At 42.5% G+C, this 57,671-nt stretch carries 55 protein-coding genes and 1 tRNA gene (1 of these 56 running past the window's edge); 19 read left to right on the forward strand and 37 right to left on the reverse strand.

Going from position 1 to position 57,671, the window contains the following annotated elements:
• Positions 1 to 265 (forward strand): M28 family peptidase (locus IDJ75_RS18440; protein ID WP_191176755.1); only part of this gene is annotated, 265 nt, incomplete at its 5' end.
• Between the two features lie 317 nt (positions 266 to 582).
• Here IDJ75_RS18440 and IDJ75_RS18445 read toward each other — a convergent pair.
• The 8 genes from IDJ75_RS18445 to IDJ75_RS18480 form a co-directional block, all read right to left on the reverse strand.
• Positions 583 to 870, reverse strand: coding sequence for a hypothetical protein (locus IDJ75_RS18445; protein ID WP_191177135.1), 288 nt, complete (start codon positions 868 to 870; stop codon positions 583 to 585).
• 18 nt (positions 871 to 888) lie between these two features.
• A complete protein-coding gene (locus IDJ75_RS18450) occupies positions 889 to 1,635 on the reverse strand; it encodes a hypothetical protein (protein ID WP_191177136.1) in 747 nt (248 codons plus the stop codon).
• Between the two features lie 14 nt (positions 1,636 to 1,649).
• The gene (locus IDJ75_RS18455) at positions 1,650 to 3,965 is read right to left on the reverse strand and encodes a family 20 glycosylhydrolase (protein ID WP_191177137.1); all 2,316 of its coding nucleotides are present in this window, start codon (positions 3,963 to 3,965) and stop codon (positions 1,650 to 1,652) included.
• A gap of 175 nt (positions 3,966 to 4,140) precedes the next feature.
• A complete protein-coding gene (gene trxB, locus IDJ75_RS18460; protein WP_191177138.1) occupies positions 4,141 to 5,097 on the reverse strand; it encodes a thioredoxin-disulfide reductase in 957 nt (318 codons plus the stop codon).
• An 87-nt stretch (positions 5,098 to 5,184) separates the two neighbouring features.
• The gene (locus IDJ75_RS18465) at positions 5,185 to 6,360 is read right to left on the reverse strand and encodes a dipeptidase (RefSeq protein ID WP_191177139.1); all 1,176 of its coding nucleotides are present in this window, start codon (positions 6,358 to 6,360) and stop codon (positions 5,185 to 5,187) included.
• A 25-nt stretch (positions 6,361 to 6,385) separates the two neighbouring features.
• Positions 6,386 to 6,847, reverse strand: coding sequence for a DUF3592 domain-containing protein (locus tag IDJ75_RS18470; RefSeq protein ID WP_191177140.1), 462 nt, complete (start codon positions 6,845 to 6,847; stop codon positions 6,386 to 6,388).
• A gap of 49 nt (positions 6,848 to 6,896) precedes the next feature.
• Positions 6,897 to 8,525: an acyl-CoA carboxylase subunit beta gene (locus IDJ75_RS18475; RefSeq protein WP_191177141.1), complete on the reverse strand. Its 1,629-nt coding sequence runs from the start codon at positions 8,523 to 8,525 to the stop codon at positions 6,897 to 6,899.
• Between the two features lie 111 nt (positions 8,526 to 8,636).
• Complete coding sequence (locus IDJ75_RS18480; protein ID WP_191177142.1) at positions 8,637 to 9,221, reverse strand: LOG family protein; 585 nt, start codon at positions 9,219 to 9,221, stop codon at positions 8,637 to 8,639.
• A 128-nt stretch (positions 9,222 to 9,349) separates the two neighbouring features.
• Here IDJ75_RS18480 and IDJ75_RS18485 point away from each other — a divergent pair, with 128 nt between their 5' ends.
• Positions 9,350 to 10,108: a hypothetical protein gene (locus tag IDJ75_RS18485; RefSeq protein WP_191177143.1), complete on the forward strand. Its 759-nt coding sequence runs from the start codon at positions 9,350 to 9,352 to the stop codon at positions 10,106 to 10,108.
• A gap of 64 nt (positions 10,109 to 10,172) precedes the next feature.
• On the opposite strand, the gene guaB is transcribed toward IDJ75_RS18485, so the two are convergent.
• The 3 genes from guaB to IDJ75_RS18500 form a co-directional block, all read right to left on the reverse strand.
• Positions 10,173 to 11,642, reverse strand: a complete 1,470-nt coding sequence (guaB, locus tag IDJ75_RS18490) for an IMP dehydrogenase (RefSeq protein ID WP_191177144.1) — start codon at positions 11,640 to 11,642, stop codon at positions 10,173 to 10,175.
• Positions 11,643 to 11,833: 191 nt separating this feature from the next.
• Positions 11,834 to 13,117, reverse strand: coding sequence for a M16 family metallopeptidase (locus IDJ75_RS18495; protein ID WP_191177145.1), 1,284 nt, complete (start codon positions 13,115 to 13,117; stop codon positions 11,834 to 11,836).
• A gap of 66 nt (positions 13,118 to 13,183) precedes the next feature.
• Positions 13,184 to 14,461, reverse strand: a complete 1,278-nt coding sequence (locus tag IDJ75_RS18500) for a M16 family metallopeptidase (protein ID WP_191177146.1) — start codon at positions 14,459 to 14,461, stop codon at positions 13,184 to 13,186.
• A gap of 229 nt (positions 14,462 to 14,690) precedes the next feature.
• On the opposite strand from IDJ75_RS18500, the gene IDJ75_RS18505 reads away from it, so the two are divergent.
• The gene (locus IDJ75_RS18505; protein WP_191177147.1) at positions 14,691 to 15,257 is read left to right on the forward strand and encodes a hypothetical protein; all 567 of its coding nucleotides are present in this window, start codon (positions 14,691 to 14,693) and stop codon (positions 15,255 to 15,257) included.
• A 63-nt stretch (positions 15,258 to 15,320) separates the two neighbouring features.
• Here the strand turns inward: IDJ75_RS18505 and IDJ75_RS18510 are convergent, their stop codons facing one another.
• The gene (locus IDJ75_RS18510; protein ID WP_191177148.1) at positions 15,321 to 15,665 is read right to left on the reverse strand and encodes a phosphoribosylpyrophosphate synthetase; all 345 of its coding nucleotides are present in this window, start codon (positions 15,663 to 15,665) and stop codon (positions 15,321 to 15,323) included.
• Positions 15,666 to 16,029: 364 nt separating this feature from the next.
• Between IDJ75_RS18510 and IDJ75_RS18515 the strand changes: the two genes are divergently transcribed.
• A complete protein-coding gene (locus IDJ75_RS18515) occupies positions 16,030 to 16,833 on the forward strand; it encodes a glycoside hydrolase family 16 protein (RefSeq protein WP_191177149.1) in 804 nt (267 codons plus the stop codon).
• A 53-nt stretch (positions 16,834 to 16,886) separates the two neighbouring features.
• On the opposite strand, the gene gpmA is transcribed toward IDJ75_RS18515, so the two are convergent.
• Positions 16,887 to 17,576: a 2,3-diphosphoglycerate-dependent phosphoglycerate mutase gene (gpmA, locus tag IDJ75_RS18520; protein WP_191177150.1), complete on the reverse strand. Its 690-nt coding sequence runs from the start codon at positions 17,574 to 17,576 to the stop codon at positions 16,887 to 16,889.
• A 101-nt stretch (positions 17,577 to 17,677) separates the two neighbouring features.
• Between gpmA and IDJ75_RS18525 the strand changes: the two genes are divergently transcribed.
• Both IDJ75_RS18525 and IDJ75_RS18530 read left to right on the forward strand, forming a co-directional pair.
• On the forward strand, positions 17,678 to 18,265 hold the full coding sequence (locus tag IDJ75_RS18525; RefSeq protein ID WP_191177151.1) for an acetate uptake transporter: 588 nt from the start codon (positions 17,678 to 17,680) through the stop codon (positions 18,263 to 18,265).
• Between the two features lie 43 nt (positions 18,266 to 18,308).
• A complete protein-coding gene (locus tag IDJ75_RS18530) occupies positions 18,309 to 18,692 on the forward strand; it encodes an SRPBCC domain-containing protein (protein WP_191177152.1) in 384 nt (127 codons plus the stop codon).
• 111 nt (positions 18,693 to 18,803) lie between these two features.
• Here IDJ75_RS18530 and IDJ75_RS18535 read toward each other — a convergent pair whose 3' ends face one another.
• From IDJ75_RS18535 to IDJ75_RS18550, 4 genes are all read right to left on the reverse strand, one after another.
• Positions 18,804 to 20,165 carry an OmpA family protein gene (locus tag IDJ75_RS18535; RefSeq protein WP_191177153.1) on the reverse strand — a complete coding sequence of 454 codons (1,362 nt, stop codon included), beginning with the start codon at positions 20,163 to 20,165 and terminating at the stop codon, positions 18,804 to 18,806.
• Between the two features lie 259 nt (positions 20,166 to 20,424).
• Positions 20,425 to 20,985 carry a hypothetical protein gene (locus IDJ75_RS18540; RefSeq protein ID WP_191177154.1) on the reverse strand — a complete coding sequence of 187 codons (561 nt, stop codon included), beginning with the start codon at positions 20,983 to 20,985 and terminating at the stop codon, positions 20,425 to 20,427.
• A gap of 5 nt (positions 20,986 to 20,990) precedes the next feature.
• Positions 20,991 to 21,260, reverse strand: coding sequence for a maleylpyruvate isomerase N-terminal domain-containing protein (locus IDJ75_RS18545; RefSeq protein ID WP_191177155.1), 270 nt, complete (start codon positions 21,258 to 21,260; stop codon positions 20,991 to 20,993).
• A gap of 16 nt (positions 21,261 to 21,276) precedes the next feature.
• Complete coding sequence (locus IDJ75_RS18550; protein WP_191177156.1) at positions 21,277 to 21,705, reverse strand: OsmC family protein; 429 nt, start codon at positions 21,703 to 21,705, stop codon at positions 21,277 to 21,279.
• A 93-nt stretch (positions 21,706 to 21,798) separates the two neighbouring features.
• Between IDJ75_RS18550 and IDJ75_RS18555 the strand changes: the two genes are divergently transcribed.
• The gene (locus IDJ75_RS18555) at positions 21,799 to 22,278 is read left to right on the forward strand and encodes a hypothetical protein (protein ID WP_191177157.1); all 480 of its coding nucleotides are present in this window, start codon (positions 21,799 to 21,801) and stop codon (positions 22,276 to 22,278) included.
• On the opposite strand, the gene IDJ75_RS18560 is transcribed toward IDJ75_RS18555, so the two are convergent.
• Positions 22,275 to 22,709: a DinB family protein gene (locus IDJ75_RS18560; RefSeq protein WP_191177158.1), complete on the reverse strand. Its 435-nt coding sequence runs from the start codon at positions 22,707 to 22,709 to the stop codon at positions 22,275 to 22,277. The genes IDJ75_RS18555 and IDJ75_RS18560 overlap by 4 nt on opposite strands.
• 84 nt (positions 22,710 to 22,793) lie before the next feature.
• On the opposite strand from IDJ75_RS18560, the gene IDJ75_RS18565 reads away from it, so the two are divergent.
• The 5 genes from IDJ75_RS18565 (at position 22,794) to IDJ75_RS18585 (ending at position 31,018) form a co-directional block, all read left to right on the forward strand.
• Complete coding sequence (locus tag IDJ75_RS18565; protein WP_191177159.1) at positions 22,794 to 24,032, forward strand: nucleoside recognition domain-containing protein; 1,239 nt, start codon at positions 22,794 to 22,796, stop codon at positions 24,030 to 24,032.
• Positions 24,033 to 24,169: 137 nt separating this feature from the next.
• Positions 24,170 to 29,107, forward strand: a complete 4,938-nt coding sequence (locus IDJ75_RS18570; RefSeq protein WP_191177160.1) for a PKD-like domain-containing protein — start codon at positions 24,170 to 24,172, stop codon at positions 29,105 to 29,107.
• 14 nt (positions 29,108 to 29,121) lie between these two features.
• A complete protein-coding gene (locus tag IDJ75_RS18575; RefSeq protein WP_224746673.1) occupies positions 29,122 to 30,150 on the forward strand; it encodes a PorP/SprF family type IX secretion system membrane protein in 1,029 nt (342 codons plus the stop codon).
• Positions 30,151 to 30,181: 31 nt separating this feature from the next.
• The gene (locus IDJ75_RS18580) at positions 30,182 to 30,589 is read left to right on the forward strand and encodes a hypothetical protein (protein WP_191177162.1); all 408 of its coding nucleotides are present in this window, start codon (positions 30,182 to 30,184) and stop codon (positions 30,587 to 30,589) included.
• 21 nt (positions 30,590 to 30,610) lie between these two features.
• The gene (locus IDJ75_RS18585; RefSeq protein ID WP_191177163.1) at positions 30,611 to 31,018 is read left to right on the forward strand and encodes an OsmC family protein; all 408 of its coding nucleotides are present in this window, start codon (positions 30,611 to 30,613) and stop codon (positions 31,016 to 31,018) included.
• 6 nt (positions 31,019 to 31,024) lie between these two features.
• Here the strand turns inward: IDJ75_RS18585 and IDJ75_RS18590 are convergent, their stop codons facing one another.
• A complete protein-coding gene (locus IDJ75_RS18590) occupies positions 31,025 to 31,642 on the reverse strand; it encodes a TetR/AcrR family transcriptional regulator (protein ID WP_191177164.1) in 618 nt (205 codons plus the stop codon).
• A 108-nt stretch (positions 31,643 to 31,750) separates the two neighbouring features.
• A complete protein-coding gene (locus IDJ75_RS18595) occupies positions 31,751 to 32,236 on the reverse strand; it encodes a DUF4126 family protein (RefSeq protein WP_191177165.1) in 486 nt (161 codons plus the stop codon).
• 138 nt (positions 32,237 to 32,374) lie between these two features.
• On the opposite strand from IDJ75_RS18595, the gene IDJ75_RS18600 reads away from it, so the two are divergent.
• Positions 32,375 to 32,911 (forward strand): hypothetical protein, encoded by a 537-nt coding sequence (locus IDJ75_RS18600; protein ID WP_191177166.1) that lies wholly within the window; start codon positions 32,375 to 32,377, stop codon positions 32,909 to 32,911.
• Positions 32,912 to 32,974: 63 nt separating this feature from the next.
• Here IDJ75_RS18600 and IDJ75_RS18605 read toward each other — a convergent pair whose 3' ends face one another.
• From IDJ75_RS18605 to IDJ75_RS18620, 4 genes are all read right to left on the reverse strand, one after another.
• Positions 32,975 to 36,391, reverse strand: coding sequence for an efflux RND transporter permease subunit (locus IDJ75_RS18605; RefSeq protein ID WP_191177167.1), 3,417 nt, complete (start codon positions 36,389 to 36,391; stop codon positions 32,975 to 32,977).
• Positions 36,392 to 36,417: 26 nt separating this feature from the next.
• Positions 36,418 to 37,518, reverse strand: a complete 1,101-nt coding sequence (locus tag IDJ75_RS18610; RefSeq protein ID WP_191177168.1) for an efflux RND transporter periplasmic adaptor subunit — start codon at positions 37,516 to 37,518, stop codon at positions 36,418 to 36,420.
• Positions 37,519 to 37,551: 33 nt separating this feature from the next.
• On the reverse strand, positions 37,552 to 38,961 hold the full coding sequence (locus IDJ75_RS18615) for a TolC family protein (protein WP_191177169.1): 1,410 nt from the start codon (positions 38,959 to 38,961) through the stop codon (positions 37,552 to 37,554).
• 93 nt (positions 38,962 to 39,054) lie between these two features.
• Positions 39,055 to 39,681, reverse strand: a complete 627-nt coding sequence (locus IDJ75_RS18620) for a TetR/AcrR family transcriptional regulator (protein WP_191177170.1) — start codon at positions 39,679 to 39,681, stop codon at positions 39,055 to 39,057.
• Positions 39,682 to 39,794: 113 nt separating this feature from the next.
• Between IDJ75_RS18620 and purB the strand changes: the two genes are divergently transcribed.
• The 3 genes from purB to IDJ75_RS18635 all read left to right on the forward strand — a co-directional run bounded on the left by purB (position 39,795) and on the right by IDJ75_RS18635 (position 42,964).
• Positions 39,795 to 41,138, forward strand: coding sequence for an adenylosuccinate lyase (gene purB / locus IDJ75_RS18625; RefSeq protein ID WP_191177171.1), 1,344 nt, complete (start codon positions 39,795 to 39,797; stop codon positions 41,136 to 41,138).
• 99 nt (positions 41,139 to 41,237) lie between these two features.
• Positions 41,238 to 41,789 (forward strand): NifU family protein, encoded by a 552-nt coding sequence (locus IDJ75_RS18630; protein WP_191177172.1) that lies wholly within the window; start codon positions 41,238 to 41,240, stop codon positions 41,787 to 41,789.
• Between the two features lie 344 nt (positions 41,790 to 42,133).
• Entirely contained in the window at positions 42,134 to 42,964 is an 831-nt protein-coding gene (locus tag IDJ75_RS18635; RefSeq protein WP_191177173.1) for a hypothetical protein, read from the forward strand.
• Positions 42,965 to 43,002: 38 nt separating this feature from the next.
• On the opposite strand, the gene IDJ75_RS18640 is transcribed toward IDJ75_RS18635, so the two are convergent.
• The 4 genes from IDJ75_RS18640 to mtaB all read right to left on the reverse strand — a co-directional run bounded on the left by IDJ75_RS18640 (position 43,003) and on the right by mtaB (position 47,131).
• Positions 43,003 to 43,809, reverse strand: coding sequence for an inositol monophosphatase family protein (locus IDJ75_RS18640; RefSeq protein WP_191177174.1), 807 nt, complete (start codon positions 43,807 to 43,809; stop codon positions 43,003 to 43,005).
• A 90-nt stretch (positions 43,810 to 43,899) separates the two neighbouring features.
• Complete coding sequence (locus tag IDJ75_RS18645; RefSeq protein ID WP_191177175.1) at positions 43,900 to 44,475, reverse strand: hypothetical protein; 576 nt, start codon at positions 44,473 to 44,475, stop codon at positions 43,900 to 43,902.
• Between the two features lie 136 nt (positions 44,476 to 44,611).
• Positions 44,612 to 45,781 carry a prolipoprotein diacylglyceryl transferase gene (locus tag IDJ75_RS18650; protein ID WP_191177176.1) on the reverse strand — a complete coding sequence of 390 codons (1,170 nt, stop codon included), beginning with the start codon at positions 45,779 to 45,781 and terminating at the stop codon, positions 44,612 to 44,614.
• Between the two features lie 30 nt (positions 45,782 to 45,811).
• Positions 45,812 to 47,131, reverse strand: a complete 1,320-nt coding sequence (gene mtaB / locus IDJ75_RS18655; RefSeq protein WP_191177177.1) for a tRNA (N(6)-L-threonylcarbamoyladenosine(37)-C(2))-methylthiotransferase MtaB — start codon at positions 47,129 to 47,131, stop codon at positions 45,812 to 45,814.
• A 274-nt stretch (positions 47,132 to 47,405) separates the two neighbouring features.
• On the opposite strand from mtaB, the gene IDJ75_RS18660 reads away from it, so the two are divergent.
• A complete protein-coding gene (locus tag IDJ75_RS18660; RefSeq protein WP_191177178.1) occupies positions 47,406 to 47,822 on the forward strand; it encodes a nuclear transport factor 2 family protein in 417 nt (138 codons plus the stop codon).
• A 287-nt stretch (positions 47,823 to 48,109) separates the two neighbouring features.
• Here the strand turns inward: IDJ75_RS18660 and IDJ75_RS18665 are convergent, their stop codons facing one another.
• The 4 genes from IDJ75_RS18665 to ppk1 form a co-directional block, all read right to left on the reverse strand.
• Positions 48,110 to 48,601 carry a DUF6265 family protein gene (locus tag IDJ75_RS18665; protein ID WP_191177179.1) on the reverse strand — a complete coding sequence of 164 codons (492 nt, stop codon included), beginning with the start codon at positions 48,599 to 48,601 and terminating at the stop codon, positions 48,110 to 48,112.
• A 124-nt stretch (positions 48,602 to 48,725) separates the two neighbouring features.
• Entirely contained in the window at positions 48,726 to 49,289 is a 564-nt protein-coding gene (locus tag IDJ75_RS18670) for a UbiX family flavin prenyltransferase (protein WP_191177180.1), read from the reverse strand.
• Between the two features lie 162 nt (positions 49,290 to 49,451).
• Complete coding sequence (locus tag IDJ75_RS18675; protein WP_191177181.1) at positions 49,452 to 50,339, reverse strand: Ppx/GppA phosphatase family protein; 888 nt, start codon at positions 50,337 to 50,339, stop codon at positions 49,452 to 49,454.
• Complete coding sequence (gene ppk1 / locus IDJ75_RS18680) at positions 50,336 to 52,390, reverse strand: polyphosphate kinase 1 (RefSeq protein ID WP_191177182.1); 2,055 nt, start codon at positions 52,388 to 52,390, stop codon at positions 50,336 to 50,338. The genes IDJ75_RS18675 and ppk1 overlap by 4 nt, the downstream gene beginning before the upstream one ends.
• Before the next feature lie 159 nt (positions 52,391 to 52,549).
• Here ppk1 and IDJ75_RS18685 point away from each other — a divergent pair, with 159 nt between their 5' ends.
• On the forward strand, positions 52,550 to 53,041 hold the full coding sequence (locus IDJ75_RS18685) for a YajQ family cyclic di-GMP-binding protein (RefSeq protein ID WP_191177183.1): 492 nt from the start codon (positions 52,550 to 52,552) through the stop codon (positions 53,039 to 53,041).
• A 20-nt stretch (positions 53,042 to 53,061) separates the two neighbouring features.
• Here IDJ75_RS18685 and rnhA read toward each other — a convergent pair whose 3' ends face one another.
• The gene (rnhA, locus tag IDJ75_RS18690; protein ID WP_191177184.1) at positions 53,062 to 53,529 is read right to left on the reverse strand and encodes a ribonuclease HI; all 468 of its coding nucleotides are present in this window, start codon (positions 53,527 to 53,529) and stop codon (positions 53,062 to 53,064) included.
• 95 nt (positions 53,530 to 53,624) lie between these two features.
• The gene (locus tag IDJ75_RS18695) at positions 53,625 to 55,715 is read right to left on the reverse strand and encodes a heavy metal translocating P-type ATPase (protein WP_191177185.1); all 2,091 of its coding nucleotides are present in this window, start codon (positions 55,713 to 55,715) and stop codon (positions 53,625 to 53,627) included.
• Between the two features lie 108 nt (positions 55,716 to 55,823).
• Between IDJ75_RS18695 and IDJ75_RS18700 the strand changes: the two genes are divergently transcribed.
• Positions 55,824 to 55,897, forward strand: a tRNA-His gene (locus IDJ75_RS18700).
• A gap of 56 nt (positions 55,898 to 55,953) precedes the next feature.
• Here IDJ75_RS18700 and IDJ75_RS18705 read toward each other — a convergent pair.
• The 3 genes from IDJ75_RS18705 to fbp all read right to left on the reverse strand — a co-directional run.
• On the reverse strand, positions 55,954 to 56,313 hold the full coding sequence (locus IDJ75_RS18705; protein ID WP_191177186.1) for a DUF2200 domain-containing protein: 360 nt from the start codon (positions 56,311 to 56,313) through the stop codon (positions 55,954 to 55,956).
• Between the two features lie 84 nt (positions 56,314 to 56,397).
• On the reverse strand, positions 56,398 to 56,784 hold the full coding sequence (locus IDJ75_RS18710; RefSeq protein ID WP_191177187.1) for a hypothetical protein: 387 nt from the start codon (positions 56,782 to 56,784) through the stop codon (positions 56,398 to 56,400).
• A gap of 74 nt (positions 56,785 to 56,858) precedes the next feature.
• Positions 56,859 to 57,671, reverse strand: the 3' portion of a protein-coding gene (fbp, locus tag IDJ75_RS18715; protein ID WP_191177188.1) for a class 1 fructose-bisphosphatase. It continues 237 nt past the right edge of the window; the window shows 813 of its 1,050 coding nt (coding positions 238–1,050); the start codon falls outside the window, past its right edge; it ends in the stop codon at positions 56,859 to 56,861.

The following is a 57,671-nucleotide window of genomic DNA, read 5'->3' on the forward strand; positions in this document are numbered from 1 at the left end:
AGTTAGCTTAAGTAATACCGGTTCAACCGACCACCTTTCGTTCGATTGGGCGGGGATCCCGGGTTTCCAGTTTGTTCAAGACCCGATAGATTATGAAACCAAAACCCACCACAGCAACCAGGACAACTACGACCACTTGCAGATAGACGATCTTAAACAGGCGGCAATCATCGTAGCATCGTTTGTATACCAAACCAGCGTAGAAAAAGATATGATGCCACGCAAACCGCTGGTAAAAGAGATCTTTGCATTTGATGGTTTGTAAGAAACTTATTTGATAGGGAAAAGGCCTTAGCAACTGCTAAGGCCTTTTCTATTCTACCGCCATTAATTACAATTCACAAAGCAATTTCCTATCGGGCATGTAGGATGCTTAAAATTAATGCCGCAAACTTTTTTATTGGTGGCACTATTTTGCCCGCATGCAAAAAGCATAAAACACTGTATATAAGACAAATACGACCGTTCACAGGTGTTCATGACAGTGAACGTGAACACTATACGGCTGCGAGGGCCGTTTTTGGGCGGTTTAGGGGCGATTAAAGGGCGGTTTAGGTGGTGCCTAAACAGTTGTTAAAAATTTTACTCCTCTATCTTATTGATCAGAATTGACAAACCTGTTTTCACCTTCTTTATCAATCCGGCCAGCTCCCCCGGCGACATATCCTGTTGAAGGTCGTCCTCATTAATATCGTTCATTTTATCGAGGATGGCATCCAAACCCAGGTCGTGTTCTTCGTTCAGGTTATCGCCATCAAGTTCAAGTACTACAAAAAGGCTGGAGAGGTGCTGATAATAAGTATCGGTTGTCAGCTTATCAAGTGTATGGTATTCCAGTTTTAGGCGGTATAAAAAATCCTCTAATATCATTAGCTTAGTTATCCGCGGTTAATCCCTGTGCCTGCGGCGGCGTTTACGGGTTTCGGTTTGTTTACGTTTTTTTGATTTGCTTACTGTTTGCTTTTGCTCAGGTTGTTTAACTTCCTGTTTTGTAGCCTGTTGGTCTGTCTTGATTAAAGCAGAATCAACACTCAATTGCTTAACTGTAAAGTTATTGCTGCGCAGGCTATACTCCAGTTGGCGTTTTGCACCGGTTGGCTTGGCTAAAGAGTCGTTACTGGCATAAATTGGAAACTCGCGGATAAGCTTACCTTCTTTGATATAGAAATTATCGTTACCACGATAACCTTTGCGTTGCGAGCTGGTCAGCTTTGGGAAATCCAGCTTATCGGCATCGTTGTTATTAAACTCAAAAGCGTAGATCCTGGCGTAATTTACCGTGTCCTTTCCTTTCGATTGGATCAGGATCTCGGGGTTACCATCCAGGTCCATATCGGCGTTGTATACATCGGTGATGGTGCCGTCCAGATCGCCGGTGGTAGTAGTGTATTTCATCTTCGATGAGTCGGAATGCAATATGGCAAAGGCACCAACCTGGGTTGAACCCCTGCCCCAGCTTACCACATCATATGTTTGGCCCGGCGATACTTCTATCGCCTTGTGAAACCGGAATGGTTGCATTAAAGCCGGTTTAGCTGCCACGGTATTGTTTGCAACAGGCTTTTTATCATCGCTGCCACAGCCTGCTATCAATATCCCAATTGCCGATATGAATAAATAGTTTTTAAAATTCATACTTAATATAGCGATTAGTTAAACATCATATCCGGCGATACCTCGCCCTTTGGCTTACCCGGTATGGTCATATAAACCCGTAAACCACTGCCTGATGAATTTGCATCCACATATTTTATAGTGATCCTATGATACCCTTTAAGCAATGGTATTACGCCCTGCTGCTCAACAGGCCCGGTGCGGCCATCGTTATCAACAATCGGCACATCATCGATCAGTAAAACTGAGCCATTTGATGATGCCGTTGAAAAACCGTAATTGCCATCAACATCAGCTTTTAAATAACCGTTGAATACCACGCCATATTTGTTAAACGCTTTTTTGAAGGCGCTTAGTGCAGTACTAAAGCTTTTTGCCACACCTGTATCAATTACCGCTGCAGGGTTTATCTGCGTAGTGTTTACATAAGTACCTGCAGATGCCTGGTATTTTAATCCCGGTGTGTTGCCTGTGTAGTTAACCGCGGCCAACGGTGCTTTATTAAACATTTTAGCAGCAGTAATAACGCTGCGTTTACCGGTAGGCGTTACTACAATTGTTTTCAGGTCGCGGTATTCATCTAAGGGTACAGGGTAGCTCATGGGGCCCGTGTATAAGAGCTCTGTTTCGCGCGGGGTATAACCATCTATGGTATAATAGATCTTAGCCCCTTTAACCGGCGATTTAAGATTAACGTTAAGCGTGCTGCCAATCATCACCGTATCGGCATTACCAATAGCAGGCGGAACGCGATAGTTATAACCGTTTTTATCAAGGCGGGCCAGGTGTTGGGGTAAACGCGCTTCCGAAAAATCCTGGTAATTTTTGTTGGCTGTTGGTGTCCAAGCCACTTCAGATAATGCCAGCATACGTGGCAACACCATATATTCTATCTTAGTTTCGGTAGTAATATATTCTGTCCAAAGGTTGGCCTGCACGCCTTTAATGTACTTTTGTTGAGCGGGTGTTAAAGCTGCGGGCGTTGGGTTGTAGGCATACGTTTTCTGGATAGGTGCATTACCGCCAATACCAACCGGCTCCTGGTTAATTTTGCCCTGTGCGTGGTCAAAATATAAGCCCTGGCTACTTGGGGTCATGATCACATCGTGGCTCTCTTTAGCAGCTTGTATACCGCCTTCTTCGCCCCTCCAGCTCATTACAGTGGCATTGGGTGCCAGTCCGCCTTCCAGTATCTCATCCCAGCCAATAATGCTGCGGCCTTTGCTGTTTACAAATTTCTCCATCCGCTGGATGAAATAGCTTTGCAAACCATGTTCGTTTTTTAATTTTAAGCGTTTGATCAGGTCCTGACAAAATTTTGATTGCTTCCACACATCTTTAGGAGCCTCATCGCCACCTATGTGGATGTATTTACTTGGGAAAAGGTCTATCACCTCTGTCAACACATCCTCCAAAAAGCTAAACGTTTTTTCAGACGGGCAATAGATATTGTTAAACACTCCCCATTTACCAGATACCTCATACTTTTGGCTTGGGTCGCAGCTTAACTCGGGGTATGCGGCTAATGCAGCTAAGGCGTGGCCGGGCATTTCAATTTCGGGTACGATGGTGATATAGCGGTCGGCAGCGTATTTGATCACATCGCGGATCTGATCCTGCGTGTAATAACCAGATACCGGCACACCATCATACTGCAACGGTGTGCGGTCTTTATAGTTACCGATAACGCTTTCCTTACGCATGCTGCCAACTGAAGTAAGTTTTGGATATTTTTTGATCTCTATACGCCAGCCCTGGTCGTCGGTTAAGTGCCAGTGGAAGGTGTTCAGCTTGTAGGTTGCCATCAGGTCGATATATCTTTTTACAAACTCTACCGAGAAAAAGTGGCGGCAAACATCAAGCATCATGCCCCTGTAGCCAAAGCGCGGGTAATCTTCAATAGTTACGGCCGGTAACTTGGCGGTAGCGGCCCTTTCAATTGGAATAAGCTGTATCAGCGTTTGGATACCGTAAAACAAACCGGCGCCCTTACCGGCAACCGTAATTTGCTGCGGGGTGATGGTTAGGCGGTAACCCTCGGCAGGCAGGTTTTCTGTACCTGCTGATGTTAAATAAATAGATGTTGTACTAACCCTTGCATTGCGTAAAGCAACCTGTTTGTTGTAGGCCATGTTATTGGCCAGGTACGATGAGAAGAACTGTACCGCCTTATTATTTGGCGTATCGGCCTGTATAATGGTTTCCTGACTTAGAATAAATTCGCCGGGGGCTTTTTTTACTGATACAGGAGCAGGTATGATACCTGCGTATGGGTCTGTATTCTGGGCATTAACACAAAAAGACGATGCCACCAGTAAAGCAGCCAACAGTACATGTTTTCTTTTATTCATAGTAAAAACCGATCAGGTGTATAATGAGGTGGTGAATTTAGCATTATTTAAAAAATATGCACCACAATCACTCAAAAATTACACAAACAGAAACAAAAAAGCCGTATTCTTATTAGGAATACGGCTTTTTAAAATATTTTAATTTGTGGTAGACGCGAAGTATCGCGTCTCTACTTTACGCTGTTACAACGTGCTCTTTAGCAGCCAGATAACGCTCGGCATCTATAGCAGCCATGCAACCTGTACCTGCAGCGGTAACTGCCTGGCGGTAGATATGATCCTGCGCATCGCCGCAGCAAAATACACCTTCTACATTTGTTTCGGTAGAACCCGGACGGGTGATGATATAACCGGTTTCATCCATGTGGATAGTGCCGCGGAAGATATCAGTGTTTGGTTTATGACCGATAGCTACAAAGAAACCGGTAACATCCAGTATCCTGTCTTCGTTAGTTACATTATTGCACACCTTAACCGCGTTAACGCTTTGGCCATCGCCAAGTATTTCAATGGTATCGGTATTGTATAAGACCTCGATATTAGGCGTGTTCAACACGCGGTGTACCATTGCTTTTGAAGCACGGAACTCATCGCGGCGAACGATCATGTAAACTTTACGGGCTAATTTAGCCAGGTAAGTTGCTTCTTCGGCAGCGGTATCACCGGCACCTACTATGGCTACATCCTGTCCTTTAAAGAAAAAGCCGTCGCAAACCGCACAGGCCGAAACACCAAAACCGCTATATTTTTGTTCAGACTCTAAACCCAGCCATTTTGCTGATGCGCCGGTAGAGATGATAACAGTATCGGCCAGTATAGTTTTGCTTTCGTCAACCGTAACCTTGTGTGGCAACGATGAAAAATCAACTGAACTTACGTAACCAAAGCGGATATCGGTACCCAGGCGTTCTGCCTGTTTGCGAAAATCTTCCATCATTTCAGGTCCCATAATACCATTAGGATACCCCGGGAAATTCTCAACATCGGTAGTTTGGGTAAGCTGCCCGCCGGCAAGCATACCTGTGTACATAACCGGGTGCAGATCGGCGCGCGAAGCATAAATTGCTGCGGTATATCCCGCCGGGCCCGACCCTATAATAAGGCACTTTACGTGTTCAATATCTTGTGACATTTGTATTTTTATAATGAGATGCGAATTTAAGATTTATAGATGACTGCGCCAATAGGTAATAGTCAAGATACTGCCATACCTTAATGACTATTTACCAACATTAGCCTTTAACACCCTGATAAAATTACCGCCCAATATCTTATCTATATCCTTTTCGCTGTAGCCAAGCTTTAGTAGCTCGGCGGTAAGCTTTGGGTAGTCGGTAACACTGTCTAAACCCAGTGGGTACGATTCTGCACCGTCAAAATCCGAGCCTATGCCCACGTGGTCGGCCCCTATCAGTTTCACCATATAGTCGATATGTTTAACGAGCATGCTCAGCGGCGGGCGTAACTCGTCGGCTTCGCTTTTGTGGATAACATTCAAACGTATGCTGGCCAGATCGTAGTCATTATAGATCTTTATCAGCGAATCAAGTTCAGTTTTGTGCTTTGTAAGATAAGTTTCGTGCTTTGCATCGTAGGTACTATCTATAAAACCACTGTAAAAGTTCAGGAACACCACCCCGCCATTTTGGGCGATGGCTTTTAGCTGGTAATCCTTCAGATTACGCCTGTGTGGGTTAAGCGCATAAGCACAACTATGTGATGCAATAACCGGCTTTGTTGTGATAGCCATTACATCGTTAAAAGTTTGCTCGCCGGGATGGGAAAGGTCTATCATCACCCCCAATTTATTCAGGCGCTGTACCACCTGTTTACCCAAATCGTTTAAACCCTTGTGTTTTAATGTATCCGCATGCAAAACTTCATCGCGTGCAGATGATGCCCAACTGGTGCTGTTATTCCAGGTAAGGGTTAGGTATACCATTCCACGCTTATGCAGACTGTCGATATAATCCAACCTGTCTTCTATCATATGCCCGCCTTCTACACCTATCATAGCGGCAAGCTTTTTCTGCTTAACCGTTTTTTGCAGGTCGGCAGCTGTACGCACCAATTTTATCTTATCGGGATTGCGGCTGATGAGTGCATATAATGAATCTATCTCACGGTTGGCATAGGCGTAAGCTGTACCGTTACCGTACTGATCGCCGCACCAGATAGAGAATACCTGCACGTCCAATCCGGCTGTTTTGGCGCGTACCAAATCGAAATTGCCGGTAGTTTGGAGCTTGCCTAAATCTGCTTTTGTGATCAGTTGGTTGGATATCGCATCATTATGCGTATCAACCAGAATAGCACGCTGATGGATCTGGTTGACGTTTTGGGCGGATGCGATGATTGTAAATAGTAACAGAAATGGCAGAAGGAGCTTTTTCATTTTTTAAAGATAGTGATTACACCGTTTAAAAATGAAAACCGGATTGATAAACGAAATAAAGTATAGAACCAATAATTGCTAAAGTACCAATCACCACACATACCGGACCGATAGCTTTTGCATTAAAATCATCTATCACAAAATCTTTAATATTCTTTGGATCATAAATTACAGTCACTTTATCCCCTTCTTTATAAGAAGGATTAATAACCGAGTGTTTTGAACTTATGCCAAACGTATATTTTTCAGTCACCCACTCTTTATCAATGGTAACAAACCTTATAATTGGAGAATACAATGTTTGGCCGTTAACCCCAATGCTACCGGCTTCTTCTTCCATGGCAAAAACCACACCCTCAGCTTTAATACCGACAGCAATTATTTTTTTGCGTTTTGCCGAGATGCCACTCCCTGCAACAATAAGTGCAACACCAATTAAACCAACCACTATTTCAATATAATTGGCATCGCTTAAATCAATATTCATAATAACTAATGTATAAAAAAGACGCGAAGTATCGCGTCTCTACAATTACCTACGTCTGAATAACCCCCACGTTAAAAGTTTTTTCTATCGGCGCATGATTGGCGGCTTCTATCCCCATGGAGATTACCTTGCGGGTTTCCAGTGGGTCGATAATACCATCCACCCAAAGCCTTGCGGCGGCATAGTATGGCGTGGTTTGGGCGTTGTACCGGTCGGTCGTTTGTTTCAGCAGTTCAGCCTCTTTTACATCGTCAACCTCTTCGCCTTTGGCTTTTAAACCGGCGGCCTGCATTTGCACCAATACTTTGGCGGCCTGCGCGCCGCCCATTACCGCTATTTTGGCTGATGGCCAGGCGTATATTAAGCGTGGATCATAAGCTTTACCGCACATGGCATAATTGCCTGCGCCGTATGAGTTACCTACCACAATGGTAAATTTTGGCACTACAGAGTTTGATACCGCATTTACCATTTTGGCGCCGTCTTTTATAATGCCACCATGTTCGCTACGGCTGCCCACCATAAAGCCGGTAACATCCTGCAGAAAAACCAGCGGAATTTTCTTTTGGTTACAGTTCATGATAAAACGGGTAGCTTTATCAGCCGAATCGGAATAAATAACCCCGCCAAACTGCATCTCGCCTTTTTTTGATTTGATAACCTTGCGTTGGTTGGCCACAATGCCAACAGCCCAGCCATCAACCCGGCCAAGGCCACAAATGATGGATTGACCATAACCTGCTTTATATTCTTCAAATTCCGAATCATCAACCAGGCGTTTGATGATCTCGTACATATCGTAAGCTTTGTCGCGTGTATCGGGCAGGATGCCGTAAATATCTTTTTCGTTTAGTTTGGGTGCCGATGGTCTTATCCTGTCGAACCCGGCTTTGTTATAATCGCCCACCTTGTTCATGATGTTGCGGATAGAATCGAGGCAGGCTTTATCGTTAGGTTGCTTATAATCTGTTACGCCCGAGATCTCGCACTGCGTGGTTGCGCCGCCAAGGGTTTCGTTATCCACATCCTCGCCTATGGCTGATTTAACCAGGTATGAGCCAGCCAGGAATACTGAGCCGGTGCCTTCTACTATCATGGCCTCATCGCTCATAATAGGCAGATAAGCCCCACCCGCCACGCACGAGCCCATGATGGCAGCTATCTGAATGATACCCATACTACTCATTTGCGCATTATTGCGAAAAATACGGCCAAAGTGTTCTTTATCGGGGAAGATCTCGTCCTGCAGAGGCAGATATACACCGGCCGAATCTACCAGGTAGATAATAGGCAGGCGGTTCTCCATTGCTATCTCTTGCGCGCGCAGGTTTTTCTTGGCTGTTATTGGGAACCAGGCACCCGCTTTAACTGTAGCATCATTAGCAACAATTACACATTGCCTGCCGCTTACATAACCTATGCCGCAAACAACACCACCACTTGGGCAGCCGCCATGCTCGGCGTACATGCCATCGGCCGTAAAAGCCCCTATCTCAAGCCAGGGTTTATCGTCGTCTATGAGGTAGTCAACGCGCTCGCGGGCAAGCATTTTACCTTTTTCCTTTTGTTTAGCAGCAGCTTTTTCGCCACCACCGAGGTGTATTTTTTTTAGCCTTGTGTTAAATTCGTAAACGAGTTGTTTGTTAACATCCTCATTTTTATTGAATTCCAGATCCATACGCGTTTTATAAATAGGTTGCGTAATTTTAGGAATTATAATTGAAAATAACTTATTGACGGAAGATTTTATTATGCATGCATAATAAAAAAGCAAAACACCGGCGAATATCTATGTCAGGTTTCTATCCTTGAACCAAACTTCATCGGGTTTTATATCGATGTTCTCCATCAGGCTAAGCAGTTCAATCGGGTCGGCCGAGGAAAGCACCAGGTCGCGGTTTGTGGGTTTAAGATAGCGCTGCTCAACCATTACATCCATTTGTTTTAAAAGCAGGTCATAAAAGCCGCCGACATTAAGGATACCAACAGGATGATTATGCAGGCCCAACTGCAGCCAGGTAAGCACTTCAAAAAACTCTTCTAAAGTACCGAAACCACCGGGTAGCATAATGATGCCGTCGCACAGGTCGTTCATCATTTGTTTGCGCTGGTGCATATTTTCTACTACATGCAATTTAGTAATACCGGCATGGCCAACTTCTTTATCCATCAAAAACTGCGGGATGACACCTACAACTTCCCCGCCCCTGCCTAATACAGCATCGGCTAATAAACCCATCACACCAACCTTACCACCGCCATATACCAGGGTTATATTTTTGCCCACCATTACTTCGGCTAAAAATTCAATAGCTTGTTTAAGTTTAGGGTCGCCGTTAAAGTTGGCGCCGCAGAAGATACAGATGGCTTTCATGGTGGCAAATATACGGCATCTTCTATGTAGAATAAACCACATTATTATCCATTAGCTTTATGGGTTTGTCCATTTAATTGGTAACATTACAACTGTAATTTAGCTGAACAATAAACACCAGTACCTAAATGAAAAAAAACTTATTACTTACCGCGGCGATGGTTGCCGTTTGTCTTTATTCTTTCGCGCAAACTGTTCTTAACCCTAATGTTGAAATTAAGGATAGCCGTTTAACTATTATCAGCAAAATTGAAACTGATAAGCAATATACCGTAGTTAGCTTTGACCATTATGCCCAAAATGATAGCGCATGGGTTGTTTTAAACAAGGAAATATATATCCAAACAGATATTGATAATAAGCATTACGAGTTTGTAAAAGCCGAAGGCATTGCTGTAGCACCCGAAACAAGGCACACATTTGCTAAAGCAGGTGATAAGATTTCATTTAAAGTATACTTTAAAAAGATACCGGCTAACGCAAAGTTAATTGACATAGTTGAGCATGCGGGCAGGCGCAATGATGGTGTTTCATTTTTCAACTTTTATAATATAGACCTTACACATTCAAACCCCGGAGAGCAGAACATAAAGGTAACAGAAGTTGTGTTAGCACCGCCGCCAGTAAACGAGCATGCTAATGGCATGGAGGGAACCGAGCTAACAAATATGATGGGCGCTATGGGGCCGATGTATAACAGCCTGATAAAATCAATGCTTGATGCTCAACTTAATTTTTATAAACAACCCGGTAAATTAACAGAGGTTGCTAAAGTGCATAAGCAGTACTTCGACGCCCTTGTAAAAGAAGGTTTCACCTATGATCAGGCCATTAAAATATTAACATCAAGCCCGTTAATTCAAATGTCAAGCTCATCAGGAAAATAAGCCTAAACTTTATCACATAAAAAAAGAGATACAAATTGTATCTCCTTTTCTTTTATCGCCTAAATTAACGTGTATAATTCGGGGCCTCTTTTGTAATGGTAATATCGTGCGGGTGGCTTTCGCGCATTCCGGCGGCGGTAATACGTACAAACTTGGCTTTTTGCAGATCTTCGATGTTGGCAGCACCGCAGTAATGCATACCGGCACGTAAACCGCCAATGTATTGGTAAACTACCTCGGCCATGTTTCCTTTAAATGGTACACGGCCAACAATACCTTCGGGTACCAGTTTAGTTACCACATCGGTCTCATCCTGAAAGTAACGGTCTTTTGAACCCTTGGCCATAGCCTCGATAGAACCCATACCACGGTACGATTTAAATTTACGGCCTTCGTATATAATGGTTTCGCCAGGCGATTCTTCTACCCCGGCAAACAATGAGCCTGCCATGATAGAACTTGCACCAGCTGCAATCGCTTTTACAATATCGCCGGTTTGTTTGATACCGCCATCGGCAATAACCGGGATGCCGGTACCTTCAAGTGCTTTGGCGCATTCGTAAATGGCATATAGCTGTGGTACGCCCACCCCTGCTATGATACGGGTGGTACAGATAGAACCCGGGCCAATACCTACCTTAACGGCATCCGCACCTGCTTCGGCAAGGGCTTTGGCGGCATCGGCAGTGGCAATGTTACCCGCTATAACCTGCAAATCGGGGTAAAGCTGTTTAACGGCTTTCACCATATCAATAACTCCTTTTGAGTGACCATGCGCGGTATCAATAGTAACCACATCAACACCGGCTTTAACAAGGGCGGCAACGCGGTCAATATTATCTGCGGCAACACCAACGGCGGCACCTACACGTAAGCGGCCAAACTCGTCTTTACAAGCATTAGGGAAGTTTTTTACTTTTTGAATATCCTTATAGGTAATTAAACCCACCAGTTTACCATCCTTATCAACAACCGGTAGTTTTTCAATTTTGTTATCCTGCAGTATCGCGGCAGCATCCTGCAGGGTTGTACCTTGTGGTGCGACTATCAGGTTTGTTTTGGTCATTATTTGGCTAACCGGTACGGTAAGGTCTTTCTGGAAACGCAGATCGCGGTTGGTGATAATACCTTTCAGTTTGCCATCAGTAGCAATAACCGGGATACCACCGATGCTGTATTCGCGCATGATGTTCACTGCGTCAGACAGCAGGGCGTTCTCCAGCAGGGTTACCGGCTCCTGGATCATACCGCTTTCAGAACGTTTTACTTTACGTACCTCGTCGGCCTGTTGCTGTATGGTCATGTTTTTGTGCAGCATACCAATACCACCTGCCTGGGCAATGGCAATAGCCAGGCCTGCTTCGGTTACGGTATCCATAGCGGCCGAAATAATCGGGATGTTTAAACGGATCTTTTTTGTTAAAAAAGTACTCGTGTTAACTTCGCGCGGTAGTACTTCTGAATAAGCGGGGAGTAATAATACGTCGTCATAGGTCAATCCTTCGGCGACAAATTTGGATGGGTCTAACTGCATAGCAAATAATTATTTGGAGTTATTATTTGCCGGGCAAAGCTAACAAAATTTATGGAATTTGAGAAGGAGAAGTAAGAATCAAGACGTAAGAGCCAAGAATTTTACATTTGGGAGAAATATGAGTACAAAAACGGCAGTTAAAATAGTAAGAGTCAGGACCTCCTGACTCTTACATTTTGTCTCTTAAATAATTAATACTTCCCTACTATCACTTTATAAAAGTTATCAAAGTCGAAGTACTTGTTAGCAAGTGCTTTCAATTCTTCAGCAGTGATATTTTTTACGGTTTGGGTGTAGCGTTCATAATAATCGTAATCCAAACCGGCAAAATACAGGTTCTTGAATTTATCGGCATGCGACATCACATTCTCCAGGCTTCCTAAAAGCGAACCCAACATAAAGTTACGCACCAGCGATAATTCTTCATTGGGGATCAGATCTGTTTTTAACAGGGTTACCTCTTTTTCTATCTCGCTGACTGCAGCCTTACAAACATTTGCCCCAACTTCTGACGCGATAAAGAATGAACCGGTTTGTTTAAACGACTGCATACCCGAACCTATACCGTAAGTGTATCCTTTATCCTCGCGGATGTTAGTCATCAGCCTCGAACCAAAATAGCCTCCCAATACTGTATTTAAAACCTGCATCCCGGGAAAATCGGGATGCGTACGGTTTATAAACGGCGTACCTATGCGGATGGCTGATTGCAACGCGTCGACTTTCTCGATATATATAAAACGTTCGGCAGAGGGCTGCAGATCGGGTTGTGTGGTATCGGCAACAGTGGTTACCTCGCCCCAGGCGCCTTCAAATGTAGTGGTAACGGCTTCCAATATCTGCGGATCGGCTTTGCCGGCAATGATGATATTACAATTGCCCGGCTGGTACATTTGTTTAAAATTCGCCAACAGGTCTTCCCTTTTCAGGGATTGGAAATCTTCGGGTTGCGCGGCTAAGCCATAAATGGTTTCGCCATACAAAGCCTTGTTAAATTCGCGACGGGCAACAAAATCATTTTTTTGCAGACTTACCTGCAATTTTTGCTGCTGGTTACGCATATACGTTTCCAGTTCCTTCTCCGGGAAGATGGAATCTGTCAGAATATCTTTTACAACAGGCAAGGTAGCTTGCAAATGCTTAGTAAGCGTAAAAAGAGTTACCTGCGAGTAGTCGTAACTATAATCAACCTGCAAAAAAGCACCGTAAAAATCAATCTTATCAGCTATTTGTGCGGCTGTTAGTTTGCTTGTGCCATCGGTAAGCATCGTATTGACCGCCACATTAAGCAGCGGCTTTTTAGGCTCAAAACGCGAGTTTTGAAAGATCCATTCTATCCTCACCAGATCCTGACTACCCGAATTGAAGGTAAAGATCTTACAGCCGTTTTTCAGTTTACTGCTTTCCGGGTGGATCAGTTTTATATTTTCTACCCCGTTAAATTGTGGGGGCGTATGTCTGTCAAGTTTAGTCATTTGTCGTTGAGTCATTAAGTCATTGCCTTGTTGGATCATCTCCTGCATTTGGCTCGGACAATTTTACTAATTCTCTATTTCTGTTAGTTCTGGTTCTGATGCTTCTACACCCTGCGCCAAATAAATCAGCGTTGATGAGTTCTCTTTTCTGAAAATGATATTGGCCTGGTCCTTTATCTGCTGCGCAGTAACCGCCAAAAATTTTTCCGATTCCTGGTTAAAATCTGCGGCATCGCCCATCAGTTCATAAAAGGCCAGGTTCATAGCTTTATCTAAAAGGGACATTTCAGAGAACACCAGGGTCGATTCTGTTTTGTTCTTCACCTTGGTCAGTTCATCGGCGGGTACGTCTTCTGTTTTCAGCTTTTCAATCTCCTGCCAAAGTGCCTGTTCGGCTTGCTCAATACTTACGCCTTCCAGCGGTTTGCCTTCAAGCACAAACATACCTGTATCAAGGCTGCCTGTAATGTAGGCATGTACCTCGCTAAACAATGGCTTATCTTTAACCAGGCTGCGGTAAAGACGCGATGAATTACCACGCGAAAGAATATCCGACATCAGTTCGACAGCATAGTAGCTCTCATCCAAACGGCCCTCCATCTGGAAAGCGATATAAACATCATTCAACGGCACTTTAGCGGTAACCGTTTCACGGCGTTCCTCTTTCTGGGCAGGCTCCTGCGGCAGGTTACGTATATACTTATCACCGGCAGGTATCGGGCCGAACCATTTTTCAGCCATGGCCTTTACATCTTCGGTCTTTACATCACCGCCCACAACCATAATGGCATTTTGCGGGTTGTAATGCTTTTTAAAAAAGGCTTTTACATCCTCAATCTTAGCATCCTCTATATGCTTAATGGTTTTACCAATTGTTGCCCATCGATACGGATGTTTTTTGTAAACCATTGGCCTTAGCTTTAACCAAACATCGCCGTAAGGCTGGTTCAGGTAACGCTGTTTAAACTCCTCTATTACTACGTTACGCTGCACCTCAAGGCTTTTCTTACTAAAGGCGAGGCTCAGCATACGGTCGCTCTCCAACCAAAAGGCGGTTTCTAAATTGGCCGATGGCAAGGTAATGTAATAGTTGGTAATATCGTTGCTGGTAAAGGCGTTGTTTTCGCCGCCTACACGCTGCAAAGGGCCATCATAATTGGGGATGTTTACAGAGCCACCAAACATCAGATGCTCAAATAAATGCGCAAAGCCGGTTTGCTCAGGGTTTTCATCACGTGCGCCAACATCATACAAGATGTTAAGCACGGCCATCGGGGTTGTATTATCTTCATGAACAATAACCCTCAGGCCATTATCCAGTGTAAATCTATTGAATTTAACCATGTAATAACGATTAATTAACGGTAGGCAAATGTATAATTTTTGTTATCCCGTGGTGTAGAAATGATGTAAACTTTTTTAACGCTCTGTATAATGACGTTTAATACGGGCTAATTGTTACGCTTAAACGTACTCCTGATGGCTATTACCCTATTCATGATAGTATAATTTCCACAATACGTTTTATAAAAAGCAGGTCGGTTAATAAAGTTTTATAATTTTATAACTCGGCATGCAAGATATACTAACAAACGATAAGATAATTGAGGCGTTAAGCACCGACCGTACCAAAGGTTTTGTAGAAAAGCTATCGGTAACGTTAAGGGAGCAGCATTTCAATATCGACCAGCTGATCGACCTCACCTTTCATCCCGATACGCAAGTTGGTTTCCGCGCAGCATGGCTTTTAGATACTATCATACTAACCTCGCCCGAACAATATGTTAATAACCTGGAATATTTTGTAAAACGATTGGGCCAGGTTACCAATGCCAGCTGTAAGCGGCATTATACCCGCATTATGATGCATCTTACCGCGCATGATGCGCCCGAACCTGTCAAGGCAAAACTGGCTACTATAGATATGGAAATTGTGGTAGAACAATGCTTCGACTGGATTACAGACCCAAAAGTAAAGGTAGCTGTTAAGGTATTGGCTGCAGATACCTTGTTTAATTTATGCAGCAGGTACGATTGGATCAAAGAAGAACTGGCCAGCCAGGTACAATTTATGATGCGCGATGGCGGCGCGGCTATTCAATCAAGAGGAAAGAAATTGCTTGCAGCAATTAAAATTTAAAAGTAAAAAGTCAAAAAGCTTTGCAAGCAGTTCTGTTTTGACTTTTTACTTTTGAATTTTGAATTATTCCGTTGGCCTGTCGCTGCCGTGCAGGTTATCGCTTACCTGGTGGTGGTGCAATTTGGCCGATATAGCTGATGAACTATCATCCGCATAAGTACCGTAAGCATTGATCAGGATTCCCTTTAGGTTATACTTTGGCGAATTGATGGCATATACTATCGACATATCCGACGGGTTACTTTGCCCTTCGAAACGATAAAATTCATCTATCTCAAAATCATCGGCAGTCATATGTATATCTTTTGACTTATCGTCTATAGTATCGCCCTCAAGGCTCAAATTTGCGGTATATCCTCTTTTTGTAAGGTCGTTAGTGGCATCCACTAATGTTTCAAAATTTTTCATGGTAGTAGCTTTATTTTGGTGTGATAAAGATTATACATGAATAACCACAAAGCTTAATTGTTGTTTTGATGCTGTTAGCATATCCTCTAAAAAATTATAAAAAGTTACACATTATCTTTCAGTTAAGAACGACTAAGATTATTCAATGAATGCGATTTCTTTAATCGAAACCTTTATAAAATATTTTAAAAACTATTGGTAAATATTTAAAAACCTCTGCACTTGTTAATAAATAGCAGAAAGGAGGTTTGATCAACTAAAGAAAAATATAAGATACCCGGCATTAAGCTGTAAGCCACCCCTTTTTGGGCACCAACAGCAAAAGCATATCTGAATATTTTAGTAATTTATTAATCATTAAACCATGAGAAGACTTTCATTTATCCTGTTAGCGGCTGTATTGTTTACTGCCTGCCAAAAAGAAAAAACAACAGTAACCCCTCCTCCTACATCTGCCAAACCCGCCGGTGAAATTGCTGTTACTCCCGAATCAAAACTTAAAACCAATGCCACTATTAGCTGGAGCGGCTACACCTGGAATGTAAAAGCTCCCACAGGTACAGCAGGCCCCGGCCCCAATTACTGGAACCCTGCCAATGTTTGGGTTGATGCTAACGGCTGGCTGCACCTTAAAATATCTAAAAACCCATCAAACAACCATTGGGAATGTGCGGAAATATCAAGCACGCAAAATTTTGGTTATGGTACCTACCAATGGCAAATTGACGGGCCTATTGCCACGTTCGACAAAAACATTGTACTTGGCTTGTTTGATTACTCGGGCAACGATGGCCGCGACGAAATTGATATTGAGTTTGCAAGATGGGGCAACTCGGCATGGCCAAATTTAAACTATACCATATTCCCAAAAGCCGGCGACCCGCCAACCCCTGCAAGTTACTCTACCGAATTCACCTCGCCTGGCGGCACTTATACCACCCACAGGTTTAAACGCACATCAACCAGCGTGGTATTCAAAAGCCTTTACGGGTTTTATAACGACGACACTAACCTGTTCCTGACCAAAACATTTAACAGCCCGGGTACTTCTATCAGTACTTTAAGTATGCCGGTATTGCTAAATCTTTGGTGCTTTAACGGCCTTGCACCATCAAACGGGCAGGGTGTTGAGGTGGTGATACATAACTTTAAGTTTACAGCTTTATAAATCCCCCCTATAAAAAAGGCAAGCCATGTAATGCGGCTTGCTTTTTTTATGAATTATTTCAAATAGTAGTGTTTTATACAGTTCAACCTGTCGTCCAGCTCATATACCCATGGCGTTGCGGTGGGGATATCAAGTTTGGCCACATCCTCATCGCTCAGGTTCTCTATATATTGTATAAGCGCGCGCAAGCTGTTGCCGTGGGCACAAATAACAACTTTCTTATTCTCGCGGATGGCCGGTACAATGCTTTCGTGCCAAAAAGGTAATGCCCTGTCCATGGTTTCGCTCAGGTTTTCGGTAAGTGGTAGTTCGCGGTAAGTCAAATCATTATACCGAAGGTAATGGCCCGGGAAGCGGTCGTCCTGCTCAGTAATAGCAGGCGGATGTTCATGCGGGTCTCGGCGCCACTTATGCACCTGCTCTTCGCCATATTTCTCAATAGTTTCGGCTTTATTAAGGCCTTGCAGGGCACCGTAAAAACGTTCGTTTAATCGCCATGATTTATGCACCGGGATCCACAGCGCATCCATCTGCTCCAGCACAAAATGCATGGTTTTTATACTTCGTTTTAATACCGATGTAAAACCCACATCAAAAGTGTAACCGTTTTGTGCAAGCAGTTTACCCGCCTGTATGGCTTGTTGCAGGCCTTCTTCAGACAGGTCTACATCCGTCCACCCGGTAAAGCGGTTTTCCTGGTTCCAAACACTCTCGCCGTGGCGTATCAATACCAATTTCTGCATAATTAATAGTAACGTTTAATAAAGCTTTGAGTTTAAAAGCTATTGCTAATTCGATTTATTTCGATTAGATTGCATCTTATAAACCAAATTTAAACCTTTTTATGATACCAACTACTCCTGTTGTTGTAAAGGATGGCATTGCCAACCCTGCACCGCTTGGCCTGTGTGCCTTCGGCATGACCACCGTTTTGCTGAACATACACAATGCCGGTTTTTTTGAACTGAACGCAATGATACTGGCTATGGGCATATTTTATGGCGGATTGGCACAAGTTATTGCCGGCATTATCGAAGCTAAGAAAAATAATACATTCGGGCTTACGGCATTTACATCTTACGGTTTTTTCTGGCTATCGTTAGTAGCACTAATTGTGATGCCAAAACTGGGCTGGGGAACAAAACCAACGGAGGGCGCTATGTGCGCTTATTTAGGCATCTGGGGGCTTTTTACCTTTTGCCTTTTCTTTGGTACCTTAAAATTAAACCGTGCGCTGCAGTTTGTATTCGGCTCTCTTACCCTACTTTTCGGGTTATTGGTTTGGGGCGATGCTACCGGCGATGAAACCATTAAACACCTTGCAGGTTACGAAGGTATTATATGTGGCTTATCTGCCATTTATACAGGCATTGCAGGTGTATTAAATGAAGTTTACGGCAAAACGGTTTTACCTATCGGAACGGTTAGTTAAATCTCCCGTCCTTCCTCTCAAATATTTCTGCTAAATTGCGCGGGTGAAAGATCTGAAAAAATATTATTTGTTACCGGCCACTCCTGAAGAGGTGTATATGGCGCTTACAAACCCCATAACTTTAGAGTTATGGACTGGCGAACCCGCACAAATGTCTACCAGCCCCGGGTCAGAGTTTTCCCTATGGGAAGGTAGTATTGTAGGTAAAAACCTGGAGTTTGAAGAAAATAAAAAAATTGTACAGCAATGGTATTTTGACGGGCAAACTGATGAGTCTATCGTAACCATTAAGATCCACCCGGATAAGCACGGCTCATCTGTAGAGTTAAGGCATGTGAATATACCCGATGATGATTTTAACGATATAGCCGAAGGCTGGAACGACAGTTATTTTGGTAACCTTGCTGATTTTTTTGCTGAGGGATAATTAAAGAGTTTATACGAAAAACAAATTACAACAAAAGAGCCGCCCCAATTTGGAGCGGCTCTTTTATTTAAAGTTCTTGATTCCTGACTTTAATAGTCTTGAATCTATCCCTTAGTATAGGGTAAACTCTACACGACGGTTTTGTTGACGACCTGCCGCAGTTTTGTTAGTAGCTATTGGTTGTGACTGACCATAACCAGTTGCTTCTATACGAGATGCGTTAGCGCCTTTTGAAACCAGGTAAGATTTTATTGCTTCTGCACGGTCTTTTGATAAACGCATGTTCAATTCTTTAGAACCTGTATTATCTGTATGACCTGCTAATTTTAAGCTGAAGTTTTTCTCAGTTAATAAGTTAGCAACCCTATCTAAACTTGGGAATGATTTTTCACGGATAGTTGCTTTACCCAAGTCAAACTCAAGGTTCTTAATAGCATCTTTAACAACACGTTTGTCTTCTTCAGTTACATAAACAACCGGTTTAGCTAACGGGCAACCAGAACCATCCACCTTAGTACCGGCAGGTGTGTTAGGGCATTTATCGTTAATATCCAAAACACCATCACCATCGCTATCAACAGTTAACTTAGCTAAGTTAGCATTGGTAGTGTTAAGGTCATTTCTTAACTGATCGTTTTTAGCTTTTTCAGCATCAATTTGTGCCTGTAACATAGCTTTAGTTTGTTCGTTTTTCCAAACATACTCGGTACGTAATGAGTTAACCGGGTTATAAGTAGCCATGTTAGGTGTTTTTGAGCTACCTAACAGAAACTCTAAACCTACGTGAGCGTAAGAGAACCTGTCGTTTGAGCCACCAGTGTTGTAACCATCAAAGTTGTCTGACTGTACAAAGTTAACCTGGTAACCTAAATCCAAGTTTACGTTTGAGCCTAAGTTTACTTTAAAACCTAAACCTACTGGTATAAACCATTCTTTGATAGAATTTTCGCCTGCACCATTTCTGTAAGCTGTAGTGTTACCGGCACCATCTGTAATGGTTGTTTTGTAACCCATGTAACCGGCACCAGCTGTTAAATACGGTTGTATAACACTTTTGCTATGGAACCAGCTGATATTACCCAAGGTAATATTTGTGCTTAAAGCCGCCGACCAATCTAACTTGGTGTTAAACCCCTCAGGTGTACCTACACCATCCTGGCCACGTAACCCGCTAACTTGCCCGCGAAGGAAATCGGCCTGTAAACCAAATGTTGGCGTAAATTGCTTTTTGATGTAACCACCGTAACCAATTTCTGATTGTGGCTGTCTGAAGTCCTGACGACCGTTTGCTCCAAAAATTGTGAATGGAGTTAATAAACCACCATTAATACCTATTGACCATGTTTTTACCGGACCACCAGAAAATGGCTTAACATAATTTGTAGTGCTTACTGAATCGGTTTGAGCGAATAAAGAGCTGCCTGCCAGTAAACCTGTAAGCAGTAGGGATGCTTTTTTTAAATTTGTTTTCATGTTGTGTTAATTTTTGATTGTCTGCTAAAATGTATAGCATGACTACAGCCACGTTTACAACATTAATGCCAACACGCATATTTTAGACCTATGCGTATAATTTACACAATGGGTGCTGTATTTTAGGATTTAATAAAGCACTATTAAATAGACCATTACCAATCTGTTTAGCTAAACCAAATAGATTGGATGACTCTTTAACCATTAGGGTTTAAGAGGTAAAAATAAATGATCTTAAAAATGGACATTAAATGGTTATTTAAGCCATTACAGCTATAGTATTAAATACAGTTTCACCTAAGTAAAAATCACCTTTTATTATAGAACGGTGAAGCGCCGCTTGAGATGTAATAGCCTTAGTAAAGAAATTCCATGTGGTTTCGGGGTCAATAATAATTTCCGACATGATAGAGTTTGTCGGTTGTTGTTTCAGCAATTCCCATTTCCGTGCAGTTTTTAGCAAGTACCAATCACCACCAACATGGCTGCTTACGGTTATTTTAATCATCGTACCTTCTGTAGCCTTAACATTGCGATACGAGTGTGGTAAGGCATACATAAAGGTATCAATACATGGATAAAATAATTCTTTAGTCATTAACCCAGGTTTCCCAACAGCATCACGGATCTGCTGCTGATGATGCCATTTTTCGGTGTATTCGCGGGCAATATCAAACCAATTGAGCGATGTACTTTCTCCCGCCCACGAAACCGGGTATCTGGCTTGTTCAAAAGGGTTTAACGTATTTATGTGTTCAATATATTGCTTGCCGGTACTTGCCAGTTGCTGAATAAGCAATTGCGGGCTCACCCTTTTCATCGCGTTTACCCAGGTAGCTTCAATTCATTTAAATAAGCAACAAGATCCTGGTAACTGTTTATTTGTGTGGCTATTGCCATTTCGTAACCTTGCGCGTACGATATGGTACGCATATTAGTATCAAGCAGGTGCGCGGCAATATCCTTAACCGACCATAAACGGGCAACAGTGGGTTTATTCCAGTCGGCTGGAGTTAACGAACCAAGCAATTCTATCAGCAGTTTATCCAACACAGGGAATAAGTGCAGGGTTGGTATAGGTATAGCTTGCTGCATCGATAATCAGCGGGATCTATGCGGCCGGGTGAATGATCACCTTCCATTTAATATCTGCATCGGCTTTGTAAAGCGTAGCTGCTACTGAGCAATATTTATCCAATGATAATTCAACAGCCTTTTTGGCTTTATCCTCATCAATAGTACCGTATAAATGGAATTCAAGGGAAATATCCTGCCATAATGATGGTTCTTTACCCGCTTCGCGCTCACCGGTAATAATCATTTTATAATCAACAACATCCTGGCGTTGTTTTTTTAGGATAGCAATAACATCAATGGCCGAGCATCCGCCCAAGCCCATTAAAAGCATTTGCATGGGGCGTACGCCGAAATTTTGGCCGCCACTTTCGGTGCTGCTGTCCATACGCACAGTGTGTCCATATTCGTCGGTGGCTTCAAAGCCATAGTCGCCGCTAACGCGTGATAGTTTTATAGTAGGCATAGTAGTGTAATAATTTTGCTAAGTTATGTTTTTAGGCTAAAAAACGAATATCATTTACATATCTTGACGTTAATTATATATACGCAAACCTGAATGAAAAAGTTACTGCTATCAACCACCCTCCTGTTTTGTTTCGCCTCAGCGTGTTTTGCGCAAACTAACCTTATATCTTACGATGACCTCAGCTACCTGCTCCATAACAATATTAATAAGGCGGATACCTTTTTCATAGCCAAAGGATATACGCTTACTAAAAAAGACGAGAAAAAGAACCTGAGAAAATATGACCTTAAGATACCCGGTGGTACATATGTAAGCAATAACATACGTGTTGACGGCAGACGAATGTATATTGAAATGGAAACAAACGAATTGGCTCAGTATACCATGATCTACAATTCTATATCGCAATACGTAAACAAGGAAAGCACCACCCCCGATGTACAAACTTTTGTAGTAAAAGACCTTGGTACAATCTATATTATGGTGAACGATGCCGTGCCTTACAATCCTACCCGCCGGGAGTACACTATACGGCTCGTGGCAGACAAAAACATTACGGCCTACAACTAATTTAATTGGTTTAAATGGTGCTGAATGTGCTGAATGTAGTCCTCCGCTAAAAACGCCACAGAATTAAGTGAGGATTCGTAGCGCCCGTTATCGCACTCCGCCAATTCGCGGTCAGCTGGATAGTTTGTCAATACCCTTACAATTTGCAGGTTTACTAATTCCCAAAGTTTTAGCAGTTCAGTAATGTCGGCTTCGTTATAATGCTGCGCAGCAACCCACTCCTCCTGAAAATAGATCAGCTTAAAACCATCCTCGTAGGTACAGCGCACAAAACGCTGCAGGTTGATGTGTGCGCTATCTATGAGATGGCCGATGATCTGTTTGTTAGACCACTTACCCGGCGCTGCCTGTTTTGCCCAATTAATGCCGGATGCCCGCAGGGTTAAAAAATTGTGAATAGCGGTATTGAGTTTTCGGGCGGTTTGTTTCATCACTGAGCAAATATTTGCATTTAAATATGCTTAATCCTGATAAATTATTCAAAAAAAATTATCTTCATGGCCTGAATCATACTTATGGCATTAAACTACATCTGGATAGCTTTTTTCCTCATCGCATTTGTGATAGCGTTTTGCAAGCTGGTGTTTTTGGGCGATGTAGATGCATTTAAGCTATTGGTTGATGGCATGTTCGATAGCTCCAAGTCTTCGGTAATGGATATTGCCCTGCCTTTGGCCGGTAACATGGTACTTTGGCTGGGCATACTTAATATTGGCGAAAAAGCAGGTGCAATGAACTTCCTGGCGCGAATTGTAGGCCCATTTTTAAGTCGCTTATTCCCCGAGGTGCCTAAAAAACACCCTGCCACCGGCCAAATGATGATGAACTTTTCGGCCAACTTGCTTGGCTTAGATAACGCAGCCACCCCGCTTGGCCTGAAAGCCATGGGCAGCCTGCAGGAACTTAACCCCGATAAAGAGACCGCATCGAACGCGCAGATCATGTTTTTGGTGCTGCACACATCGGGGCTGCAACTTCTGCCGGTTACAATCATTGCGCAACGTTTTATACTCCACGCCAAAGATCCTGCAGATGTTTTAATTCCTTGCATTATAGCTACTTATGTAGCTACAGTTGTAGGGATGATTGCAGTAGCCATTAAACAAAAAATAAACCTGTTTGACAGGGTTATTCTCGGCTGGCTGGGCGGCATGACAACATTCATCGTTTTGCTGGTGTTTTACTTTACCCACTACCTTGATAAATCACAAATAACAACCGTATCAAAAGTGGCCAGCAACCTGCTGCTGTTTGCCATACCAACCGTATTTATATTGGGCGCCCTGCGCAAAAAAGTAAATGTTTTTGAAAACTTTATAGATGGCGCCAAGAGTGGTTTTGAAGTATCTGTAAAAATAATACCTTATTTGGTAGCCATGCTGGTTGCAATAAGCGTTTTCCGCAACAGTGGCGCGCTCGATTACATTAACAACGGCGTACGCTGGGCTGCCACAAGTTTACATATGGATACCCGTTTTGTTGATGCCATGCCCGTTGCTTATATGAAACCGCTGAGCGGCTCCGGGTCAAAGGCTATGATGATCAATGTGATGCAGACTTACGGCCCCGATAGCTTTGCCGGCAGGCTTGGCTCGGTGTTCAATGGATCTGCCGACACAACGTTTTATATTGTTGCATTATACTTTGGTTCGGTTGGTATAAAAAAATCGCGTTATGCTATCCCTGCGGGCCTTATTGCCGACTTTGCGGGTGTAATAGCCGCTATACTGATATCTTATTTATTTTTTGGATAAATTAAGATGTAACCCCATTTTAGGTTTAAAATTCTTTATTTTTCTGTAACACAAGCGTATTTATTCCGTATAAGGCAGTTAGTAAACTATTAGTTTATTTTATGCCGAAGCGTTAAATTGATTTTGACTTGTGATTGATGGATAAAACTTTTACTAAAGGTTTATTTATTTTACTACTGCCCCTACTTGTATTAACGGCCGCTGCCTCGGCCCAAAACATTACCGTAGGTGCTATTGACCCAGGGCCTTATGGGCAGGGATCAAGCATTTCTGTGCCATTTAAAGTAGATAACACCAGTGGCTGTATTGCTACAAATAATGTTTACCGTCTTTATCTTTCAAATGCCTCTGGTAGCTTTGCATCACAGGTGCAAATAGGCACTTATACGGGCTTCTATGGCACATTTGTTAATGGAATTATACCTGCTGGTACACCCGCGGGTAGTGGTTACAAGTTAAGGGTCATATCAACCTCACCGTCGGTAGTAAGCACAACATCCTCAGCATTTACTATTAGTAACGCTGCAGCCGTAAAGGCAGCAGTATCCTCCCAATCTATAGGAAACGATCCTGAGGTTTTTGGGGCGTGTATAGGCGCTAATAATAATTCTTATCCTTTTATAGATAATTCAACATTTGGCGCAACCGTTACAGCTACTTTTTTTAATGAAATAACCCAGGCAAACGAGGGTGGCATACAGCCAATACCGGTAAACTTCATTGCAAAACTGGCCAATTATACTGTAACTGTACGGGCTGAGAAAGGCGGGATTGTGGGTACAAAATCGTACACGTTAATTAATAATGACGTATACAGGGCAATCGGTAACTCCGGCAGCAATACGGCTTGCGCAAATGGTGCTGTACCACTTACATTTCCAATTCCCAGTGATGATGGCAGTGGCAATAAAGCAGGATTTAAATATAATTATCCTGGCTTGCTCTACAAAGTTACCTGGGGCGATGGTTCAACCAATACTTACACGTATTGTGACATCGTAAATCAAAATAACTCTATTGCCCACCTTTTTACTCAATCATCATGTGGCAATGATGTAGAAAATCAAAAAAACGTATTTAAGATAGAGCTAACGCCTATAAACCCGTATTGTAAAACTTCAGTAACTCCCGGGTTAGCTTTCGCAAAAGTAGTTTCTCCGCCTAAAAATGTTATCGCCGGCCCGGAAAATGCCTGCACAAATACAGTAGTAACTTTTACAAACATATCTGATCCCGGCCAGGACCCCAACAGCGTTGGTCCGGATTGTAAAAACGCCAATGCACTTTATACCTGGTACATCAACGGTACCGCTATCGCAATTAATCAAAAAAAAACAGATAATTTCATTTACAATTTTACCACACACGGTAACTATACAGTAACTTTGAAGTTGCAAAACAGCAATGGTTTGTGTACAGCTGATGATGTAGATTTTAAAATTTGCATTCAGGATAAACCCCAACCAAGTTTTACAATCCCACCAACGTATTGCCTTGCAAGCGGTGCCCTAACCCCAGTTAATACATCAATAGTTGATGAAACCTGTAATACAAATACAACCTATAAATGGGTACAGGTAGCAGGCCCTGTTGGCGGAGTTGTATTTAATTCAAACATTAAAACCCCGTCGTTTACATTTAACACAATTGGTGTCTATCAATTCAGGCTTGATATTACCACATTAAGTTGCGGTACGGTATCATCGCCTGTGCAAACCATTGTTGTTAATGATGTACCAAAAGTTCAGCTTTCTGCAGATGCCAATGTTTGCGGTCAGGGTGTAACGTTAAGTTTCGACCCAACGGCTACAACAACCAAATCTGATTTAACCGGTACTGCACAGCCCGCTGCTACAACATACACGTGGGCAGTTACAGGCGGTGCTTTCGCATTTGTTGGTGGTACCAATCTAAATAGCCAATACCCCAAAATTCGATTTGATGCATTAGCTACTTATACCATAACTGCTACTCATATAAATAGCTGCGGCGCGGCAGCTACCGATCAGCAGGTGCTTACATTTGTACAATCGCCTACTGTAGTGGCCGGTACTTATAATTCGGTATGCGAGGGCACCCCAATCGTGTTAAATGGCACGCCGGGAGTTGGCGGCCTGGTTACCGGTGTAACATGGCTAAGTACCACGGGGGGTACTTTTACTAATCAAAACACACCTAATGCTACCTATACCCCATCCGCAGCTGATATCGCGGCCGGGCAGGTTATCTTAACATACCAGGTTACTACATCGTTAACAGCGCCATGTAATGTTATCACAGACCAAACTACGGTTGCCATTATTAAAAAAGCTACCATAACCAGTCCAAATAATCCGTCTGTTTGCAGTGGCAGTACTTTCAATTATACTATTACTGCGGCTAACCCGGCAACAACATTTACCTGGACAGCGGGCTTAACCTCTGGCACGGCCACGGGCTTTACTAACCCGGGTAACGGTAACATCATAAACGACATTATTACCAATAACAGTAATACAGACGCGGTTGTAACTTACACCATTACGCCCACGCTAAATGGTTGCCCCGGCACACCATTTAGTTTAAAAGTAACCGTGCACCCGTTACCGGTTATTACCGCTGTACCTGTTGATGCCAGCATTTGCAGCAATCAGCCGGCAAATATTACTTTAACATCAAACATAACCCCAACAACCTACACCTGGACAAGTGTGGCCGGTGCAGGCATAACAGGTAATACAAACCGCGGTACAGCGGCTACAGCTACAAGCATTCAGGATATATTGGTAAATACTTCCGGAACTGCAGGAACTGTTACATACACCATAACGCCTTACAATGGCACATGCCCGGGCACACCAAAACAGGCGGTTGTAACTGTTAAACCTGCACCAATACCATCAGTACCCGGGCCTGATGAGGCAATTTGTATCTCATCTACCTACACATTAAAGGGTAATGACCCCGCACCTGGTACGGGCAAGTGGACAGTTGCATCCGGACAGGCTGGTATAACATTTAGTAATGACACCGACCCGCATGCCGTTGTAAGCGGTTTGCAACCGGGCCAGATCTATAAATTTACCTGGACAATTACAGCCGCCCCCACCTGCCCATCAACCCAAAATACAGTTACTATTACCAATAATGCAGAAGCTGTTGGCGGTACTACTACCGGCACAGCTACAGTTTGCGCCCCTACCAATAGTGGCACAATAACACTATCCGGTTATATTGGCGCTATCATCCGCTGGGAAAAATCAATTAACAATGGTACAAACTGGCTGCCTGTAGCTAATACAACGGCAGTATTAAACTACAGCAACCTAACCCAAACAACCCAGTATAGGGCTGTTTTAAGCGGTGGCAGCTGCGGTAACGAATTTTCGACTGTAACAACCATTACAGTTAACCAACCCGCCATTACAGCAAACGCCGGGCCTGATAACCCGCAGTGTAATGTAACCAGTGCAAACCTACAGGGTAATAATCCGGGAACTTTTGTTGGCGAGTGGACACAAACTGCCGGCCCTGCGGCTACAATAATTACACCTTCTAATCCGCTATCGCAGGTAACGGGTTTAGTACCGGGCAATAGTTATACCTTCAGATGGACGATTAAAGGTGTATTGCCTTGCGGCGATAGCTTTGACGATGTTGTGATAGTAGATAAACCCGATATTATTGCAAGCTTTATACCAAGCCAAACACAGGCTTGCGGCCCAACAGAAATTATATTTACCAATACATCGGCACCGGTATTTCCGGGCACCGTTTACGAATGGAACTTTGGCGATGGCTCACCAGCATCATCCATACCCAGGCATACTTTCCAGCCCGGTACAGATGGTAAGGATATTACCTACACCGTATCATTAACCGTTGTTGGCAATTGCATAGTAAGGCAGCCTGTTACCGCTACAATTACGGTAAGCCCAGCTAAACCCGATGCCCGCATAAACCCAAGCGAAGTACGGTCATGCGGGGTGTTAAACCTTTCGGTTGATAACTTATCGCCGGGTACAAATGACACGTACACGTTTTATTTGATAGATGAGAACAATAATCAGGTAACTACCCCCATCACCAAAACAAACGATGATAAATCTTCAGCGGTATTCCCGCCAATAAACCCAACACATATTGCTACCTGGCGCTTATACATGGAAGCAAAGGATAAATGCGGTAACATAAACAGGTCTCCGGAATTCCAGATCCCCGTATCTCCGTCAAATATTGTTTCCAACATGCAGATAAAAGACAACCCCGCTTACGTTTGCTTAGGTTCCCCTGTATTTTTCAGAAACTTATCGGCAGGTGGCGATGCTTTTAAATACACAATTTACGATAAAGATCAAGGCGTTCTAACAAGCTTCCCGGGGGGATTGGCAGAGCTTTCTTACATCTTCCCTAACGTAGGTTCTTATTTTGTGTCTATTACAGCCAGTAATACAGGGTGTGGTGATGCACCTCCATCTACCTTAATACCCATACAGGTTATACCTTTACCTCAACCGCAATTTACTTACACAGTTGATGTTGATAATAAGGTAAAGTTCACAAACACTACCCCCGCTGCCGGCAGCACACCTGCAACATCTTTAACCTATGTATGGAATTTTGGGGATGGAACTGCTCCTGAAACAAGCTTTACGCCTAACGATCATAGCTATGATTATACCAAATCGCCATATACGGTAACACTTACAGCCCGCAACCCGGGTACGTCATGTGAAGGTTTGATAACCCATACTATAGAAATTAAGTTCACGGGCGAGTTATTCGTGCCAAATGCCTTCCAACCAGAATCAAGCAAAGCAGAGCTGCGCACCTTTAAAGCTAAAGGGCAAAAACTAAAAGAATGGCGCATGCAGGTATTTAATAACTGGGGCCAACTGGTATGGCAAACCACACAGCTCAATAGCAATGGCGAACCAACAGAGGGCTGGGACGGCACATTTAAAGGGGCACCGGCGCAGCAGGGCGTATATGTTTGGCAAATAACTGCCAGGTTTTTAAACGGATCCGACTGGAAAGGTATGTCATATAACGGCTCGCTGCCTAAGCGATCGGGGTCAATACATTTAATCAGATAATTGAGATGAGGGGAATGGCAAAATATTATTTTTTAGCTTTAATGCTTGTACTTGGCTGCCTGGATGCTTTTGCGCAGGATCATATGTACTCGCAGTTCTTCAATTCTCCTGTTTACCTTAACCCGGCCCTAAACGGCCAGTTTGAGGGCGACTTACGGATGAACCTCATCTATCGCAACCAATATTCATCCTTACCGGGCAACCTTACCTATTTATCGGCTTCTATAGATTATAACGTACCACAGTTTGGCGGCGGCATTGGCTTGCTGGTTACGCGCAGCAGCGAGGGATCGGCTTATCTAACCAAAAACAACTTCGCGGGCATATACTCCTATAGTGTTGGCTCTGAAGATTATGTACTATCGTTTGGTTTACAAGCCGGTATAACCAACCGCTCAGTTGATTTTAGCAAGCTTGTTTTTGGCGACCAGATAGACCCCAGCCTGGGTTACATACCTGGCTCAACTACCGGCGCCGACAAACCCGATTTTAACAATAAATTCTTTTTTGATGCAGGCGCGGGTATAAACCTTACGCTTAAAAATTTTAATATAGGCGGCGCGGCGCAGCACCTTAACCGCCCCAACGAATCATTTACGGGTACACCATACGTATTGCCTGTGCGTGCTACCATGCATGCCAGCTTCCGTTACAACCTAACGCGCGATGATAATATGGACGAGGACGATAAATCGTATATCATCCCATCGGTAGTATTTTATAAGCAGGCGCAGGCACAATCCATAAGTGCCGGTATGCAATATAAGCGCCGCAGCGTAAATGCCGGGCTTTGGTGCCGCAGCGGCGGCGCGGGCGGGCCAAGCGCTATCGTTGTTTCGTTTATCTTCGATCTGTTTATCAACCGCGAGGGGCGCGAAAAGTTACGTTTTGGAGTAAGCCATGATGTACCGGCCGGTGGCCTTAACTATGGCAATACCAGCGGCACAACCGAAGGCAGCATTGGTTATGAAACTACCTTACCCTCCCGCTCAGGCGGTGAGCACAAATTTTTGGGTGCAAGCAGGTGTTACGACTTCTATTAATTTTGCTTAATTTGCATCAGCTAATTAATTTATGACAAAAAATTACGCAAAAGCAAAAGAAGAGAAGAAAAAATCGGCATCAAAAGCAGGTTGGTTACTGGCCTTTTTTGTAGTTATTTTCGCTGTTTTACTTGGCAAATATGCCCTTTCGGGTTCTACAGGGATATTTAGCGGCCTGCCTGATAGTGATGCTGCTTATGGCATTGCCAGAAAATTTATACGGCCTACTATACTTTCAACTAACGTGGATTTTTCGGATGCTGAATATAAATTTGCCAAAAAATCAGATTCGGTTTACGTCATCAAATCATTTTACACCGAGAAATTTGATGATGGCGAAGTTTCTAAAACCCACTTTACTATTACGTTAAAATATAATGGCGGTGCAGGCGCAAACGAATCAAACTGGGCCATGCTTAATTTAGATAAGGATAATTAATTGCTACTTTATTTTTGATGTATGGAAAGTGAGAATGAGTTTATTGTTGATGCTGCAGCAGTTATTACCCACGCAAAGTATCAAACTACGGTAACAAGTGGTAACCACACCATTATTACTGATGAACCTGTGGATATTGGCGGTGCCGATACAGGGATGTCGCCTTACAACTTATTATTGGCCAGTTTGGCAAGCTGTACGGTAATCACATTGCGCATGTACATCGATCGTAAAATGTGGGTAGTTGATGAGATCAATATTAAGCTCGAACTTTTTAAAAATTCTGAAGGTGTAGTGATTGAAAGCAAACTCGCATTTAAAGGCATCCTTACTGATGATCAGATAAAACGCTTAATAACCATTGCTGATGCATGCCCCATTCATAAAATACTTGTAGGCAACATTGTTGTAAATAACCGCTTGGCGTAATACACACTATTTTAAGCCTTTAACAAAAATATCTATTAGTAGCAGGCGTTTATTGTGTATTTCGTCCAGGTGTTCTTTATGCGGAAAGTTTAGTTTTTTATACGATAATGAGCCACCAACCTTAATACCATGCAAGGCATCTAAAAATACTTCTACAATCTCAATTGGGTTTGCAACTGGTTTTAAGTTGTCTTTTTCTACTTCGGATTGTATGGCACCGGCAAGTAATTTAATCTCGGCTTCGCGGATATGGCCAACAATTTCCCAAATTGTATCAGGAAGGTTTTGCTCGTTAAGGCGAAAGAAATCAAAGAAGTTATAGTTATTTACAATAAACTCGTGATGGGTGTTAACCTGAAACAAAAAGGCCTCGCGGAGGTCGGTAAAATGCCCAAACTTGTCTTCAAGTTGTTTTAAATAATCGCTGGCCAGTTTGCGCATAACGGCCATATATAACTCGCTTTTGTCAGGGAAATAATAATAAAGCAAGGCTTTCGACATCGAAAGGTCGCCGGCAATTTCATTCATGGTGGTTTTTGAATATCCGTAATGAAGAAATCGCTGGTACGAAGCCTCTAGAATTTTCTCACGTTTTATATCCTGCTGATCATTTACTGCGCTCATTGCTTTACTAAAGATGATTTTATAAAAACCTGACTTTTTTAACAAAACTATCAATTTACCAAACAATAAATCAAAGCTTTCTAAAAAGATGATTTTAAAATGTAAAAACTACATGTGCTTAGCTAATGCGCTACCTGTAGCAATTACAACAGCATCTTCAATTGCCCCCACAACAGGATCTGGCAAACCAGTACGCTTACCCAGGGCGATACGTAAAAACATACAACCAAATGCCGATCCAATTGCCGCGGTCCCACCTATTATCCCTCCTATTACAGGCTGCTGATGATTGGCCCTGTAAACGGTTGCGCCACATAACGCACCCGATAAAAAACGGCCTATTAAACCACCCGCACTGGTACGGTTTGGTGCTGCAGGCATTTTATCGCCTACCAATTCGCCTGCGGCTAAAACCTTAAATACTTTTGATGTAGCAATACTTTGCATGAATTGTGCTGGCGTGTTTTTCAATTGCCTTGATGGATGCCTGCTGTAAACGTGGCTAACAACCACGGGCGCCGAAAAGGTACGCATCCCGGCAATTATGCCAAGCCCCGCAGCCTGCTTAAAGGCATTTGTAAATTTAAGTTCCATTAAATGATAACAGATTGTGATACAAAATGTTGTGATAAATGTGTTTTAAGCAGAATTTTAAACATTACACTTTGAAGTAAAAAAATATAAATCAATAATTAATATTGCTTGTTGAGTTATAACAAACAACATCTATCTATGAAACTACATAAAGATAACACACTTAGCGAAATGGGCAGCGCTATAGGCAAAGGCTTGCTGGCAGGTATTGCTGCAACTGCCGCCATGACAATATCGCAATTGATAGAAATGAAAATAACCAACCGCGAAGCCAGTGATGCACCCGTTAAAGTTGCACGGGATACTGCCGGTATTAAGCCTGCATCTGAACAAGATAAACAACAATTATCACAAGAATTACACTGGGGATATGGCACAGCCTGGGGCGTAGCGCGCGGGATTATAGGGCTTACCGGTTTAAAAGGATTGCCTGCTACCCTGGTACATTTTGGCGCTGTTTGGGGCACAGCTTTATTTATGCTGCCCAAACACGACGCAGCCAAACCCATAAACAAACAAAAACCTCAGAAAATAGCTATTGATATATTGCACCATGGTGTTTACGCCATTACCGCCGGAGTTGTATATGATGCCCTTGACGAAGGTAACCGCCGCGAAAGAAAAGTGAAGAAAATATTGGCCTCATTAAAAGGACTGAAACATCGTTTTAAATAAAACAGGTATAATAAAGAAAGGCCGCATAATTATATGCGGCCTTTCTTTTTACAATTGTTTATACTAAGCTTCTAGAACCTCTATTTGGTTTTTTTTATCTTCTTCCTTTTTACCAAAGAAATAGTTTTTCATGTTTACACGTATGATGTACATACATGGAACCAATATGAGAGTAATGATGGTTGCAAAACCAAGGCCGAAGATCATTGTCCATGCTAACGGCCCCCAGAAGGCTACGTTATCGCCACCAAAGTGAATATGTGGTTCAAAGTGGGTGAACAAGCCTACGAAATCGATATTGAAACCAACAGCCAATGGTATTAGTCCTAATATGGCTGCTGTTGCTGTCAACAATACAGGAGTCATACGGGTATGGCCGGCCTCCACAACTGCATCGTGCAGATTTGCACCCTGATCTATCAGCATATCGGTAAATTCTACCAGCAGGATTCCGTTACGTACTACCACACCAGCAAGGGCTATAATACCCACCCCGGTCATTACAATGGCCATGGTCATGCCAAATATGGCGGTACCAAGCAATACGCCAATAATACTGAAGAAGATCTCGCTGATGATGATAAACGTTTTACCTATAGAATTAAACTGTATCATCAGGATAATCAGGATTAAGCCAAATGATGTTGCCATTGCACCACCCAAAAAAGTTACCGCTTCCATCTGATCTTCCTGACCACCACCCTGGCGGATAATAATATCGTCGGATTTTTTGAAGTTGGCTATCGCTTTTAAAATATTAGCATTCACATCGTTAGGGTTATACGGCTTAATTACACTCGAACCTAATGTTAATACCCTGCGTTGCTGCTTACGCTTAATATTGCTGTAAGTGTTGGTGTACCTAACATCAGTAAAGGCAGATATTGGTACCTGGCGTATTGCACCACCTGTTGCTAAATCGCGATAAGTAATTTTTAAATTTCGCAATTCATCAATATTACCACGTTGCGCCTGGTTGGCCCTCACCATTATCTTATAATCATCCTCTTTTGTATTTCTGTAATCGCCTGCTTTTTTACCAAATATAGATGTGAAGAGTGCGTCAGTTATCTGTCCGCTGCTTATGCCCTCGCGGTTAGCGCGCTCACGGTCAACATCAAACACAATTTCAGGTTTATCATTCTGCACATCGGCAACAAGGTTTTCAATACCGGCTATATTCTGTTTTGCCAGGTAAGCCTTTAAACGGTTACTTGTTTTTACTAATGAGTCCAGGTTATCACCAATAATTTCAATACTGATGTCTTTTTGTACCGGCGGACCACTATTTTCCTGCGCTACAGATATTTTGGCACCAGGGATACCCTGTACCGAATTACGGATCCTTTTCAGTATCTCTTTAGTATCCTTCCCTTCGCGTTTACCAAATTCAACAAAGGCAACGGTTATCTTACCCTTATTCTGATAATCGCCCTGGTCTTCATCAGTTGGGTCTGTTACACCTTTTGTAACGTTTGATATAATTGACGACACCACATCTTTATCTCCCTCTACAACTTCAGCAACTCGTTTTTCAAGCTTTTTGGTTACTTCGTTAGTGGTTGCCTGGTCGGTACCAATTGGCATAGTAATATATACGTAAGCAAAGTTAGGATCGCCCGCAGGGAAAAACTCAGGTGTTTTACCAAGTATTGCAGTTAATACAAACGACAATATGAATAAGCCTAATGTACCTATCAGCATCGTAACCGGTCGTTTTACAGCCCTTTCAAGCCATTTTGCATACCAGTTTTGAAACTTAGGCCATACATTTTTCTGAAACTTGTCTATTACTTTTAACAGGAAGAAATGGTTTAGTAAATATAATACCACAATTAGTACCATAAAATTACCTATACCAACATTTATCCAGTATCCTACAGCAGTAGCAATACCTAAATAAATTAATGCGCGTTTCGTGCCTTTATCAAACTTAGGGTTATCGTGTTCACCTTCAACATGTGGTTTCATAAAATCAACCGCGAATACCGGGTTCATAATATAAGCTACCACCAGTGATGCTAACAAGGTTATGATCAATGTTATTGGCAGGAAGAACATGAAATGCCCAATTAAGCTATTCCAGAAAGCCAATGGTACAAATGGTGCAAGCGTAGTCATTGTACCTGAAAATACCGGCAGGAATACCTCACCTGCAGCCATTTTAGCTGCCTCTTTAATAGGTACTTTTCCGTTTGCAAAAATACGGTGGGTGTTTTCTATTACCACAATAGCATCATCCACCACAATCCCCAATGCCAAAAGGAACGAGAATAATACGATCATGTTAAGTGTAAACCCAATAGCCGGCATTATCAGGAACGCGATAAAGCAGGATAGCGGTACAGATAGCGCCACAAATATGGCATTGGTTGTACCCATAAAAAACATCAGGATTACAGTAACCAAAATAAAACCGATAATAATAGTATTTATCAGGTCATTAAGGGTTGTACGTGTCTTGTCAGACTGATCGCCGGTTACAGTAATATTTAAACCCTTAGGGAAAACCGTTTTCTGTTTAACTTTTATCAGGTCGTTTATCTTGTCAGATGCTTCAATAAGGTTTTCACCGGCCCTTTTACTAACGTTAAGGGTGATAACATTTTTAAACACTTTGCTATTAGGTGTTTTTAAACGCGCGTAGCTCTCCTGCTCTAAAAATGCATCCTTAATTTCAGCAATATCCCTTAAGTAAACGGCCTGGCCTTTAGGGTTACGGATAACCATTTCAGATACCTCGTCGGCATTCTTAAAATCCTGCTTTATATCAATACTTCTGCGTACACCATCGGTTTTAATGGTACCTGCTGATGACAGGATATTTTCGTTACCTATAGCATTTACAATATCAGTGAAACCGATTTGTGCCGCCGTCATTTTGTTCAGGTCAACGTTTACCTGAATTTCGGGCGTTAGCGCACCAACCTCATCTACTTTTGAGATCTCTTTGTAACCTTCAATCTCATCCTTTAACAGATCTGCATATTCTTTTAACTTTTTAAGGTCATAATCGCCGGATATATTGATGTAAAGAATTGGCAAATCGGCAACGTTAATGTCAGATATTACGGGTTCCTTTAAGTTTACATCGCCTTGCGGTAAATCCTGCTTGGCTTTATCAACCGCGTCTTTAACATCTATCTTAGCATCTTTTATCTTAATGTTCGCCTGAAACTCTGCGGTAATTATAGATACATTTTGTACCGAGTTTGATGTTACCTTTTTTAGGCCTTTTAAAGATTTTAGCTGCTTCTCCAACTGTCTGGTCACCAAATTCTCAACGTTCTGCGCAGATTGCCCTGCCCATGTTGTTGTTACAAACACTTTAGATTGTGCTATATCCGGAAAATTCTCTTTAGGCAAGCTATTATAGCTTATAAGCCCCAACACTGTGATCAAAAATATGAGCACATATATGGCGGTTTTATTATCTATAGCCCAACTTGAGGGGCCAAATTCTTTTTTAAGATCTTTCATATATAATAGATCAGTGTTTGTTAAAATTAATTAGCAGATTGTAAAACCTTTATTTTATCACCATCCTCAATATCAGAGGCACCTTCAGTAACTAATTGCTCGCCGGCTTTTAAACCCGATAATATTTCTGACATGCCATTGTAGGTTACACCAACTTTAACAGTTTTACGTTTGGCTATACCGTTCTCGTTCACGTAAACGTAGTCGCCATTTTCTGACCGTTGTACAGCTTTAACCGGGATAGAAATGGTGTTTGTTTTTGAGTAATCGGCTATTTTTATGATAGCAGTCATGTTAGGACGAAGTGATTTACGCTCTGGTAATTTTACCTCAACCGCAAAGCTGCGTGATGTTGGGTCGATAGCTTTAGCCGCAAATGTTACTTTAGTTTTTAATGAATCGTTAGCATCGGGCACTAAAATTAAAACTTCGTTGCCTGTACCAACGCTTGCTGCATAACTTTCCGGCACATCAGCCTTAACCTTTAAAAAATCGGCGTTTACAATACGGATACCTGTAGTACCAGGTTGCGCAACCTGGCCAAGCTTAAGGTCCATCTGATCTACAGTGCCGCTTATTGGCGATACAATACGATACATAGCTGCCTGTTCGCGTAAAGCTGCTAAAGCTTTTTTACTTGCCGACAACGTTGTTTGAGCTTGTAAAAATTGAACTTCAGTACCAATTTTCTGATCCCAAAGATTTTTTTGGCGATTATATAAAGTCTGGTTCAGTTCAACTGTCGCTTCGTTTTGGGCGATAGTTTGCCTTTGGGTGCTATTATCTAACTGCACAAGTACCTGGCCTTTGCTAACATGCTGCCCTGGTTTTACATAAATAGCAGTAATAGTACCCGGCGATTGCGGGTAAGCAGTAACGTTATCCTGTGCATCAATTTTGCCTTGTATTTGTACGTAATTAGTAAACGCACCGCTTTTAACTTCGGCAACACTTACTTCTACAGCTTTTGTAGAGTCGCCGCCAACTTCGCCCTGTAGTATGGTTATCTTGGCATTTATTTCTGCTTGCTGTTTTTGCAGGTCGGCCAGCTCGGCTTTTTTATCTTTTGGTTTGCTTGAGCATGCCGCCAGTAATAGTAATGCTGGTATATATATTAATTTTTTCATGTTTTGTGTTGATATATGGTGGTTTAGTTATGTTTATTGTATTCTTCCGTATGCTTTATCAAGGTCAACCTTGCTTACCAGTGCATCATAAAGGCCTTGTATGTATTTATTATCGGCATCTTCAAGCGCAGTTTGTGCCTGTGTAACCTCTATACTTGAGCCTACACCCTGCTGATACTTTATTTTTGATACCCTAAGTACTTCCTGTGCCAACGATTGACTTTGTTTCTGATTATTAAGGGTTTGCAATCCATTAATATACATTACACGAGCCTGACTGGCTTGCAAGCCTAAACCATTCTTCAGATTATTTAAATCGTTAATTGATTTTTCAACCGCAACTTCTGATTGCTTAACCTGATATCTGCGCTGAAAACCATTAAAAATGGGCACAGTTAAGTTTAACCCTATGTAACTTGATGGATAACTGGTATTAAATAATTGCCCAAAGCTATTATTTTGATAGGTGGCGGCAGTACCTGCAACAAATGATAGTGTTGGTAGGTAAGCGGCTTTTTTACGCTTCAAATCAAGCTGGTTTAGCCTTACAGCAGTTTCGCCTAAATTATATTCAATTCTTCGATGATAGAATGATGAATCGGCAGCAACTGCGGCATCCGCATTAGCATCAAGCATTACATCGGTAAGCTTATCTGTTAAACGAAGATCATTGCCGATTGGCATTCCCATTTGGAATTTAAGCAATTGATAATTAAGCACTAAAAGGCGTAATGTATTTTCGCGCGTAGTAAGCAGATTATTGTATTGGACGGTAATACGATCAACATCAATTTTTTCTACAAATCCCTGTTTATTTTGGGCAGTAGTTTGATCAACCTGTTGTTTAAGCTGGTTAATATTAGCATCTAATAACCTTATTTGTTCATTACTTACTAAAACCTGGTAATAAGCTTTAGTAACATTTACATTAGTTTCAATACGTGTGCGTACTAAATTGCGCTGCGACAATTCTTTGTAAGTTTTTGAGGCCTTCAAACCAACAAGATAAGAGCCATCAAATAATATCTGTGAAAGTGTTGCCCCAACATTAGCATTGTACTTTTGCTGTATACTTAATTTCTGAGGCGGAGAAGTTCTTAAAGGAATAACTTTACCATCGCCGCCTTTTACACCTTCGGCATTTAAAATTTGGTATAAACCATCAGTAAAACTTGGGAATAATACAGCAGGCGTTTGTAAATAATCCTGAAAACTTGCAGTACCGTTAATTTGGGGTAAGCCTATACCTGTTGTTTCTTTTACTTTGTATTCGGCGCTTCTAACATCCAATTGAGCATTTTTAACAGAGTCCTGATGCTCGTAGGCATAATTAACAGCATCCTGTACGCTAAAATTATAAGCTTGTGGTGGTGCAGACTGCGTTTGCGAAAACCCTTGCAAGGCTCCCGTTATGCAGGTTAGTAGGGTGAGGATTCGTTTCATTTGTGAGTAGTGATATATATGGTAGATTATTGTTTGTTTCATTACAAAACAACCGCAATAATTGACAACTGTATGTCAGCAGTGCGGGTGTTTTTAGTTTAATTCTTCTATATGAACTTTTTTATACTCATCTAATAGTTTATGCCCTTTTATAGTGCAAATGCCATAGTTAAAATGCTCAAGTAACTGGTACTGTACCCGCCATGTGCTAAACTGCGCTATAGGGAATATTGAGGCGTTAAAGCCCATTTCTACTTGGTTAACACGCATTTTGGCCAGTATCTTAACGTCTATTTCCGGCCTGATGAACCCCTGCTTTATCCCTTTTATCAATAGTTCTTCCAAGGTTTTTACAAGCACATTTGCTTTAAACTTCTGAAACTCGCTCCAGGCATCCGGGTGATACTTTTGCATATCATGTATCACTATCGGATTTATCCTGCTGAAGATATCTTCCGAACATTTCATCATATTGATCATCTCTTCCATCACGTTGGCCGAGTTTTGTATGATATCGTTTATCTGGCATTCATCCTCTTCGAGCTTTTTCTTTACAAGCGCTATCACCAGATCATTTTTATCATTAAAAAAATGATAAATAGTTTTTTTCGACATACCCAGATGTTTGGCTATATCGTCCATAGTTACGCTTTTGATACCTGCCTGTAAAAACAAGTCTTCGCCGCCCTGAATTATTCGTTCTATTTGACCGTTTGACATTATTGGTCAAAACTAAGGAAACATTTTTAGATTTCAAAGTTTCCTTTTCAAATTACTTTTTCCTGACAATCACCGTTTTTACACAATTGTTTATCTTTGCAAAAAAGAACGCAATGGATTTAACTTCCCTGTCCGCTATATCCCCTATTGACGGACGCTACCGCAATACAACATCAGCACTGGCCGCTTATTTTTCAGAATACGCCCTTATTAAATATAGGGTATTCATAGAGATAGAGTATTTTATAGCGCTTTGCGAGCACCCGCTACCCCAGTTACGTAGTTTTGATAAAAATGCAACAGAAAAGTTACGTGATATTTACAAAAACTTTTCTGAAGCTGACGCTGCATCAATCAAAGACATCGAAAAAACAACCAACCATGATGTTAAAGCGGTTGAGTATTTCATCAAAAAGGAGTTTGATAAATTAGGCCTGGAAGAGCATAAAGAATTCATTCACTTTGGCTTAACTTCTCAGGATATTAACAATACCGCTATTCCGTACTCATTTAAACTGGCACTTGAAGAGGTTTACCTGCCCGAGATTACCAAACTGGTTGAGCAGCTTAGCGCTTTCGCGCAGGATTGGGATGCTATACCCATGCTGGCACATACCCACGGGCAGCCGGCATCGCCAACACGCCTGGGTAAAGAGATAAATGTGTTTGTTGAGCGCCTGCAAAACCAGCTTAATTTGTTAAAGGCAGTGCCATACTCGGCTAAGTTTGGCGGGGCAACAGGTAATTTTAATGCCCACCATGTTGCTTACCCGCAAATTGACTGGAAAGCCTTTGGCAATCATTTTATCAATGATATATTAGGCCTGCACCGCTCGCAGTTTACCACGCAGATTGAGCACTACGATAACTTTGCCGCGCAATGCGATGCTTTGAAACGCATCAACAATATCCTGATTGACCTTGACCGCGATATGTGGACTTACATATCAATGAACTTTTTTAAACAGAAAATAAAAGCCGGCGAGGTGGGTTCATCGGCTATGCCGCATAAGGTAAACCCGATAGATTTTGAGAACAGCGAAGGCAACCTGGGTATTGCAAACGCCTTATTTGAGCACCTGGCCGCTAAACTGCCTATCTCCCGCTTACAACGCGACTTAACCGACTCTACCGTGTTACGTAACATAGGTGTGCCGGTTGCGCATACCCTTATCGCTATCAAATCAACCGTTAAAGGATTAAATAAGCTATTGCTAAACGAGGCAGCCCTTAATGCCAGCCTGGAAGCTAACTGGGCTGTTGTTGCAGAGGCAATACAAACCATCCTGCGCCGCGAAGGCTATCCTAACCCTTATGAAGCCCTGAAAGAGCTTACCCGTACCAATACACAGGTTAATGCGCAAACTATAGCGGAATTTGTGGATGGATTGAATATAAGTGAACCAGTTAAAAATGAGATAAAGGCTATTACACCACAGAATTACACAGGGATATAGTATAATTACCATAGTCATAAACAGGTCAAATCAATATCAGGGAGATGCTTTAACCAAAAACCTGATTACATTTGTTAACTATATAAAATTTTGACACACATGAATATCAGCGTATATACCGAAGCCACCCCTAACCCGGCAACAATGAAGTTTATTGTAAACAAGTTGCTTATAAACGGAAGCGTGGACTATGCCACAAGGGAAAGTGCCGAAAATTCACCTTTTGCAAAGGAATTGTACAAATTCAGTTTTGTTAACGGTGTGTTCTTTGCCAGTAACTTTGTAACAGTTACCAAAACCGAAGGCAGCGACTGGGATGATATCCAGCCGATATTGAAAGAGTTTGTTAAAGGTGCGGTTGAATCTGAATTAAAGGTACAAACCGTTGAACAGGCTGTTGATGCTGACTTTGAAGGCACCGAAACCGAAATAAAGATACAGCAAATATTAAACGACTACGTACGCCCGGCTGTTGAGCAGGATGGCGGCGCTATCACCTACCGATCATTTGATGCAGGTGTGGTTACTGTTGAGCTTCGCGGTTCATGCAGCGGTTGCCCGTCATCAACAGTAACCCTAAAATCAGGTATCGAGAACCTGTTGAAACGTATGGTTCCTGAAGTTACCGAGGTAGTTTCTGAAGCTTTATAATTGAGCTAAATACTTACAATATTAAAAGCCGGTTGGGATCTCTAACCGGCTTTTTTGTTTATAACTGTCCCGTTTATTCCATTTTGAAACGGGACAAAACAGATAAGGAAATTACAGATCTTTTTGACCTTTTTTCGGCCTTAATTCGGCCTTTTTAGGCTTTATTAGGTTAATTACCGGTAACAACGGCTGAAATTTCATCATTTGTTTGAATTATGATGATGGGATAAAACGGTACAGGATCTTTTCTAATATATTCCCCATTGTTTTATTGGTTGTACAAACATTGTAAAACATAAATGCCGTTTGGCTGCTTTGTTACATTTAAAGCAGTTTATAAAATTATGTTTGAAACCGTAACCGTTAAACAAGCTATTCAACATGGCCGTAAAATGGTGCTATTACCCATGCTCATCATATTTGGGGGTATCCTTGGGGGTTCCATTTATCTTGCATTTGTACAGCATATATTTTTCGCACTGCCCATTGGTATATGGGTAGGTATTATTGCAGCATTTGTTTACCGCAGTATTATGATCACCAAATGGCGTTTGTGGGCGTTTGAAAACGTACGCAAGGTTCACGAACTAAAAACCGAGGCATCCAAAGCGCTGTTGCTGCCGGTTAAGGATAATTTTTTTGAGAAAACTGAGATCAGGACAGCCGCAGAAAAAGCAAAATGGTTAACACTGCAACAACGATTTGATAAGCCCGACCCTTTATTTTTTGAAGAAGACCCCGAGGTGCCGGCCGAAACCATTGTACGTTACTCTGTTATGAAAAAGATTTTATGGAGCCTTGTATTTTCCGTAAGCTTTTTTGCGGGTTTAGGCCTTCTTTACTTAGGTAAAGAAACAAGTAATTATGTTTTTGGCGGTGTAATGACGATGTTTGGTGGCGTTTTTATGTGCGTATGCTTTAAAGACGCACTTAACCGTACACCGCAAATTATACTCAACAGCGAAGGTATGGCTACAGTTAAAACACCATTTTACCCGTGGCGGTCCATCAGTGACGAAAAAGTGATTGTACGTGGTTCGGGCAAAGGACAAACTACTTATTTAACTTACACATGTCCCACCGGATATACAGAACTCGTGCTGGACGATTTTACGGTTTCGCCGCGCCAACTCGGCCACCTGATACAGGTTTACAGAGGACGATCAAATTCATAATATTTTTAATTTTTATAGTGAACGCTAAGTATACTACCCTATCGCTTAACGTTCGCGGTAAAATACTTTTCAATGTACTCCAGCATCTCCCCTGTTATTTTACCGTTTGTAGCCAGTAACTCGCGGGATTTGAGCACTTCGGGGCCGCCTTTAAAGTTCACTACTTCGCCACCTGCTTGTTGTACTATCACAATGCCAGCCGCAATGTCCCATGGGTTTAGGTTGTACTCATAAAAGGCTTCGAAACGGCCGGCAGCGGTATAAGCCAGGTCGACAGCGGCCGAACCAATACGGCGCAGGCCGTGGCAGTTGCGCATCAGTTCAGTAAACAGTTTTATATAGGCTTCCTGGTAGCTAAAATCGTAATAAGGGAAACCAGTAGCGATGAGGCTATCGGCAATAGCGGGCTTGTTGCTCACCTTTATTTCGGCGCTATTAAGGTATGCAGGTGCATCTTTATGGGCATAAAAACATTCGTCCTGGTTCACTTCATAAACTACACCTAATACCAGCTCATCCTTATCCTGCAGGGCAATACTAACCGAATAGGCAGGCAAGCCGTGTATAAAGTTGGTGGTTCCATCCAACGGGTCAATGATCCAGTTATAACGCTCGCCTATTTTGGTGCTTGTTTTTTCTTCGGTAATAAAACCGGCTTCGGGTAATATCAGTTCCAGCCCGCTTACTATCTTTTGCTCGGCAGTCTTATCCACATACGATACCAGGTCGTTAAGGCCTTTGTACTCTATCTTATCCGCATCAAAAGTTTTGCGCTCCTGGCGGATAAACTGCCCCGCTTCTTTTGAAACATCAATAACCTGCCCTATTATCTGATTTAACTGCATATCTTTTTAGAATTTGAATATTGGAATTATTTTGACGTTTCTGTCCCGCAGTCAGGTGCCCAAAGGTCAGCTTCATAAGCCCCCACATCGTTATTTTTTTGCTTTATACTTATGATAAAGCGCAATACATTTTTCCTGGTAATCAAAGTTTATAGCATCCGTAAAAGTCTCTAAATAAATTGGGGGATAAACTATTTCAGCATAAATTCCGGGCATTTTTACAATTTTGCCCTTCACTTCTTTTTTAATAACGCCCACATATTTATGAGTTAACATATTTAAGCTTGATTGATATACCTGTTCGCCGGGATAATCCCTTGCCAGCACATCATCTGTTCTGCGCATCTGCACCAACTGCATTTTTTTAACAATTTTGTTGTATTCGAAAACACTTATAAAACCCGAACGGTCATAATCGTTCCAAAATTCAAAACCTTTTTTGGTGGCTACAAGCGTGTTGCCAAAATTCAGATACCTGATTTCTTTGCTTTCTACACGTTTATACTTTTGGGTAGATAGCCAAAGTACTAATATGTCTTTATCACTGTCTATGAATACACTGTCTTTTTTAAAATCCCCGTCAAAATCTTTTACAATTTTTCGTGTGCTTTGTGCAGTGGCAATAGTTGATAAAATGATAAAGGAAGAAACAATAAAGTATTTCATCTAAATTTAGTTTCCTTAATATTTTTTGGCGCTCAGAAAAAATTGGACTACCCTCTGATCTTGCCTTTGTTGTTCTAAAAAGCAAATCGTTCCTATCTCGGTAAAGTAACCTGTATGATGAGATTTAGTTTAGAATTTAATTAGTTAAACCTGTTTTTTTGTAACGGTTAGTGCTGTAATAGATCAGCGCGACACCACCAACAACCATAATAACCGAGATCAGCTCGGCCTGGGTAAATGGGACACCGGCAACTACATATTTGGTGTTTACACGGATCAGTTCGATCAGGAAACGCTCTACACCCGCCATAATCATATATATACCAAACACAATACCAGGCGCTTTAAACTTATGGCGAAGCTGCCATAACACCAGGAATAATAATAAACAAATTACCGATTCATAAAATGAGGTAGGATAAACCGGGAGCTTTAATTCGTAGCAAAATTTACCAACGCAATCAGGGATGTGGTTGTCATGATCAGACATATCCACGTTATGCGGAAATTTAAAGCTCCACATCCAATCGGGCGCCCAGCTTAAAAAGCCCGGTTTTGGGTTTAGGTTAGGGATGCCCCAATCGCCATCGCCGCTCATCTGGCAGCCTATACGGCCAACACCATAAGCCAGCATCATACCAGGGCCACCAATATCCAGCATAGTTAGTGGCTTAATATTGTGTTTGGCAGCAATGTACAAAGTTACCGCGCCACCGCAAATAAGGCCGCCGTAAAAGGTTAAACCGCTAAAGCCAATCAGCATCCCTACCGGGTCGCGCATAAAATCGCCCCAGTTCTCTAAAGCGTTAAACAGTTTGGCACCTGCAAAGCCGCAAATAGCCGCCCATAACAATATGCTGCCCATTAATTCGTGCGTGTGTACGGTTACACGGCGCTGCTCTGGTTTTGGCAATAACTGTTTTTTATTCTCGTAATATGCCCAGTAGGCCATTAAAAACGCAAAGATGATCCCCCCAACGTAATTCCCTTTTAAGGATAATAGAAAATCCTGCGGGTTATCAATTAATGCGCTGTAGTGCAGCACGGCATCCAACACTTTAAAACCCAGTATAAAGCCAAATACGGCATTACCGGCAAGCTCTCCTCTGGAAATTGGTGCACCAACAGTTACAGTTTTTTCAAATGGATGGATGTACCCTAAGGCCTCGCGGCGTTTAAACTCCTGGCCAAATGCCCAATAGGCCGCCATAAAGGCAATAGCTACAAAAAAACCAAATGTTTGTATAGGTAGCGGTATATTGGCACCGGTTAGGTATTCTATCAGCGAAGAAAGGGTTGGAAACATATTTAGGTGTTTGTGCTGCGAATATAATAGTTAATGCACTAATATTTCTTCGCTTTCTGTTATTTCAACATCACCATCCGGTGAAATTGCTGTTAAATGAACCGTCTTTAATTCGTTAACCAGTATGGGGTCGTACTTGGCTTTTACCTTAACGTAGTTTCGGGTAAAACCGTGCATAAAGCCCTCTTTTAAATCGCCTTCAAAAAGCACCTCGTCGGTTTTGCCAATCTGGGTCTCGTAAAATGCACGGCGTTTTTTATCGGACAGGATGTGCAGCATCTTGCTCCTGTCGGCACGGGTTGAGCCGGGCACAATACCGCTCATTTCGGCAGCGGGGGTGTTTTCCCGTTCCGAATAGGTAAATACGTGCAGATAAGACACATCCAGGTCGTTCAAAAAGTTATAGGTATCTACAAAATCCTCGCGCGTTTCGCCGGGGAAACCTACTATTACATCTACACCAATACAGCAATGCGGCATCAGCTCCTTTATTTTGGACACGCGCTCGGTATACAGCTCGCGTTTGTAGCGGCGGCGCATTAAACCCAGTATTTTGTTAGAACCTGATTGTAATGGGATATGAAAATGCGGCACAAACCTTTTTGAAGCTGCCACAAAAGCTATTATATCGTCGCTAAGCAGGTTTGGCTCAATGGATGATATGCGGATGCGATCGATACCTTCCACCTCGTCAAGCGCTTTAACAAGGTCGAAAAACCTGTCCTCGCGCTGCCCGTTACGGATGCCGAAATCGCCCAGGTTTACACCTGTCAACACAATTTCTTTTACGCCCGATGCAGCTATTTCTTTTGCCTGTACGATCACATTTTCAATAGTATCGCTCCTGCTGCCGCCGCGGGCAAGGGGTATGGTACAAAAAGTACACGAGTAATCGCAGCCATCCTGTACTTTCAGGAAGGTACGGGTACGGTCGCCAAAGGAGTATGAGGGTATAAACTGGTTTGCCTCAGATACCGGCTGATTTAAAACAACCGCTTTTGGCTTTTTAGTAAGATCAGTAATATGGTCTACCAGCTGAAATTTCTCGGCAGCACCCAAAACCATATCCACGCCGGGTATTTCGGCAATCTCTTTCGGTTTTAGCTGGGCATAACAGCCCACAATGGTAATAAAGGCGGCCGGGTTTATCTTCAGCGCTTCCTTCACTATTTTTTTGCACTTTTTATCGGCGTTTTCGGTTACCGAACAGGTGTTTATTACATATACGTTGGGCGTATCGGTAAAATCGACCGTATCAAAACCGGCGTTATTAAACAGGCGACCAATTGAGGAGGTCTCCGAATAATTCAGCTTGCAGCCAAGTGTATAAAAAGCGACTTTCTTATTCATTTGCAAGCCGCAAAGATAATCATTTAGTGAATTAGTGAGTTAGTGAATTAATGATTGCTTGTTAATAGGAATGTAAAAACCTTGCCATTTCGAGCGATAGAGAAAAATCTTGTACACCTTGCTTTTGCGGATGCATAGCTTTACTTACCGCTTGTATAAGATTTCTCCTCAGTACGTTCGTTCGAAATCACAGGTCGGAAATGGTTATTTGTACCATATACTGTTTTGGTATATAGTATAAATAACGTATCATTGAAAACAATTTAATCTTATTATGATACCAAACCAACATCCTAACATTCAATTGATCCATTCTTTTTTTGAGGCATACGCCGCTAATGACCTAACGTCTATCAAAAATATCTTATCTGACGATATTGAATGGATAATTCCCGGCCGGCATCCATTAAGTGGCGTTAAGACCGGGGCCGAAGAGGTGCTTAACTATTTTAAACAATTAAATGCATCAGACTTTAAAGCGAGCCCAATTGTGATGGGGTTTAACGATGAGTTTATAATTGATTGCCACCTGAACTGGAGCAACCGCACAGATGGCGAGAATGTACGGGGCATGTCATGCCTGTTATGGAAGTTTAAAGATGGAAAGATCAGTAAGGTGTACAACTTCCCGGAAGACCAGCATATGATAGATGCATTTTTCAATAAGACTTATCCTATTATTGAAGGATAAACTTAACTTACTATCCCGTTTCGCCCTTGTTGGTGTTGTCACCAACAAGCCGCTATGCATTCAGACCTTGCAACTTCAAAACCGTCCTAAATGTTGTTGGTGACAACACCAACAACGGCGGGAAGCTTACTCACCCCGACTCCGCTTCGCTGGTCGACCCTCTCTGCTTCGCAAAGAGGGTGAAGATAATTGCAAAACCCTCTTTCCGCGCAGCGAAGAGAGGGTGGTCGGGCGAAGCAACGACCGGGTGAGTTAAATTGCGAAATCACAGCCTGGAGAAAGAATAATTACTTCCTCAATGTATAATTAAACACATCTTTCTTCCACTTGCCATCCTTGCCCTTTTCATCCAAAATACAATCCATTTTTAGCGGGCCGGTGCGCTTATAGGTTATAATAACATTTTTATCCAGCGATTGAAACACCACCTGGTCTTTGTCGATTTTTACAGCAGTCATCAGGTAGGGCTTATCTTTATCCTCCCACCCTATGCTACCTTTGTTAAAGTGGCGAAGTTTAAGCACCGGGATGTTGCCGGTTTGTTCTATCGCCATAAATTCATAAAACACGATCTTCCCGTCCTTAACGCACCTGAAAGTGCTTACCATATTATCGCCCATTGGCGGGCCCCAAAATTCTTCCATATCGCCCCACTCATGTTTAAGCGTCCAGGTGCCGGCCATAAAGGCAAGGTCTTTTACTGATGCTTTTTTTAGCTGCGCTGATGAGGTGCCGGTTATTGCTGAGATAAGCAGGATAAAGAGTAATGCTTTTTTCATGATGATAAATATAAATTATTTTGTCAGTCTAAGCTTGTCGAAAACCAGTGCATTCCGCTATTTGGCTCTACAGTATCAATATAACAAAATCGCTAAATCACTCATTTATCAAATCAATAATTAATCAGATCCCCTCCCATCTATAGCTCTCATTCTCCAACCCAATTAAATCTATCACCCGGTTTACTACCGTCATAGCCAGTTCTTCAATGGTTTTGGGTTTGCTATAGTATGATGGTATGGCCGGGCAGATAATGGCACCGGCTTCGGTAACGGTTTGCATGTTGCGGATATGGATGAGGTTTAAAGGGGTATCGCGGGCTACCAGTATAAGCCTGCGGCGTTCTTTTAATATCACATCCGCGGCGCGGGTTATCAGGTCATCAGACACTCCGGATGCTATGCGGCCCAGGGTCCCCATTGAACATGGCACAACAACCATGGTATCAAACCTGGCCGAGCCTGACGCGAAGGGGGCCATAAAATCGTTTTTGGCGTAGGTTTTAAATGGGTAGTTGCCGTGGGTGGTATCGTCCAGTTCAAATTCCCAAACTTGTTTGGCATTGTCGCTCATTACAACGGCAACCTCTGCAATTTGCCCTTGCAGCTGCTGTAATTTATCAAGTAATAGTTTGGCATAAATAGACCCGCTTGCACCGGTAACCGCGACAACAATTTTCTTTTTCATAATGGAATAGTACAAATAAACGGAAGAAAATTTACAGGCACAAAAAAGGGTCGAATAACTCGTACTCGACCCTACATCTACCTATGAAAAACATGCCCTTTGAGCGGGCATTACAAATATAACAAGTGTTTATTAATTATTAAACAATTTATTAAAATAAATTTAATGTACTGAAGTATAGTTCTTTTCTATCAAAGTTTGTATAATTCCGTCAACCATACCCACTGTAGGCACGTAAATACTCTTGATATTTGCGCATTTCAGCACAGTTAAATAAATTTCGCAGGCGGGGATAATTACGTCTGCCCTGTCCTGGTTAAGGCCAAGCACGTTGATGCGGTCTTTAAGTGAGAACGAATCAAGGTAATTATACAGCGCCCTTAATTTAATATAACTTAAGGCAACACCATCTTTTTCCTGCGATAGTTTGTACAGTTTGTTAATGTTACCACCGGTACCAATGCCGTAGATATTTTTGTAACCCTTGGTATACTCGCGTATAAAATCTTTCATCTCATTCCAGGTCTCGTCCTTGTCCTGGTTATCCAGGATACGGATAGTACCCAGGTTAAATGACTGCGACGCCACCAGTTCGCCGTTACTAAATAACGAAAGTTCGGTACTACCGCCACCTACATCAATATACAGGTAGTTTTTGCTTTTATCGATATTAAGCTCGGCATGGCTGGCATAAATTATTTTGGCTTCACTTTCGCCGTGCACAATTTGCAGGTCGATGTTGGCCTCGGTTTTGATCAGGTCGGCAACTGCCTGCCCATTCTTTGCTTCGCGCATGGCCGATGTGGCACAGGCCATGTAATCGGTAACCTTATAAACATCCATCAGGTTACGAAAAGCCTGCATGGATTTTACCAGGTCGGTAGTTTTTTTCTCAGATATGTTCTTGTCAAGGAAAGCGTCGTCTCCAAGCCTTACCGGTACACGTATAAGCGTATTCTTCTTAAACGATATTGAACCTTTATTCTCTATAATTTCGGCTATCAGCAGCCTTACTGCGTTCGACCCTACATCAATGGCGGCGTATCTCAATTTGTTATATTTTTATTTTTCAGATAGGTGTAAATGTCTATTTGGGCACGGGTAAGCAACTCCGACCGCGTTTTATGATACCTGTTAACGGCATTGCCGGTAATATCGCGGGCTTTTGTGTTATCTTCCAGCTGTATATTTATGATATCCCTAATCTCTTTCCGCAAGTCATCATCCAATATCGGGAAGCCAACTTCTACGCGGTTATCAATATTGCGGGTCATGAAATCGGCGCTTGTTAAATAAACAAGCTCTTTGCCCCCGTTGCCATAAATATGCACACGCGCATGTTCCAGGTATTTATCTACAATGCTTATTACTTCTATATTTTCGCTAAAGCCTTTTTGCCCCGGTATAAGGCAGCACATACCGCGCACTATAAGCTTTATCTTCACCCCTGCGTTGCTGGCCTGGTATAGCTTGTTGATCAGTTGTTCATCGGCAAGGCTGTTCATTTTAAATATCATGTACGCCTTTTTGCCAGCCCTTGCAAACTTCATCTCATTATCTATCAGCTTGTAAATAGCCGGGCGCGAGTCAATGGGCGATACGATCAATGTTTTTAGGCCTTTGGGTAGTACGCTTCGGTTTAACGCCCTGAAGATAGCCACCAGGTCAACAGTAATCCTTTTATCGGCTGTAAGAATGGTATGGTCGGCGTAGATGGAAGCGGTCTTTTCGTTAAAGTTACCGGTAGACAGGCAAGCGTAATGCGCCGGTTTGCCTTTTTCCATACGGGTAACCAGGCAAATTTTAGAGTGTACCTTATAACCGTCTATGCCATACAGCACGTTTACCCCCTCCTCTTCCAGCTTATTGCTCCAATAGATATTGTTCTGCTCATCAAAACGGGCGCGCAGCTCAACCAGGCAGTTCACCTTTTTACCGTTTTTAGCGGCGTTGATAAGCGCATGGATGATCTTTGAATTTTCGGCCAGGCGATACACCGTAATACTGATCTCTTTTACTTTTGGGTCAATAGCGGCCTCGCGTAAAAAGTGGATCACATAATCAAACGACTGGTATGGCGTGCTGATCAGGAAATCTTTCTTAGCGATCATTCCCATCAAACTCTTACCGAACGACAGCCCCGCAACAGGCAGCGCGCTGTTCTTTTTATATTCCAGATCGGGCCTGCCGACGTTCGGGAACGAAATAAAATTTTTAAAATTATGGTAACGGTTACCGGGTATTAGGCTTCCTTTATCGATCTTCATCTTTTTGACCAGGTAGCCAATCATATCAGGCGGCATTTCGCTGTCATAAAGCAAGCGCATGGGTTTCCCCTTGCGCCTTTTTTGCAGGCTTTTGCTCAAAGCATCTACAAACTTTACACTTACTTCTTTATCCAGGTCGAGCTCCGCATCGCGGGTTAGCTGCAGCGAGTAAGCTTCTATCGAATCATGATCAAATATGAAAAAGATATCCTCCAGGCTATACCTGATAATATCATCCAGCAGGATAATAAATTTCAGGTTATTTGTTTCGGGCAGCACCAAAAACCGGGAAAGATTATCCGGGAATTCGATAAGCGCGTAGCGGGATTTCTTATTTTTAGTAAGCCTTACAAAAAAGTAGATGGCCCTGTCGCGCAGTTCAGGCAGCGGCAGTTCGTCATCCAGCATAATAGGCACCAGGGTAGATAGCAGACGCTCCCTGAAAAAGCTTTTCACAAATTCCCCTCGGGTAACGTTCAGTTGCTTATCATTCAGGATAAAGATCTTCTCTTCGGCCAGTTGCTTTACAATAATGTTCTCGTACAGGTTATGAAATTTCTTTTCCTGTTTTACAACAATACTTTTTATCTGGCTTAGTATTTTTTTAGGGTTGTAGCCTAATATCTCTTTAGCGCGTTCGTTTAAATTGGCTAAACGGCTAAGGGTTGCTACTCTTACACGGTAAAACTCATCAAGGTTTGATGAGAATATAGCCAGGAACTTAATCCTTTCAATAAGCGGCACGGTTGGGTCGGCAGCTTCCTGCAAAACCCTGTCATTAAAATACAACCAGCTTATTTCCCTGTTTATTAACGGAATGTTCTTAGTATCCATATAGCTATAGCCACAAAACTGCTTATTTATTTGTTAATTTAATATTAACTTATCTGTATTTTAAGATGTTTTGTATATTAAATTTAATATTAGCCTATAATGTATATGGCAAATGCAATTGTTACATTAGCTTTGTGTTAATTATAAAAAAACAACATTATGCCATCATTTGATATAGTAAGCAAGATTGACGGACAAACACTTGATAACGCCATTAACGTTGCTAAAAAAGAAATATTGAACCGTTACGATTTTAACGGCTCAAAAAGTACTATCGACCTGGATAAGAAAACCAATGAGGTTACCATTGTAACAGAGGATGATATGCGCCTTAAAGCCATTACCGATTCCATCATCAGCCGTATGGTAAAGCAAAGCCTGGACCCTAAAGCGCTTGACTTTGGTAAAGAGCAGTATGCATCAGGTAACATGATCCGTAAGGAGATTAAAATAAAAGAAGGTATTGATAAAGAAGCCGCTAAAAAGATTGTAAAGAAGATAAAAGACAGCGGCCTTAAAGTACAGGCAGCCATTATGGACGACCAGGTGCGTGTTACTGCCAAAAAGATTGACGACCTGCAAGCTGTTATTAGCCTGTGCCGTACCGAAGACTTTGGCCAGCCGTTGCAGTATATAAATATGCGGAACTAAGTATCCTTCCTAATACATTATTACAGACCTGCTTTAGCTGATTCTACTTCAAAAACAGAATCAATGAGCAGGTCTTTTTGTTTACCGGCAGCAACAGCAAGCTGGTCGCAGCGCTCGTTTTCGGGATGGCCGTTATGGCCGCGCACCCATACAAACTTTACCTGGTGCATTTTGGCTATAGCCAGGTAACGTAACCACAGGTCTTTATTCTTTTTATCCTTAAAGCCTTTGGCTACCCAACCGTGCACCCAACGTTTTTCGATAGAGTCTATCACGTATTTAGAGTCGGAAAAGATGGTTACCTGTTGGTTGGGTGTTTTGATAGCCTCCAGCCCGGTGATCACGGCCAGCAGTTCCATTCGGTTATTGGTAGTTTTGCGGTACCCTGCAGACAGCTCCTTGTAATGCTGGCCCGACCGTAATATAACCCCATAACCACCCGGCCCCGGGTTTCCGCTTGATGCACCGTCTGTGTAAATTTCTATCATATGCCCCTATCCCCTGAAAGGGGAACAAAAGTAGCATAAGTTATATTAAATGCCCATAAGATTTTTAAAAACTCCCCCTTTGGGAGTTGGGGAGCTTAGCTAACTTTCTTGATCTTCAAGCGCAGTGAGTTACCTATCACAATAACATCCGAAAATGCCATGGCAAAGGCTCCTACCATCGGGTTTAAAAAGCCAAGCGCGGCTATAGGTATAGCTACAATATTATAAGCGAACGCCCAAAAAAGATTTTGTTTGATGGTAATGAGCGTGTGTTTGCTGATCTGCAGGAATGTAACCACCGATTGCAGATCGGTATTCAGCAAAATAACCCTGGCCGATTGTATGGCTATCTGGCTGGCATCATTCATAGATACGCCAACATCGGCGTGGGTAAGCGCCGGGGCATCGTTTATGCCATCGCCAACCATAATGGTTTTGCCTTTTTTGTGGTACATGTCAACCACCTTTAGCTTATCTTCGGGCAGCATTTCGGCATGTATCTCTTTTATACCTAATGTGGCGGCTAACGTGTTGCAGCGTAAAGCTTTATCGCCGCTTACCAAAACGGGTACAATTCCGGCTTTTTTAAGTTGGGCTATCAGGCTGGCGGCATTCGGTTTTATGGTATCATCAACCGCAATTTGAGCCATACGTACCTGATTGCGGTATAGCGTAAGGTTAAAATGATCGGGTGTTTTGTGCTTGGCCGTACCTAAAAAGTAATTATTGCCGTCAACATCTTCGGCACGCATCCCCAGGCCTTTCTCCTCTTTTGCCGTACGCAATATTAGTTTTTGCTGCGGGTAGGCCTGTAATTCGCTCACCAGCGATTTTGCTATAGGGTGGTTAGAGCGCTCTTCAATAGCGCTTATTACACCACGCACCTGTTCTATATTAAAACCTTCTTCAAGTTTTATCTCTTTAATGCTGAATTTACCGGTAGTTAGTGTACCTGTTTTATCAAACAATACAAATTTTGTATTGGCAACGGCCTCAATAGTGTCTCCACCCTTAATCAGGATGCCGTTTTTAGCCGCGCGGCCCAAACCAACCATCACAGCAGTTGGCGTAGCCAAACCCATCGCACACGGGCACGATATTACCATCACCGCTATGGCGTTCATCATAGAACGCTGCAGGCCGGCATCGGTAGCAAAATAGGTGATCACAAACGTACCCAGTGCTATCAGTAATACCACAGGTACAAATATCGAAGCAACCTTATCCCCCAGTTTTTGTACCGGCGGTTTGGCAGCCTGCGCTTTTTTCATGAGATCTATAATTTGCGACAAGGTGCTGTTTGCCCCTACTTTGGTAGCCAAAATGCGGATATTACCCTGCTGTACAATGGTACCGCCTATAACTTTGTCATACTTGGTTTTAGCAACGGGGATACTCTCCCCTGTTATCATAGCCTCGTTTAATAAGGCATTGCCGCTGATGATATCCCCGTCTACCGGTACCTGGTCGCCCTCGTTCACCAAAAGCGTATCGCCCGCGGCAACATCTTTGGCGCTTATAACCTCAACACTGCCGTTTATAACCCGGTTGGCATTAACCTGCTGAAACTTCATCAGGTTTTTTACTGCTGATGTGGTTTGGTTTACCGAGCGCTTCTCGAACACGTTACCCAACAGCACCAGCGTAATTATGGTAGCAGCAGTTTCATAAAACAAGTAATGCCCGCCCAAATTTTCAATAGTACCCACCAGGCTATATATAAAGGCACTGGCAGACCCGATAAAGATGAGCACATCCATATTAGGCATACCATTTTTTAACGAACTGTAGGCACTTTTACCAAAGTGCAGGCAGCCCACAATAAACACCGGCAGGCATAAAATTAACTGAACGATGGGGTTATGTAAAAAATGCCACGGCAGCAGCATATGCAGTAAAAGTGGCGCTGTAAATATGGCGCAGAAGATAAATTTGTTCTCTACCTTATCATAAAAAGGTGTGGGCTGCACATTTTCTTCGTCTACAACCTTAAAACCAAGTCCCTCTATATCTTTTATAATTTGCGGAAGAATGGACTGGTCGGCGGTGCTGAATTTCACCTCCTCAGACGCAAAACTCACCAGCACATTGTGCAAGCCTTTCTTCTCCAGTAATTTATGAATGCTCATTGCGCAATTATTGCAATGCATACCCGTAACATTCAACTCCACTAATTGCTCTGCCATAACTACAAAAATAAACTGTAACCCGCTGAAACAGGTAAGCTTAGTGTAATTTTAAAAAATGCTTTGCATATTGGCTTAAGATTTCTATTTTTGCATCCTCCAAACACGGTAGATGTAGCTCAGTTGGTTAGAGCATCGGTTTGTGGTACCGAGGGTCGTGGGTTCGAGCCCCATCATTTACCCGAAAGCCTCTCATGAAAATGGGAGGCTTTTTTGTTTTGATATTTTTAGGTTTATCTTAACGCAATATCTTTTCCATCTTACGTCCCTTTGCCAGTTCATCTACTAACTTATCCAGGTACCGTACCTGTTGCGTTAAAGGGTTCTCAATTTCCTCTATTCGATACCCGCAGATCAGCCCTGTAATAAGCGACGCGTTGGGGTTTAGCGAAGCCGTTTGAAAAAAGGTTTCAAACGTTGCTTTTTGATCCATCAGCTCTTTTAGTTTCCCGTCATCAAAACCGGTTAGCCACGTTATAACCTGGTGCAATTCTTCTTTGGTGCGGCCCTTCTTCTCCACCTTTGCCACGTACATGGGGTAAACCGAGGCAAAGGTCATTTTTGCAATACGCTCGTTGTGATTGTCGGTGGTATCCATACTTTATATAGGAAGTTATTTAATATTGGTTACCCCAAAATAAACACAAAACATCCATAATCAAAAACGCACCATAAACGCTACTTACTTAACAGGGTAACTGCCACGCAATCTTTTATCGTCAGCTACTATACGCTCAATCATCTGGCTATGCGATGGGCTATCGTCTTCCGCATTAACTTCAATGGCTCCGTAATTATTCAGGGCATCGGCTGCTTCCTGTGCCTCACGGGCTGATACCGCATGCACGGTAACAATAGATCCCTTACGCCCAAGCGAGGCAAAATGCATGGCCTGCCTTTCATCATCTATCAGGTGGCTGAAAAAATCGCCTATGCGATTATGCTCATCTGTTTGCTCTCCGTGGGTGTGGATGTCAATATTTTCACTTGTAAATTCGTTCCCCAACAGGTACGAGCTTGCTTCTTCTGCAAGGTGTACGTTATCAAAAATTCCAACTACTGTTATCATCCACAAATAATAAAATATACCGCAAATTGTTTTACCTGTTAATGATGCAAAACAATATGTGTGGCATCTTTCCTCTACTGCAAACACACTTCCCCTTCAAAATTCTTTTTGGTGAGCTGTGGCGAAAAGCAGGCCATCATTTCTTCGGCTTTGGCCACCATGTTTTTTGAGCCGATAAAGATAGCTGAACGTTGGTGCAGTTCAGTTACATCCAGTTCTAAAATACGGTTGTAGCCGTTACTTGCGGTACCGCCCGCCTGTTCAATTATAAATGCCATGGGGTTACATTCATAAACCAGGCGTAGCTTACCATTTGGTGCTGCGGCCGTTAGGGGGTAAATAAATATGCCGCCTTTTATCATATTGCGATGCAGATCGGCCACCATAGAGCCTATATAACGTGATGTGTAAGGCCTTTTTGTTTTGGCATCTTCTACCTGGCAGTATTTAATATACTTTTTTACACCATCCGGGAAATGTGAATAGTAGCCTTCGTTGATAGAATAAATAACCCCATCATCCGGGATGCACATATTGGGGTGCGACAGGCAGAACTCGCCTATCGAGGGATCTAACGTAAAACCGTTAACACCTTTGCCCGTGGTATACACCAGCATGGTTGATGAACCGTAAATTACATACCCTGCGGCAACCTGCTCGGTACCGCGCTGCAATACATCAGCCAGGTTTGCTTTTCCTTCCGGAGATATACGGCGATAGATAGAAAAGATGGTGCCCACCCCTACGTTCACATCGATGTTTGATGAGCCATCCAAAGGGTCAATAGCTACAATATATTTGGCATTTTTTGACACCTCCGAATCTATATGGATGCATTCGTCGTTTTCTTCTGATGCTACCATACAGCATTCACCGCCATATTTAAG

Origin of the sequence: Mucilaginibacter rigui, assembly GCF_014773275.1 — a bacterium.
Lineage (GTDB): Bacteria > Bacteroidota > Bacteroidia > Sphingobacteriales > Sphingobacteriaceae > Mucilaginibacter > Mucilaginibacter rigui_A.

Bases quoted from the DNA above. Each gene is read 5' to 3' on its own strand.
- IDJ75_RS18695 (WP_191177185.1), bottom strand. From the start codon at position 55,715: ATGGCAGAGCAATTAGTGGAGTTGAATGTTACGGGTATGCATTGCAAT.
- IDJ75_RS18565 (WP_191177159.1), top strand. From the start codon at position 22,794: ATGGCATTAAACTACATCTGGATAGCTTTTTTCCTCATCGCATTTGTG.
- IDJ75_RS18645 (WP_191177175.1), bottom strand. From the start codon at position 44,475: ATGAAATACTTTATTGTTTCTTCCTTTATCATTTTATCAACTATTGCC.
- IDJ75_RS18600 (WP_191177166.1), top strand. From the start codon at position 32,375: ATGAAACTACATAAAGATAACACACTTAGCGAAATGGGCAGCGCTATA.
- IDJ75_RS18605 (WP_191177167.1), bottom strand. From the start codon at position 36,391: ATGAAAGATCTTAAAAAAGAATTTGGCCCCTCAAGTTGGGCTATAGAT.
- IDJ75_RS18585 (WP_191177163.1), top strand. From the start codon at position 30,611: ATGGAAAGTGAGAATGAGTTTATTGTTGATGCTGCAGCAGTTATTACC.
- IDJ75_RS18595 (WP_191177165.1), bottom strand. From the start codon at position 32,236: ATGGAACTTAAATTTACAAATGCCTTTAAGCAGGCTGCGGGGCTTGGC.
- IDJ75_RS18710 (WP_191177187.1), bottom strand. From the start codon at position 56,784: ATGATAACAGTAGTTGGAATTTTTGATAACGTACACCTTGCAGAAGAA.
- IDJ75_RS18630 (WP_191177172.1), top strand. From the start codon at position 41,238: ATGAATATCAGCGTATATACCGAAGCCACCCCTAACCCGGCAACAATG.
- mtaB (WP_191177177.1), bottom strand. From the start codon at position 47,131: ATGAATAAGAAAGTCGCTTTTTATACACTTGGCTGCAAGCTGAATTAT.
- IDJ75_RS18455 (WP_191177137.1), bottom strand. From the start codon at position 3,965: ATGAATAAAAGAAAACATGTACTGTTGGCTGCTTTACTGGTGGCATCG.
- trxB (WP_191177138.1), bottom strand. From the start codon at position 5,097: ATGTCACAAGATATTGAACACGTAAAGTGCCTTATTATAGGGTCGGGC.
- IDJ75_RS18550 (WP_191177156.1), bottom strand. From the start codon at position 21,705: ATGCCTACTATAAAACTATCACGCGTTAGCGGCGACTATGGCTTTGAA.
- purB (WP_191177171.1), top strand. From the start codon at position 39,795: ATGGATTTAACTTCCCTGTCCGCTATATCCCCTATTGACGGACGCTAC.
- IDJ75_RS18590 (WP_191177164.1), bottom strand. From the start codon at position 31,642: ATGAGCGCAGTAAATGATCAGCAGGATATAAAACGTGAGAAAATTCTA.
- IDJ75_RS18560 (WP_191177158.1), bottom strand. From the start codon at position 22,709: ATGAAACAAACCGCCCGAAAACTCAATACCGCTATTCACAATTTTTTA.
- IDJ75_RS18685 (WP_191177183.1), top strand. From the start codon at position 52,550: ATGCCATCATTTGATATAGTAAGCAAGATTGACGGACAAACACTTGAT.
- IDJ75_RS18570 (WP_191177160.1), top strand. From the start codon at position 24,170: ATGGATAAAACTTTTACTAAAGGTTTATTTATTTTACTACTGCCCCTA.
- IDJ75_RS18480 (WP_191177142.1), bottom strand. From the start codon at position 9,221: ATGAAAGCCATCTGTATCTTCTGCGGCGCCAACTTTAACGGCGACCCT.
- IDJ75_RS18640 (WP_191177174.1), bottom strand. From the start codon at position 43,809: ATGCAGTTAAATCAGATAATAGGGCAGGTTATTGATGTTTCAAAAGAA.
- IDJ75_RS18670 (WP_191177180.1), bottom strand. From the start codon at position 49,289: ATGAAAAAGAAAATTGTTGTCGCGGTTACCGGTGCAAGCGGGTCTATT.
- IDJ75_RS18615 (WP_191177169.1), bottom strand. From the start codon at position 38,961: ATGAAACGAATCCTCACCCTACTAACCTGCATAACGGGAGCCTTGCAA.
- IDJ75_RS18495 (WP_191177145.1), bottom strand. From the start codon at position 13,117: ATGACTAAACTTGACAGACATACGCCCCCACAATTTAACGGGGTAGAA.
- ppk1 (WP_191177182.1), bottom strand. From the start codon at position 52,390: ATGGATACTAAGAACATTCCGTTAATAAACAGGGAAATAAGCTGGTTG.
- IDJ75_RS18540 (WP_191177154.1), bottom strand. From the start codon at position 20,985: ATGAAAAGGGTGAGCCCGCAATTGCTTATTCAGCAACTGGCAAGTACC.
- IDJ75_RS18620 (WP_191177170.1), bottom strand. From the start codon at position 39,681: ATGTCAAACGGTCAAATAGAACGAATAATTCAGGGCGGCGAAGACTTG.
- IDJ75_RS18665 (WP_191177179.1), bottom strand. From the start codon at position 48,601: ATGAAAAAAGCATTACTCTTTATCCTGCTTATCTCAGCAATAACCGGC.
- IDJ75_RS18505 (WP_191177147.1), top strand. From the start codon at position 14,691: ATGCAAGATATACTAACAAACGATAAGATAATTGAGGCGTTAAGCACC.
- IDJ75_RS18485 (WP_191177143.1), top strand. From the start codon at position 9,350: ATGAAAAAAAACTTATTACTTACCGCGGCGATGGTTGCCGTTTGTCTT.
- IDJ75_RS18465 (WP_191177139.1), bottom strand. From the start codon at position 6,360: ATGAAAAAGCTCCTTCTGCCATTTCTGTTACTATTTACAATCATCGCA.
- rnhA (WP_191177184.1), bottom strand. From the start codon at position 53,529: ATGATAGAAATTTACACAGACGGTGCATCAAGCGGAAACCCGGGGCCG.
- IDJ75_RS18545 (WP_191177155.1), bottom strand. From the start codon at position 21,260: ATGCAGCAAGCTATACCTATACCAACCCTGCACTTATTCCCTGTGTTG.
- IDJ75_RS18610 (WP_191177168.1), bottom strand. From the start codon at position 37,518: ATGAAAAAATTAATATATATACCAGCATTACTATTACTGGCGGCATGC.
- IDJ75_RS18650 (WP_191177176.1), bottom strand. From the start codon at position 45,781: ATGTTTCCAACCCTTTCTTCGCTGATAGAATACCTAACCGGTGCCAAT.
- IDJ75_RS18445 (WP_191177135.1), bottom strand. From the start codon at position 870: ATGATATTAGAGGATTTTTTATACCGCCTAAAACTGGAATACCATACA.
- IDJ75_RS18475 (WP_191177141.1), bottom strand. From the start codon at position 8,525: ATGGATCTGGAATTCAATAAAAATGAGGATGTTAACAAACAACTCGTT.
- IDJ75_RS18555 (WP_191177157.1), top strand. From the start codon at position 21,799: ATGAAAAAGTTACTGCTATCAACCACCCTCCTGTTTTGTTTCGCCTCA.
- IDJ75_RS18535 (WP_191177153.1), bottom strand. From the start codon at position 20,165: ATGAAAACAAATTTAAAAAAAGCATCCCTACTGCTTACAGGTTTACTG.
- gpmA (WP_191177150.1), bottom strand. From the start codon at position 17,576: ATGCAGAAATTGGTATTGATACGCCACGGCGAGAGTGTTTGGAACCAG.
- IDJ75_RS18525 (WP_191177151.1), top strand. From the start codon at position 17,678: ATGATACCAACTACTCCTGTTGTTGTAAAGGATGGCATTGCCAACCCT.
- IDJ75_RS18575 (WP_224746673.1), top strand. From the start codon at position 29,122: ATGGCAAAATATTATTTTTTAGCTTTAATGCTTGTACTTGGCTGCCTG.
- IDJ75_RS18635 (WP_191177173.1), top strand. From the start codon at position 42,134: ATGTTTGAAACCGTAACCGTTAAACAAGCTATTCAACATGGCCGTAAA.
- IDJ75_RS18510 (WP_191177148.1), bottom strand. From the start codon at position 15,665: ATGAAAAATTTTGAAACATTAGTGGATGCCACTAACGACCTTACAAAA.
- IDJ75_RS18515 (WP_191177149.1), top strand. From the start codon at position 16,030: ATGAGAAGACTTTCATTTATCCTGTTAGCGGCTGTATTGTTTACTGCC.
- IDJ75_RS18660 (WP_191177178.1), top strand. From the start codon at position 47,406: ATGATACCAAACCAACATCCTAACATTCAATTGATCCATTCTTTTTTT.
- IDJ75_RS18500 (WP_191177146.1), bottom strand. From the start codon at position 14,461: ATGGTTAAATTCAATAGATTTACACTGGATAATGGCCTGAGGGTTATT.
- IDJ75_RS18705 (WP_191177186.1), bottom strand. From the start codon at position 56,313: ATGGATACCACCGACAATCACAACGAGCGTATTGCAAAAATGACCTTT.
- IDJ75_RS18470 (WP_191177140.1), bottom strand. From the start codon at position 6,847: ATGAATATTGATTTAAGCGATGCCAATTATATTGAAATAGTGGTTGGT.
- IDJ75_RS18450 (WP_191177136.1), bottom strand. From the start codon at position 1,635: ATGAATTTTAAAAACTATTTATTCATATCGGCAATTGGGATATTGATA.
- guaB (WP_191177144.1), bottom strand. From the start codon at position 11,642: ATGCAGTTAGACCCATCCAAATTTGTCGCCGAAGGATTGACCTATGAC.
- IDJ75_RS18580 (WP_191177162.1), top strand. From the start codon at position 30,182: ATGACAAAAAATTACGCAAAAGCAAAAGAAGAGAAGAAAAAATCGGCA.